The organism is Providencia sp. PROV208 (assembly GCF_028479465.1).
Classification (GTDB): Bacteria; Pseudomonadota; Gammaproteobacteria; order Enterobacterales; family Enterobacteriaceae; genus Providencia; species Providencia alcalifaciens.
This window is the reverse complement of record NZ_JAMPNS010000017.1, coordinates 115344-173014: the sequence shown is the minus strand read 5'-3', so window position 1 is coordinate 173014 and position 57671 is coordinate 115344. Positions and strand designations below refer to the sequence as shown.

Annotated in this window: 46 protein-coding genes (3 of these 46 running past the window's edge); 16 read left to right on the top strand and 30 right to left on the bottom strand. The window is 43.0% G+C overall.

The genetic code is table 11. From position 1 onward, the window contains the following. On the bottom strand, window positions 1–100 hold the start of the coding sequence (otnK, locus tag PR766_RS14385) for a 3-oxo-tetronate kinase (RefSeq protein ID WP_006663289.1). 1178 nt of this gene lie to the left of the window's left edge; only the first 100 of its 1278 coding nucleotides appear in the window; the start codon lies at window positions 98–100; the stop codon falls past the left edge of the window. After that, window positions 97–1005 carry an L-threonate dehydrogenase gene (gene ltnD / locus PR766_RS14380; RefSeq protein WP_006663290.1) on the bottom strand — a complete coding sequence of 303 codons (909 nt, stop codon included), beginning with the start codon at window positions 1003–1005 and terminating at the stop codon, window positions 97–99. The genes otnK and ltnD overlap by 4 nt, the downstream gene beginning before the upstream one ends. 386 nt (window positions 1006–1391) lie before the next feature. Between ltnD and PR766_RS14375 the strand changes: the two genes are divergently transcribed. Continuing rightward, window positions 1392–1781: a YidB family protein gene (locus PR766_RS14375; protein ID WP_006663291.1), complete on the top strand. Its 390-nt coding sequence runs from the start codon at window positions 1392–1394 to the stop codon at window positions 1779–1781. A 62-nt stretch (window positions 1782–1843) separates the two neighbouring features. Here PR766_RS14375 and metE read toward each other — a convergent pair whose 3' ends face one another. Next, entirely contained in the window at window positions 1844–4123 is a 2280-nt protein-coding gene (gene metE / locus PR766_RS14370) for a 5-methyltetrahydropteroyltriglutamate--homocysteine S-methyltransferase (RefSeq protein WP_006663292.1), read from the bottom strand. A gap of 108 nt (window positions 4124–4231) precedes the next feature. Here metE and metR point away from each other — a divergent pair, with 108 nt between their 5' ends. Continuing rightward, window positions 4232–5188 (top strand): HTH-type transcriptional regulator MetR, encoded by a 957-nt coding sequence (gene metR / locus PR766_RS14365; protein WP_006658323.1) that lies wholly within the window; start codon window positions 4232–4234, stop codon window positions 5186–5188. Here metR and PR766_RS14360 read toward each other — a convergent pair. The 3 genes from PR766_RS14360 to PR766_RS14350 form a co-directional block, all read right to left on the bottom strand. Then, window positions 5085–5972 (bottom strand): carboxylate/amino acid/amine transporter, encoded by an 888-nt coding sequence (locus tag PR766_RS14360; RefSeq protein WP_006663293.1) that lies wholly within the window; start codon window positions 5970–5972, stop codon window positions 5085–5087. The genes metR and PR766_RS14360 overlap by 104 nt on opposite strands. 67 nt (window positions 5973–6039) lie before the next feature. Continuing rightward, window positions 6040–7689 carry a Na+/H+ antiporter gene (locus tag PR766_RS14355; RefSeq protein WP_006658322.1) on the bottom strand — a complete coding sequence of 550 codons (1650 nt, stop codon included), beginning with the start codon at window positions 7687–7689 and terminating at the stop codon, window positions 6040–6042. Window positions 7690–7981: 292 nt separating this feature from the next. After that, window positions 7982–9328 (bottom strand): NCS2 family permease, encoded by a 1347-nt coding sequence (locus PR766_RS14350; RefSeq protein ID WP_006658320.1) that lies wholly within the window; start codon window positions 9326–9328, stop codon window positions 7982–7984. A gap of 563 nt (window positions 9329–9891) precedes the next feature. Between PR766_RS14350 and PR766_RS14345 the strand changes: the two genes are divergently transcribed. Further along, the gene (locus PR766_RS14345; protein ID WP_080626402.1) at window positions 9892–11571 is read left to right on the top strand and encodes an ArnT family glycosyltransferase; all 1680 of its coding nucleotides are present in this window, start codon (window positions 9892–9894) and stop codon (window positions 11569–11571) included. 57 nt (window positions 11572–11628) lie between these two features. Here PR766_RS14345 and PR766_RS14340 read toward each other — a convergent pair whose 3' ends face one another. Then, window positions 11629–12825: an MFS transporter gene (locus PR766_RS14340; RefSeq protein ID WP_154635939.1), complete on the bottom strand. Its 1197-nt coding sequence runs from the start codon at window positions 12823–12825 to the stop codon at window positions 11629–11631. Between the two features lie 326 nt (window positions 12826–13151). Here PR766_RS14340 and PR766_RS14335 point away from each other — a divergent pair, with 326 nt between their 5' ends. After that, the gene (locus PR766_RS14335; RefSeq protein WP_006658315.1) at window positions 13152–13709 is read left to right on the top strand and encodes a helix-turn-helix domain-containing protein; all 558 of its coding nucleotides are present in this window, start codon (window positions 13152–13154) and stop codon (window positions 13707–13709) included. A gap of 45 nt (window positions 13710–13754) precedes the next feature. On the opposite strand, the gene ilvN is transcribed toward PR766_RS14335, so the two are convergent. The 4 genes from ilvN to PR766_RS14315 all read right to left on the bottom strand — a co-directional run bounded on the left by ilvN (window position 13755) and on the right by PR766_RS14315 (window position 16715). Then, window positions 13755–14039 carry an acetolactate synthase small subunit gene (ilvN, locus tag PR766_RS14330; RefSeq protein ID WP_006658314.1) on the bottom strand — a complete coding sequence of 95 codons (285 nt, stop codon included), beginning with the start codon at window positions 14037–14039 and terminating at the stop codon, window positions 13755–13757. Between the two features lie 2 nt (window positions 14040–14041). Next, window positions 14042–15739: an acetolactate synthase large subunit gene (gene ilvB, locus PR766_RS14325; protein ID WP_036974022.1), complete on the bottom strand. Its 1698-nt coding sequence runs from the start codon at window positions 15737–15739 to the stop codon at window positions 14042–14044. 104 nt (window positions 15740–15843) lie between these two features. Beyond that, entirely contained in the window at window positions 15844–15933 is a 90-nt protein-coding gene (ivbL, locus tag PR766_RS14320) for an ilvB operon leader peptide IvbL (RefSeq protein WP_108479355.1), read from the bottom strand. 263 nt (window positions 15934–16196) lie between these two features. After that, window positions 16197–16715: a single-stranded DNA-binding protein gene (locus PR766_RS14315; RefSeq protein ID WP_006658311.1), complete on the bottom strand. Its 519-nt coding sequence runs from the start codon at window positions 16713–16715 to the stop codon at window positions 16197–16199. Window positions 16716–17063: 348 nt separating this feature from the next. On the opposite strand from PR766_RS14315, the gene uvrA reads away from it, so the two are divergent. Continuing rightward, window positions 17064–19898 carry an excinuclease ABC subunit UvrA gene (uvrA, locus tag PR766_RS14310; RefSeq protein ID WP_006658310.1) on the top strand — a complete coding sequence of 945 codons (2835 nt, stop codon included), beginning with the start codon at window positions 17064–17066 and terminating at the stop codon, window positions 19896–19898. Window positions 19899–19964: 66 nt separating this feature from the next. Here the strand turns inward: uvrA and PR766_RS14305 are convergent, their stop codons facing one another. From PR766_RS14305 to dnaB, 3 genes are all read right to left on the bottom strand, one after another. Then, window positions 19965–21158, bottom strand: coding sequence for an amino acid aminotransferase (locus PR766_RS14305; RefSeq protein WP_006663296.1), 1194 nt, complete (start codon window positions 21156–21158; stop codon window positions 19965–19967). Window positions 21159–21222: 64 nt separating this feature from the next. Then, entirely contained in the window at window positions 21223–22305 is a 1083-nt protein-coding gene (gene alr, locus PR766_RS14300) for an alanine racemase (protein ID WP_036959786.1), read from the bottom strand. Between the two features lie 320 nt (window positions 22306–22625). Continuing rightward, a complete protein-coding gene (gene dnaB / locus PR766_RS14295; RefSeq protein ID WP_006658307.1) occupies window positions 22626–24035 on the bottom strand; it encodes a replicative DNA helicase in 1410 nt (469 codons plus the stop codon). A 212-nt stretch (window positions 24036–24247) separates the two neighbouring features. Between dnaB and PR766_RS14290 the strand changes: the two genes are divergently transcribed. Beyond that, complete coding sequence (locus tag PR766_RS14290; RefSeq protein WP_006663298.1) at window positions 24248–25231, top strand: quinone oxidoreductase; 984 nt, start codon at window positions 24248–24250, stop codon at window positions 25229–25231. Window positions 25232–25295: 64 nt separating this feature from the next. On the opposite strand, the gene PR766_RS14285 is transcribed toward PR766_RS14290, so the two are convergent. The 7 genes from PR766_RS14285 to PR766_RS14255 all read right to left on the bottom strand — a co-directional run bounded on the left by PR766_RS14285 (window position 25296) and on the right by PR766_RS14255 (window position 32582). Beyond that, window positions 25296–25469 carry a hypothetical protein gene (locus PR766_RS14285; protein ID WP_006663299.1) on the bottom strand — a complete coding sequence of 58 codons (174 nt, stop codon included), beginning with the start codon at window positions 25467–25469 and terminating at the stop codon, window positions 25296–25298. A 97-nt stretch (window positions 25470–25566) separates the two neighbouring features. Then, window positions 25567–26592, bottom strand: coding sequence for a tRNA dihydrouridine(20/20a) synthase DusA (gene dusA / locus PR766_RS14280; RefSeq protein WP_154635938.1), 1026 nt, complete (start codon window positions 26590–26592; stop codon window positions 25567–25569). A gap of 214 nt (window positions 26593–26806) precedes the next feature. Then, the gene (locus tag PR766_RS14275; RefSeq protein WP_036959789.1) at window positions 26807–27418 is read right to left on the bottom strand and encodes a hypothetical protein; all 612 of its coding nucleotides are present in this window, start codon (window positions 27416–27418) and stop codon (window positions 26807–26809) included. Between the two features lie 194 nt (window positions 27419–27612). Continuing rightward, window positions 27613–28086, bottom strand: a complete 474-nt coding sequence (locus PR766_RS14270; protein WP_036968553.1) for a DUF6882 domain-containing protein — start codon at window positions 28084–28086, stop codon at window positions 27613–27615. A gap of 16 nt (window positions 28087–28102) precedes the next feature. Next, complete coding sequence (gene uriH / locus PR766_RS14265) at window positions 28103–29038, bottom strand: uridine-preferring nucleoside hydrolase UriH (RefSeq protein WP_006663302.1); 936 nt, start codon at window positions 29036–29038, stop codon at window positions 28103–28105. A 98-nt stretch (window positions 29039–29136) separates the two neighbouring features. Next, window positions 29137–31296, bottom strand: coding sequence for an ornithine decarboxylase (locus tag PR766_RS14260; protein ID WP_154635937.1), 2160 nt, complete (start codon window positions 31294–31296; stop codon window positions 29137–29139). Between the two features lie 272 nt (window positions 31297–31568). Beyond that, on the bottom strand, window positions 31569–32582 hold the full coding sequence (locus PR766_RS14255) for a mechanosensitive ion channel family protein (RefSeq protein ID WP_006658299.1): 1014 nt from the start codon (window positions 32580–32582) through the stop codon (window positions 31569–31571). A 143-nt stretch (window positions 32583–32725) separates the two neighbouring features. On the opposite strand from PR766_RS14255, the gene PR766_RS14250 reads away from it, so the two are divergent. Next, complete coding sequence (locus tag PR766_RS14250) at window positions 32726–33133, top strand: DUF2750 domain-containing protein (RefSeq protein WP_036974031.1); 408 nt, start codon at window positions 32726–32728, stop codon at window positions 33131–33133. Between the two features lie 32 nt (window positions 33134–33165). Here the strand turns inward: PR766_RS14250 and PR766_RS14245 are convergent, their stop codons facing one another. The 3 genes from PR766_RS14245 to rbsK all read right to left on the bottom strand — a co-directional run bounded on the left by PR766_RS14245 (window position 33166) and on the right by rbsK (window position 36634). Further along, window positions 33166–34182 carry an aldose 1-epimerase family protein gene (locus tag PR766_RS14245; protein WP_036979057.1) on the bottom strand — a complete coding sequence of 339 codons (1017 nt, stop codon included), beginning with the start codon at window positions 34180–34182 and terminating at the stop codon, window positions 33166–33168. 63 nt (window positions 34183–34245) lie between these two features. After that, window positions 34246–35553 carry an L-fucose:H+ symporter permease gene (gene fucP, locus PR766_RS14240; protein WP_006658295.1) on the bottom strand — a complete coding sequence of 436 codons (1308 nt, stop codon included), beginning with the start codon at window positions 35551–35553 and terminating at the stop codon, window positions 34246–34248. 160 nt (window positions 35554–35713) lie between these two features. Then, complete coding sequence (gene rbsK, locus PR766_RS14235) at window positions 35714–36634, bottom strand: ribokinase (RefSeq protein WP_006663306.1); 921 nt, start codon at window positions 36632–36634, stop codon at window positions 35714–35716. A 182-nt stretch (window positions 36635–36816) separates the two neighbouring features. On the opposite strand from rbsK, the gene deoC reads away from it, so the two are divergent. Both deoC and PR766_RS14225 read left to right on the top strand, forming a co-directional pair. Then, on the top strand, window positions 36817–37485 hold the full coding sequence (gene deoC, locus PR766_RS14230) for a deoxyribose-phosphate aldolase (RefSeq protein WP_006658293.1): 669 nt from the start codon (window positions 36817–36819) through the stop codon (window positions 37483–37485). Between the two features lie 46 nt (window positions 37486–37531). Beyond that, window positions 37532–38311 carry a DeoR family transcriptional regulator gene (locus PR766_RS14225; protein WP_006663307.1) on the top strand — a complete coding sequence of 260 codons (780 nt, stop codon included), beginning with the start codon at window positions 37532–37534 and terminating at the stop codon, window positions 38309–38311. A 58-nt stretch (window positions 38312–38369) separates the two neighbouring features. On the opposite strand, the gene rnz is transcribed toward PR766_RS14225, so the two are convergent. Further along, a complete protein-coding gene (gene rnz, locus PR766_RS14220) occupies window positions 38370–39287 on the bottom strand; it encodes a ribonuclease Z (RefSeq protein WP_154635936.1) in 918 nt (305 codons plus the stop codon). 257 nt (window positions 39288–39544) lie between these two features. Here rnz and PR766_RS14215 point away from each other — a divergent pair, with 257 nt between their 5' ends. Further along, window positions 39545–47749, top strand: a complete 8205-nt coding sequence (locus tag PR766_RS14215) for an invasin domain 3-containing protein (RefSeq protein ID WP_272518481.1) — start codon at window positions 39545–39547, stop codon at window positions 47747–47749. Between the two features lie 94 nt (window positions 47750–47843). Here PR766_RS14215 and PR766_RS14210 read toward each other — a convergent pair whose 3' ends face one another. Continuing rightward, window positions 47844–48266 (bottom strand): DoxX family protein, encoded by a 423-nt coding sequence (locus tag PR766_RS14210; protein ID WP_036968544.1) that lies wholly within the window; start codon window positions 48264–48266, stop codon window positions 47844–47846. 648 nt (window positions 48267–48914) lie between these two features. Here PR766_RS14210 and PR766_RS14205 point away from each other — a divergent pair. The 6 genes from PR766_RS14205 (at window position 48915) to PR766_RS14180 (ending at window position 55534) form a co-directional block, all read left to right on the top strand. Next, on the top strand, window positions 48915–49508 hold the full coding sequence (locus PR766_RS14205; protein WP_006663314.1) for a fimbrial protein: 594 nt from the start codon (window positions 48915–48917) through the stop codon (window positions 49506–49508). A 52-nt stretch (window positions 49509–49560) separates the two neighbouring features. Beyond that, window positions 49561–50253, top strand: a complete 693-nt coding sequence (locus tag PR766_RS14200; RefSeq protein ID WP_006663315.1) for a fimbrial biogenesis chaperone — start codon at window positions 49561–49563, stop codon at window positions 50251–50253. Window positions 50254–50267: 14 nt separating this feature from the next. Next, window positions 50268–52775 carry a fimbria/pilus outer membrane usher protein gene (locus tag PR766_RS14195; protein ID WP_036974037.1) on the top strand — a complete coding sequence of 836 codons (2508 nt, stop codon included), beginning with the start codon at window positions 50268–50270 and terminating at the stop codon, window positions 52773–52775. An 11-nt stretch (window positions 52776–52786) separates the two neighbouring features. Beyond that, window positions 52787–53863 (top strand): fimbrial protein, encoded by a 1077-nt coding sequence (locus PR766_RS14190; protein ID WP_036968536.1) that lies wholly within the window; start codon window positions 52787–52789, stop codon window positions 53861–53863. A 12-nt stretch (window positions 53864–53875) separates the two neighbouring features. Then, window positions 53876–54577, top strand: a complete 702-nt coding sequence (locus tag PR766_RS14185; protein ID WP_006663318.1) for a fimbrial biogenesis chaperone — start codon at window positions 53876–53878, stop codon at window positions 54575–54577. A gap of 183 nt (window positions 54578–54760) precedes the next feature. Then, on the top strand, window positions 54761–55534 hold the full coding sequence (locus PR766_RS14180) for an AraC family transcriptional regulator (RefSeq protein WP_154635933.1): 774 nt from the start codon (window positions 54761–54763) through the stop codon (window positions 55532–55534). Between the two features lie 2 nt (window positions 55535–55536). Here the strand turns inward: PR766_RS14180 and PR766_RS14175 are convergent, their stop codons facing one another. Next, on the bottom strand, window positions 55537–56601 hold the full coding sequence (locus tag PR766_RS14175; RefSeq protein WP_006658279.1) for a hypothetical protein: 1065 nt from the start codon (window positions 56599–56601) through the stop codon (window positions 55537–55539). 13 nt (window positions 56602–56614) lie between these two features. Further along, window positions 56615–57148 carry a fimbrial protein gene (locus PR766_RS14170; protein ID WP_006658278.1) on the bottom strand — a complete coding sequence of 178 codons (534 nt, stop codon included), beginning with the start codon at window positions 57146–57148 and terminating at the stop codon, window positions 56615–56617. Beyond that, on the bottom strand, window positions 57148–57671 hold the 3' portion of the coding sequence (locus PR766_RS14165; RefSeq protein ID WP_006663321.1) for a fimbrial protein. It continues 7 nt past the right edge of the window; 524 of the gene's 531 nt are visible here — the last part of the coding sequence; the start codon falls outside the window, past its right edge; its stop codon occupies window positions 57148–57150. The genes PR766_RS14170 and PR766_RS14165 overlap by 1 nt, the downstream gene beginning before the upstream one ends. Continuing rightward, window position 57671: a 1-nt sliver of a hypothetical protein gene (locus PR766_RS14160; protein WP_006658276.1), read on the bottom strand. It continues 392 nt past the right edge of the window; just 1 of its 393 coding nucleotides falls inside the window; its start codon lies off the right edge, out of view — the gene reads right to left on this strand; only part of the stop codon is in view: it crosses the right edge, with 1 base visible at window position 57671. The genes PR766_RS14165 and PR766_RS14160 overlap by 8 nt, the downstream gene beginning before the upstream one ends.

The window sequence follows — 57671 nt, the reverse complement described above, 5'->3', positions numbered from 1 at the left end:
TCAGTAATTGCACCACTTTCCAGCCGTTTTGTACCATAAAGCCTGCGATATCCGTCGCGCCGGTAAAATCATCAGCAATCACGCCTAATTTCACTGTCATACCTTTTTCTCCGGTAAGGTAATTCCTTTGAAGGTTTTAATCACCGCGCTATCATCCTGAGAGCCAAAACCTTCGTTGCTGGCTGAAATAAACATTTGGTGAGCGGTTGCGGCGAGTGGTAGTGGGAAATTCAGCGCTTTTCCGGTTTGCATCACCAAACCAAGATCTTTCACAAAAATATCCACTGACGATTTTGGTGTGTAGTCCCCATCAAGAACATGCTGCATACGATTTTCAAACATCCATGAATTTCCTGCGGCATGAGTCACAATGTCATACATCACATCCAAGTTGATTCCCGCTTTTGCCGCCAACGCCATACTTTCAGCAGCAACCGCGATATGAACACCCGCCAACAGCTGATGGATAGTTTTCACGGTAGACCCTAGTCCAACCTCATCTCCCACTCGATATAAGCGTTCAGAAATTGCGTCAAATACAGGAGCAAGTTGAGTAAATAGTTCAGAAGAACCCGATGCCATTACCGTTAGCTTGCCTTCCGCTGCTTTAATCGCACCGCCAGAAATCGGTGCATCCACCAATGGAAGTTGATACTCGACAAGACGCTTTTCAATCTGCTTCGTTTGCTCTGCCGCCAATGTGCTGTGTAACACAATGATGGTATTTGGGCGAAGCTGCTCTACCAGTGGTTTTTCGCCACCAAACAAAATCCCTTCAACTTGCATTCCATTGACGACGACCATCAACACTGCATCCAACTCGTGGGCGTACTGCGCTGCATTTTTCCCTGTTGCTTGCGCGCCATATTTAAGTAGCGCGTCACACGCTTGAGGATTTAAATCAAATCCATAGGTTGGGATATTTTTTCTTATTAGTGATTGCGCGATCCCCATTCCCATCGAACCCAGACCAATAACGCCAACATGGTTAACGATATTTTTCATCTAGCCCCCTGATGTTGTCAGTTCTAACAATATTGTGAATTCTGGTGAATATTGTGAATTTTCACACAATCAAATTCACAAACACATGACTACCATCACACTAAAGAGAATATAAAATTTAACCAAATTTCATTTATTATACTGAAATTTAACAAGATAATAATTTCACACCGCCTTCTACTCCTTCACAAGAAAGTGTGATAAAAATTGTGAGCATTCTGATGCATTTCTAGTCAGTGTATTTTGGTGAGTATTTAATTCCCACTATTCCTTCTAATTTTGATTGACCTGTTGAGTAAATTCCCCAAAATAGCCGCCTATTATTTTTTGTAAAATGTTCCATACTTGGTATTGAACACATTAATTACGTTATCGAGGAGTCAAAAATGGGTCTGTTTGATCAAATGTTAAGCATGGTTGCTGGTGATAAACTGCAACAGTTTCAATCCGTTATTGATTGGGTTGAAAAGCAAGGCGGGCTCGCTGGTGTCGTCGATAAATTTAACACTGAAGGCTTAGGCGGGATTGTTTCATCTTGGATTTCAGAAGGTGAAAATTTGCCAGTAGATGCTAGCCAGTTAATGCAAGTCTTTGGTGACTCAGGGATCCAAGAACTCGCTCAACGTGTCGGCTTAGATCCACAACAAGCAACAGATATGGTTGCCAAGTACCTACCCACTTTAGTTGATAGTGCGACTCCGAACGGTGAATTACCTGAAAATATTGATTTAGCGTCAATTGGTATGAATTTACTGAAACAAAAACTGTTTGGCTAAGTTCCGCTTGTGACAAGAAAGACTAATGAAAAAGCCCACTCATTCGTGGGCTTTTTACTCAGTTAGCGTTGATACTCATTACGCAGTTTTTTCGCGGCTTCCACCATATTAGCTAATGCTTGGCGAGTCTCCTCCCAACCTCGGGTTTTTAAACCACAATCTGGATTGACCCATAAACGCTCGGCAGGCACCCGCTGCGCAGCCTTGCGCAGCAACGCCACAATCCATTCAACATTCGGCACGTTCGGTGAGTGAATATCATAAACACCTGGACCAATCTCATTAGGGTAATCAAAATCTTCAAACGCATCGAGTAAATCCATATCTGAGCGCGATGTTTCAATAGTGATCACATCTGCATCCAATGCGGCAATAGAATCCATGATATCGTTAAACTCGCAATAACACATATGGGTGTGGATCTGAGTCTCATCTTCCGCGATAGCAGCACTCAGTTTAAAGGCATCCACCGCCCACGTGAGATATGCTTTCCATTCATTACGGCGTAGCGGTAAGCCTTCACGCAATGCTGGCTCATCGATTTGAATGATGCCAATGCCCGCCTTTTGTAAGTCATCCACTTCATCACGCAGCGCTAACGCAATCTGCTTCGCGATAGTTTCACGGCTCACATCTTCACGCGGGAATGACCAACATAGTATTGTCACCGGACCTGTCAGCATTCCTTTCACCGGTTTATCCGTCAACGACTGTGCATACTTCGCCCACTCCACGGTAATAGCTTCTGGGCGGCTAATATCACCAATGATCACAGGTGGCTTCACGCAGCGAGAACCGTAACTCTGTACCCAACCATTTTGCGTAAAGATATAGCCATCAAAGTGTTCACCGAAGTATTCCACCATGTCATTTCGCTCAGCTTCACCATGCACGAGGACGTCAATATCCAGTAGCTCCTGCTCCTTGATAGCTTGTTTGATGTGCTCACTGATACTGGTACGGTAATTCAGTTGATCCACATTGCCTTTTTTGAAATCAAGACGCAAAGAACGAATTTCACTGGTTTGCGGGAAAGAGCCAATTGTCGTAGTTGGCCACAACGGTAGATTAAAACGTTGGCGCTGAAGTTCAGCACGCTCTACATAAGGACGAGTACGCTCGGTATCTTTCGCGTTAATTGCCGCTAAGCGCTGAGCGACCTGCGTATTATTGACTCGAGAAGAGGTGCGACGAGCACGAATAGGCGAACTATAGGTTTCTAGCGCTGCGATGTTTTCTGCCGTTGGTTGATTGAGTGTTTTCGTCAATAACGCCAGTTCTTCACATTTTTGCAGTGCAAACGCAAACCAGCTTTTCACTTCGGCATCCAAACGCGTTTCATCATTTAAATCAATTGGGCTATGCAGTAACGAGCAAGATGAACCGACCCAAAGAGTACGCTCCCCTAGCAGCGGTTTCACCCGTTGGAATTTCTCGCCTAAATCCCCTTTCCATACGTTACGCCCATTAATTAACCCTAACGAAAGCACCCAGTCCTTAGGAAGTGCTTGATGCAGTGCCGCGATATCATCCTTGCCCGCAACCAAATCCACATGTAGTCCTTGCACTGGCAGTTGTTTAATCACATCCAAGTGATGGCTAATACCGTCAAAATAGGTGGTTAATAGTAAATTCGTTTTCCCTGTGAGGGCTTGATAAGCCTCTTGGTAGGCTTGCTGCCATTTGATAGGTAAGTCTAATACCAGTGCAGGTTCATCAATTTGCACCCATTCCACACCTTTTTCAGCGAGTCGAGAAAGTATCTCTTGGTATGCGGGGAGTAAATCCTTCAGTAAAGATAATCGGTCGAATGTCGGTCCTTTCACTTTCCCTAGCCATAGGTAGGTAATCGGTCCAATCACCACTGGCTTCACTTTATGCCCAAGCTTCAACGCTTCATCCACTTCATCAAACAGCTGATTCCACGACAATTTGAACTGTTGCCCTTGCTGGAATTCCGGCACGATATAGTGATAGTTAGTATTAAACCATTTTGTCATTTCCCCTGCTGCAGCAGGCTTGCCCGTAGGGGCACGACCGCGAGCCACACGAAATAAAGTATCTAAATCAACAGTGCCATCTTCATTTTGATGACGCGGAGGAACGTTACCGAGTAATAAACTGGTCGTTAATACTTGGTCATACCATGCGAAGTCGCCGACTGGCAGCAGGTCTATCCCTGCATTTTTTTGTTGTTCCCAATGGCGAACACGCAGTTGGTAGCCCGTCTCAAGAAGTGCAGTTTGGTCAATCTTGCCTGCCCAATAATCTTCTTGTGCACGTTTTAGTTCTCTTTTCAGACCGACACGCGGAAACCCAAGTGTATGATTTATAACAGACATATTGACCCCTTAAAATATTTAGCCGTCTAGATGTTTACACATCTATAATCAACAGGTACTGTATAAAGCACAAGCGCAAATTATTCATCGTCAACTTGAAGGTTTCTCATGATCGAATTAAAACACTTAAAAACGTTGCAGGCGCTCAGCCAATACGGATCATTAGCTGCCACTGCGACGCACCTGCATCAGACTCAGTCTGCGCTATCTCACCAATTCAGTGATTTAGAGCATCGCTTAGGCTACAAACTGTTTGTACGTAAAACCCAACCTGTGCATTTTACGCCTCAGGGCGAAGTGTTGCTTCAACTCGCACAACGCATTTTACCGATGGTCAAAGATGCGATTCGCGTCTGTAATGAGCCAACCGTAAGCACTTTGCGTATTGCTATTGAATGCCACAGCTGTATCCAGTGGCTAACGCCGGCTTTACAACAGTTCAGACAGACATGGCCGCAAGTGACTGTTGATTTTAAATCTGGCGTGACGTTTGATCCGCAACCTGAATTGCTCTCACGAGAACTAGATATCGTCATGACTTCGGATATTCTTGCGGAGCAAAACTTACATTACACCCCTATGTTTGATTATGAGGTGAAGCTGGTGGTGGCAAATGACCATCCGTTAGCACAAAAGCCGTTGATTGAACCCCATGATCTCGCCAAAGAGACGCTGCTGATTTACCCAGTCCAACGCCAACGCTTTGATATCTGGCGTCATTTCTTGCAGCCTGCGGGAGTTTCACCCAACATTAAAACCGTCGACAATACATTAATTTTAATTCAGATGGTGGCGGCCAAAATGGGTATTGCGGCATTGCCTCACTGGGCAGTCGATTCCTTTGAAAAACAAGGTTTGATTAAGACAAAAACATTAGGGAATGGGCTATGGAGCCGACTGTACGCTGCATGTCGTGAAGGAGAACAGCGTCAGCCAGCCATTGAAACATTTACCAATACAGCTACTGATCACGCGGTAGAGAATTTGTCTTATGTGAAGCCGGTTCAAGGATCCAGCGCTTATGCACCCACAGAGAAGCAATTATCAGACTCGATCCCATGGTAAAGCTGATCCAATTAGGGTGTTGCTGCCAAATTGCAAAGTTAACCAACAACCCTGCTGGAACCATCATGTTATTCATAATAGCAAGGGTTCCGGCATCCACCTTCGTTGCCCCATAGTTCCACATAAAGTAACCAATACCCGACGCAACCATGCCTAACCACAATAAAACAATCCATTGGGCTTGGCTTGTCGGCACCATCGCCTTATTACCAAACAGCAGCCATCCCACCAACGAAATCAGGGTCGCTCCAATATAAAACCACGAAAAAGCTTGGTGTTGAGGAATAGGATGCACTTCCATTAAACGCTTATAACCAACTTGCCCAAGGGCAAAGAAGATGTTGGCAAGCTGAACAAACATCAATCCAACCCAGAATGACTCACTTAAATGATCATAACGAATAATGGCAGCGCCAATCACAGCGAGAATAGAGCTAAATAAGTAGCCTATACGTAGACGCTGGCGCTCTAAAAAGTCGTAAATCAGTGTGACGTAGAGAGGAGTTAATACCGTAAATAGCAAAAACTCAGCCACGCTCAGGTATTTATAGGCTTGGAAAACAAAGTAATACATGATCCCCAGCTGGCAAGCACCCACCAGCATGTACAACAAGATCACTTTGGCGCTGAAATTACGCCAGCGAAGGAAAGGAAGGAATACCAAGGCGGCCAAACTCACACGAATCAGAACAGATAACCAGCTATCCACCTGCCCTGCAAGGTATTCCCCCATTAAACTAAAAGACGCTGCCCACAGCAGCGTCGTAATCACGAGTAACCACATTGCTATCCACTCTTAAGCACGATTGTCTATCAAACAAGAATGCCCGTAGAATACTCGGTTTTTCGTTTTAATGCTCTTTTTCGATCAGCACGGCTTCCAATAAATCCAGATCCACCAGCAAGCTCTGCAAGGTTTCATTGCTAATTTTACGTGTAGCACGTAAATGATATAGCTCACCACGCTCTGCACGTAGTGCTGTCAACCGGAAACGTCGCTCGAGATTTTCAATCTGCAAGTTATGCTCCATTTCGTCTTGATCCGCCGTCCGGCGACGTAAATGACCAATGACCCTTGTCGCAACTTCATTGATATCTTCGGAATCTAATTGCTCCTCAACATCTGCAGACAAACGCTCCTGCATTTTATTCAAGCTAACAATTGCCACTTCAGCCATGGCCGCTTTCGCCATGCGAATCTCGTTAATATCCGCCTCTTTATCCCCGACTTGGAAATTACGCAGTAGAAGCGGTAGAGCCACCACCCCTGCAAAAATAGAGAATAAAATGACCCCTGCGGCAATAAAGACAAGCTGATACCTTGCTGGGAATGGCGAACCATCCGTTAAAAAGAGCGGCACAGAGAGCACACCAGCTAAAGTAATAGCTCCGCGAACCCCCGCGAAAGAAGCTAGCCACAGCTCACGCACAGTATAATTTGCAAATTGAAGCGGACGCTTTTTCAGGAAGAGGCGGCTAAATCTTTTCATCAGCCACAACCAACAGAAACGTAAAATCAGTAAGGCGAAATAGATGATAACGACTGCGGTAAATAGCATCCACGTTTCAACGCTTGGATCGAGTTCCGCTTGAACGACCGACGTTTCCCAGATGCCCGGTAGTTGCAGACCCAGCATAATGAACACTAAACCGTTAAAGACGAACTCTAACATCGACCAGACGCTGTCCGCACGCAGGCGCATTGCTAAAGGTGCATTGCGAATAACACCGGATTTAGTGATAGTCATACCCGCCGCCACCGCGGCTAAAATACCGGAGAAACCGATATGTTCTGCAATCATGTATGATGCAAATGGCAGCAACAACATAAATACGATCTGTGTTGCAGGATCATCACCACTCCAACGGCTCATCAAACGTAGAGATTTACTGTATAGCCAAGTGACGGCAACACCGGCTAACAAGCCGCCCACTGCCACTTTAATAAATTCAATGGTAACCTCAGAGACACTGAAGACCATGGTTCCCATCGCAATGGCGACGGCAAATTTTAACGCGACCAGACCTGAAGCATCATTCATCAATGCTTCACCCTCTAGAACGCTCATCATACGCTTAGGAATGCGCCCTTTACCCACAATAGAGGACAACGCCACCGCATCCGTTGGGGATAATACCGCCGCCAGAGCAAAGGCCGCAATAAGTGGAATACCGGGCATTAGCCAGTAAATCAGATACCCAATCCCGACGACTGTCACCAAGACGAGCACCAACACCAGAATAAAAATTTCTCTTCCATTCTGGAAAAATTCACGGGTTGGCGTTTTCCAGCCATCGACGAATAACAGAGGGGGGATCAACAGAACCATAAATAGTTCAGGATCAAAAGAGACATGCAATCCAAATTGAGGCCACGCCAACAATGCACCGATAGCTATCTGAATAAGAGGAAGGGGAATACGGATGGGGATGACTTTCGTCACCACTCCAGAAACTGAAACAGCCAAAATCAAAATAAGAATAGTAAAGAAAATTTCCATGTTGCCCTTACTTATTGACTAATGCATACCCTAAATATCGCAGCTTAAAGTATAACGGGATAACCCAAAATTTGCCTGCCGCCGCATAGTAAGAGATAGCACCGTCCAGACCATGAGATTTTCAGTCAAGGCAGTCACTCATTGAAAATAGGCATTTTCACTTCATTTTCCGCCTTACCACTATTCTATCCTTAACAGGCTATCTGACGGGAAAATAATTTTAACTTTAGAATTAATCGCAACAATCCGTTAAAGGGCGACAATGGATGCCGCCCTATCATGAGAATTACCTTTAGATAGCTAGGTCGGCAGCATAAAACGCTACCAGTAGAACCGCGATAACGACGCTACCTAGGTTTAGCTTACGCCACTCACCCGCACAGATACGCCCAATAACCAGTGATGCAAAACCTAACATAATACCGGTAACGATATTACAGGTTAATACGATGAACACCGCACACAGTAGACCTGACATCGAATCCACAAAATCATCGAAATCCAATTTCGAGACATTGCTCAGCATCAACAGACCCACATACATTAGCGCTGGCGCTGTTGCATACGCAGGAACCAGATAAGATAACGGTGATAAGAACAAGATAAATAAGAATAAAATACCGACAACCACCGCGGTTAAGCCTGTACGACCACCCGCAGCAGTTCCTGCTGCTGATTCAATATACACGGCAGCTGGGGATGCACCGATTGCCCCTGCAAAAATACTGCTCACTGAGTCAGCGGTTAATGCCTTTCCACCATCGATAATTTGGCCGTCTTTATCCAGCAAGTTAGCTTGTCCTGCCACAGCACGAATCGTACCTGTCGCATCGAAAACCGCTGTCATGACTAACGCCAGAACACTTGGTAGAACCGCAGCTTGCAGAGCCCCCATGATGTCCATGTTAAACATTAGAGCCAAACCATCTTCCCCCAATGAAGGCAGCTTAAAGAAACCTTGATACTTCACCGCAGGATCGAAAATTAACCCAATAATTGAGATAGCGATAATCACCAGTAATACCCCACCCGGCACACGGCGTTTTTCTAACCCAAAAATTACCGCTAATCCAATCAGGGACATTAAAACTGGGAATGACGTAAATTCACCCAATGCCACAGGTAAGCCAGCATTTGGGTTTTTCACTACTAAGCCAACACCGGTAGCGGCAATAAGTAATAAAAATAGACCAATACCAATACCGGTCCCGTGCGCCACACCCATTGGCATATTACGTAAAATCCAACTGCGGATCCCAGTGATCGAGATAATGGTGAATAAACACCCCATTAGGAACACGGCCCCGAGTGCAACTGGGATACTGATATGTTGCCCTAATACTAAGCTAAATGCCGTAAATGCGGTGAGTGAGATGGCGCAGCCAATTGCCATCGGTAGATTCGCCCACAGCCCCATTAATAATGAACCGAAGCCAGCCACTAAACAGGTTGCAATAAACACAGCAGTAGGAGGAAACCCCGCCTGCCCTAGCATACCTGGCACCACGATGACAGAATAAACCATCGCTAAGAATGTGGTTAATCCCGCAATGATTTCGCGGCGTACTGATGAGCCACGCGCTGTGATCTTAAAATATGAATCCAATTTGCAATTGGATGAAGCCTGTTGGCCTGCCATGGTATACCTCTGCTATTAATTTTAGAAAATTCTATGTCACTATTTTTACTAAGCAATTTTTTAATTTTGCCCAAATGCTTAGCGAACATTGTCTCAGCTTTAAATCCACGTAAACGATTACTTTTTTGAAAACACTCACTGAACCGAGATATCTATCAAGGCAAAATTATTCTCTAGGAACAGTACGCAATCGTTTGGCTTTTAGAGCAAAGTGAGGCAAATTGTGAAGAGCGTAATTATCGTTCGAAAGGGGGGAATTGATCAAGTGTTTTATGCCTGCCTATTTTTCAACCTGACAAATGCAAAAAATATCAAAAATGAGCTGTATCTTTGCGATTATCCAGAATAGTTAAGTTTATTCACCTTTATATACCTTTCGTTTAAAGACAAATTTAAAAGTATTGATAAACTATTTAATAATAATTTTTTATTATTTATAAAAATCATCTTTTTATAAAAGCATTTATTTCCAACACTGATTAAATAATTAATTTACTCAGTGATTGTTTTTATAAAAATATTTTCAATATAACATTTAAATATTCTCTATAAATACCATGTCAATGACTGCACCATCCATTACAACACCAAAGAAAAGCGCCTTAATGCTTTTTTTTCTGTTTTTACTTATTTATCTTCTTCCTGGAATTTATGGCCATAGCCCATGGAAACAGGACGAAAACTACAGTTTTGGTATCATCCAAACCATGTATGAAACCGGAAATTGGCTTGTTCCGACCAATGCTGGTGAACCATTCATGGAAAAACCACCATTATATTATTGGACCGCTACCGTTTTTTCTCATCTGCTTTCAGGTGTTATGCCACTGTATGATGCAGCACGCAGTGCCAGCCTATTTTTTTCTATTATTAACTTTTCCTTTTTTGTTTTATTAGCACGTCGTTTTTTTAAATCTGAACATTTTGCAGATGCCCGTATTTGGACAGCATTTGCATTGTATGTTTGTGCTCCGGGGGTATTACGTCATACCCATGAAATGTTTACTGATGTTTCGTTAATGACGGGAGCGACAATTGGTTTATATGGCTTATTAGGGCTGATTCAACAGCAAAAAATTACCGCATCTGCCTGCTGGCTTGCCCTTGGGACAATCATCACTACGCTTTCTAAAGGGATATTTATTCCTGGCGTTTTATGGATCAGCCTATTACTCGCGCCTGTATTTATCACACAATGCCGTATTAAACTATTTTGGCTACCTACTCTATTGGCGGGGGTTGTTGCTCTCATCGCAATTTTACCTTGGCCAATCATGCTGTATGTACAGCATCCAGAACTGTTTGTTACTTGGTTTTGGGAAAATAATATTGGTCGTTTCCTTGGATTCTCCGTTGAAAAACTCGGCGCAAAAGCGAACTTTACGCGAATTCCTTCTGCCATTGTGTTCTTTGCCCTACCCGCGGGACTACTTGCAACCGCCTATTTCCTACGCCACCCACTGAAACGCCTTCGCGATCGTAATGAATATTTACTCGTCATTTTCCCTGTATTGGGTGTGACGTTCTTGCAAATGTCTGCCAGTGGTCGCGCACTCTATTTACTGCCTTTCATTGCTCCGATGGCGATTTTAGCAGTACATACTTTGGGCTGGTTTTCCGATAAAGCCTTAAACGTATTTGCACGTTTCTCGGCACTATTTTGGTCGGGACTCATTCTCTTTTTGTGGATCTGTTACGTGATTGTGCTTATGGGGCACCAAGCACAATGGTTACCTGTATTTGGGCGCTGGCTTCCTCTTGATTATCATCTGGAATTTTCAATTTTTTCATTGATTTCGGGTATGTTTATTACCTGTTTTTGGTTCTTTCGTCATCGCTTAATCTCTTCTTCCAATACAGCGTTCCTCGCCATGAGAAATTGGTCACTCGGTATGGTGAGTGTCTGGAGCATTATCCTGACGCTGTTTGTTGGTTGGATTGATTACTCGAAAGGCTACGAAGGTGTATTCGTGGATCTTCGTCACCACTTGGAAGGACAATTCGCCCCCAATGACTGTATGGCATCTCAAGGTCTTGGGGAGTCGGAAACACCTATGCTCTATTATTACACGGGTATTTTGCACCAAAGGCAGATGCACTTTGAAAAACCGCAACACTGCCGCTGGCTTATTGTCTATTCCAAAGAAGTAAACCCTGCACCTGAAGGCATGGAATTCTTTTGGTCGAATCACCGCCCTGATGAATTCCACGAAAATTTAGTGGTTTACCGCGCGACCGAATAAAAAAATCCCCGAGCTAAAAACTCGGGGATTTTTTTCATCTGTTGAAATGAGTAGATTCTATTGCGCTTGCTGCTGAATTGCCTGTGCACCGTATTTTTCACGGGTAAACCATAAAAATAATCCGGCAATCCCAATCAGCAAAATAGGTAAACCAGAAGGTGAAATCGCAGTTGCAGCCCCCGCTAATAACGGACCTGAAAGATTACCAATTCCCCATAACATAGCTGCTGCGGCATTCGCAATAATGAGCTCATTACCCCTGAAATATTGCTCTATTTGCACCAATGCAATGGTATAAATTGCTCCCGCCGTTGCGCCTAGCACAAACAGTAGTACCCAAATAAAGTAAGTATGCGTAATCCAGAAGGGCAACAATATGCTCGCCCCTAGCGTGACAACACCACAAATGCGATACAATTTTTCGCGATTCATATGGTCAGCAAGCCAGCCAAAAGGCAATTGCATGATGGCATCCCCTGCCAGAATCGCACTGATCATCATCGCAGCAACTGCTTCTGTATGCCCCATTCCCATGCCATAAATTGGGAACATAGATAGAATCGTGCCATCAAAAAAAGCAAAAAATAAAATGCCAGCGCAGATTCCGGGGGCGACTTTCACAAACTGCGTGATCGAAAAATGAGATTCAGAGGCTGTTTCGGTTAGCTTATCCCCGATTTTCTGATCCATCACTAGGAATAAAGCAACTGAAATTAAGTGAATTAGCGTACAAATGAATAGTGGCGATTTATCTTCCACGCCATAGTAAGCAATAAAAGAGGGACCTAATAGCTGGCTGACAGTAAACACGGTCGTGTAAATCGCTAATATACGCCCACGTTTGTTTTCCGGAGATAGCTCATTGATCCATGTCTCTCCTAAGCAAATCATCACTCCGCTGGCTAACCCCGTAATCAACCGTAGCGGAAACAGTAACCATAACGGTAGTGAACTCAATAAAGGTAATAAACTGATAGCGGAAATAATCGTAGCGATAAGCATCGCTTTGCGCTTACCACTCCACCGCACAATACGCTGTACCACTGGCGCGATTAAAAACATTCCCAACGCGGGCGCGGCAGAAATAATGCCAATATACAATTCCCCGACACCAAAATTATTCAGTCTCAGCGCCACCATAGGGATACTGAGACCAATCACAATACCGATAACAGCAATGCTGGTTGTAATCGTAAAAATAGCAAAAGAGGCAGAACGTCGAAAATGTTGGAAACGCTGATTGTCAGGGCTCATTTTTGTATTAATCCGCTAAATTAGAATCATCCAGCGGATATAAACTCCAAAATATTATTATTTAATTGAAATAAAAAGCTGTTGTATGTTTATCTATCAGAATAATGCAAATAAATTATACCACGAATTTAATCAACAAAATAAGACACTCAAAAATAAGAAATATTATATTTACAACAATGCATTAAAAATTTATCTTTCCATTTATCATCTACCAGCAAAATATTATTTTCATAATATCGAATTTCTGACATTTCATATTTAAGATGTTAGAATTGGCAGCAGAAATTAGAGTTCATGGAAGCTAGATGTAGGAAAGTAATATCATGGAAAATAAAATAAATATAAAAATTGGTCAGAAAGTTCGTTTATTGCGCCAAGCGAGAAATTTGTCTCTCAGTGAGCTATCGCACTTATCGGGCATTTCTAAAGCCGCCCTCTCTAAGCTTGAATCGGGAGATTCGAACCCGCGTATCGACACTTTAGAATCCATAGCTGCCGCACTGCGTTTTCCTCTCAGTGATTTATTTACACGCCAAAATGAATCCTATCCCTATTTAGTAAAATCGACACCACTCGAAGGCGACTATTTAGAACAATTTAAATTCCGCATTAGCATGGGAAATGTGTCTGAGATCTGGCAGCTAAGTATGAAGAGAGGCGCGATTATTAACAGTCCCGCCCACATGGTGGGTACCCATGAGCATATTATGGTGCACTCAGGTTCCTTAATGCTGCGATTGGACGATGAACATAGTGTGGTACTTGACGCTGGGGATTTTTATGCCTTCAGCGGAGATTTCCCTCACGCTTATTTATGTATTGAAGGGGATGTCCATGCCACTGTCGTGATGACCTATGCTCATTTAAGTGATGGCGTTTAATTTATCAGCCTACCATCCCTGTAGGCCAATCATGCTCATTAAGAATTACTGCACATAATCCTGCATAATTTCAAATACGCGAAGGTCATCGCTAAAACGCACTTCACGGACATCTTCTAGCTTTTCAACTTGGTTAACCATTTGAGATAAGCGTTCATCTTTCTGAACTAATAACCAGATTCTACTTTCGTCCTTATCTTTAATTGGCATACACAAAATGCCATCCACGTTAAATGCTCGACGAGCAAACAACCCACAAATATGTGACATGACGCCCGGATGGTTGCGAACAATTAATTCTAAGGCGATTGGATGATGTTCAAATACCATAATTACGCTCCGATCATATCAATATTAGCGGCACCAGGAGGAACCATTGGATATACCTTCTGATTCACATCAATCAAGGCATGAATTAAGCACGGTCCTTTAGTGTTCATAATCGCTTCCAGCGCCATTTCAGGATCGGCCTCATTATTCAAATCACACGTTTGGAAACCAAACCCAGAAGCAATCTTAATAAAATCCGTCTGATAAGGATAAGCTGCAGCAAATATCCGATTTTCAAAAAACAGATCTTGCTGCTGATACACCATTCCCAATGCTTGGTTATTCATTAAAATAATTTTAATGTTTAACTGATGCTCGGCAGCAGTGGCTAATTCCTGAATATTCATCATCAAGCTACCATCGCCAGAAAAACACACGATAGTTTTATCTGGGTGAGCTAAGGCAGCACCAATGGCGGCTGGTAATCCAAAGCCCATCGTACCCAAACCACCTGACGTCAACCATTGGCGAGGGCGCGATAATGGGTAAACTTGTGCAGCCCACATCTGATGCTGCCCCACATCTGTTGTTACAATCGCCTCTTCACCCGCAGCTCTTGCCGTCGCTAAGACTAAACCATAGTGATCTAACGGATCATCCGCATTCGCTAAATTCAGCGGATAATGAGTTTTCAGATCATTAACTTGCTGCACCCATTCTTGGCGATCATTACGCTCAACTAATGGCAGCAGTAATTCTAAGATTTGCCCTGCATCCGCATGAATCGCAATATCAGGACGCTTAATTTTACTGATTTCAGCTTTATCGATATCCACATGAATAATTTTGGCATTTGGACAAAACTTTTCTGCTTTACCAATAGCACGATCGTCAAAACGTGCACCAATAACAATCAGCAAATCAGACTCTTCCATTACCATATTAGTACTACGCGCCGCATGCATACCCAACATACCCAAATACAGCGGATGGCGCATTGGAATGGTTCCTAATGCCATCAACGTCATCGTGGTTGGTAACGAGGCTTTTTCTGCAAATGCGATAGCCGTCGCAGTCGAGTCTGAGCTAATCACCCCACCACCAAAATAAAGCACTGGTCGCTTAGCTCGGTTGATCATCTCCGCCGCTTGGATCACTTTCTCCATATCGAAGCTTGGTGTTTTATCCTTCGGTAAAACCTCTGGCAAGGTCTCTAATTCAATGGTTGCTGTTTGAACATCTTTCGGAATATCAATCCAAACAGGTCCCGGACGCCCTGATTCAGCGATGCGAAAGGCTTCACAGATAACCCGAGGCAACTCTTCGATACTCCGCACCAAATAATTATGCTTAGTAATCGGAATTGAAATACCGTAAGTGTCCACTTCCTGAAATGCATCAGTACCAATCATAGAGGAAGGCACCTGCGCAGTGATGCAAACCAATGGAATAGAGTCCAGTTTGGCATCCGCAATGGCAGTGACTAAGTTCGTAGCACCGGGACCACTTGAAGAAATACAGACCGCGGCTTTACCTGTGCTACGTGCGATTCCTTGCGCAATGAAGCCAGCGCCTTGCTCATGGCGCGCCAGTATGTGACGAATTTTTTTGCTCTGTCCCAGTGCATCGTAGAATGGCAATGCCGCCCCGCCCGGAATTCCAGAAACAAGAGTAATTCCATGTTCTTCCAACAAATGGACGATTAATTCTGCGCCTGTAAAACAGGTTTTTTGTGGTGATGTTGTGCCCGACTCGCTCATAATTTTTTATTCCTTCACTAGCCTGCGGATCCGAGTTTTAGGTCATAAAAAAACCCCGCTCGGTTTGCGCCGGCGGGGTTTCTAAATCGCGTGATTTGTTCCCGTTACGGCGCTAAGCCCACGACCACCACCACACGCACGACTACCGCGGCTAGTGGCGCGGTAAGTAGTAGGTTTGAACGGTTAGCAGTCATTTTCACGGGGTTTTCCTGTAATTTAATTCTGTCTAGTTAAAGTCTGTCTGATTTTTCGTTATTGTGTTTGCTGCATTTAAGAAACCATAAAATCCTAACCTTCACAACCCTTTTTTTCGTTTTTCTTGGTTGCGGATTTCAAATGAGAGACGCATCACAAAATATTGTTGTGTTGTAATAACTTGAATTAAGTTTTCCATAAAAAAATAAAGCCCTTAAATTTAAGGGCTTTATTTAATGACTTGAATTTTCTAATAGAAAAATTAGAACGGGATATCGTCATCAAAATCCATTGGTGGTTCATTCGATTGTGGTGCTGGTGAACGCGCTGGTGCTGCGCCGCCGCCACTGAACTGTTGCGCTGCTTGTGGCTGTTGTGGTTGACCCCAACTGCCTTGTCCGCCGCTTTGACCTTGTGATGGTGCATCACCACCGCGACCACCCAACATTTGCATTGAACCGCCGATATTCACCACAACTTCGGTGCTGTAACGATCTTGACCACTTTGGTCTTGCCATTTACGCGTTTGCAGTGAACCTTCAATATAAACTTGTGAACCTTTTTTCAGATATTCGCCGGCAACTTCCGCTAATTTGCCGAAAATAACAACACGGTGCCATTCTGTTTTTTCACGCATTTCACCGGTTTGCTTGTCACGCCAACTTTCAGAAGTTGCCAGAGTCAGGTTAGCGACAGCTCCGCCGTTAGGCATATAACGGATTTCTGGATCTTGTCCTAAGTTACCGATAAGAATTACTTTATTTACGCCTCTGCTGGCCATTTGTTACTCCTGATGCATTGAATTTTTAATCTCTGGACTGACCGTGAAGTTTAACACGACCTATCTGTATTGCACCATAAATTGAGATTGCTTGATGAGAAGTTGCGAAGCACTTTCCAAATTTAAGTGAAATCTGCATTACTGGTTTTTAGTATAGACGCTAATTATTCACACTACAGATAAGTTGTCATCTTCACCCTCTGGAATGAAATATAAAGAGCACATATACTGTATATCCATTCAGCAAATTTTGTGCAATACTAACTTGTTCGTTAATACTTGCTCTTTCGTTTATTCGTACTGCCAAGTTTATTTTTGTTCACTATCAATTCATTCGGGAAGTGGTAAATGGAGAATATCGAAGTCCGCGGCGCTCGCACGCATAACCTAAAAAACATCAATCTCATCATCCCCCGAGACAAGCTGATAGTTATTACGGGGCTATCTGGCTCAGGGAAGTCATCCCTTGCCTTTGATACCCTCTATGCCGAAGGTCAGCGTCGTTATGTTGAGTCTCTATCCGCTTATGCTCGTCAGTTCTTATCCTTAATGGAAAAGCCAGATGTCGACCATATTGAAGGGCTATCCCCCGCTATCTCCATTGAACAAAAATCGACTTCTCATAACCCGCGTTCAACTGTCGGGACAATTACTGAAATTCATGATTATCTGCGTTTACTGTTTGCCCGCGTTGGTGAACCTCGCTGCCCTGATCATAATATTCCGCTAGCCGCGCAAACTGTCAGCCAAATGGTGGATAACGTTCTCGCACAACCCACTGACAGTAGAATGATGCTGCTTGCCCCTGTGGTAAAAGAGCGTAAAGGTGAGCATGTTAAGTTACTCGATAACTTGGCGAGTCAAGGCTATATCCGCGCCCGTATTGATGGTGAAGTTTGTGACTTATCCGATCCACCAAAGCTTGAATTACAGAAAAAACATACCATTGAAGTAGTCGTTGACCGCTTCAAAGTGCGTGAGGATATTGCTCAGCGACTTGCTGAATCCTTTGAAACTGCACTAGAACTTTCGGGTGGTACTGCAGTTGTCGCCGATATGGACGACCCGAAAGCCGAAGAACTCGTGTTCTCCGCCAATTTTGCATGCTCGGTGTGTGGCTATAGCATGATGGAGTTAGAGCCACGCCTGTTCTCTTTCAATAATCCAGCCGGGGCTTGCCCAAGTTGTGACGGTTTAGGGGTTCAGCAGTTCTTTGACCCTGAGCGTGTGCTTCAAAATACAGAAATCTCTCTCGCGGGCGGTGCAATTCGCGGTTGGGATCGTCGTAATTTCTATTATTTTCAAATGCTCATGTCATTAGGTGAGCACTACAAATTTGATGTTGAAGCGCCTTATGAGTCACTCAGTCCAGCCATTCAAAAAGTGATTTTATATGGCTCAGGCAAAGAGAGCATTGAGTTTAAATACCGTAACGATCGTGGCGATATCACTGTACGTCACCATCCATTCGAAGGCGTTCTTAACAATATGGAGCGCCGCTATAAAGAAACAGAATCTACTGCGGTGCGCGAGGAATTGGCTAAATACATTAGCAATCGCCCTTGTGTAACTTGTGGCGGAACCCGCCTACGTAAAGAAGCCCGTTTTGTGTTTGTAGAAAATACAACACTGCCAGAAATTGCTGACTACAGCATTGGTCATGCGATGGAATTTTTCCAAAACTTAAAACTCAGCGGGCAGCGAGCTCAAATCGCTGAAAAAGTACTGAAAGAAATCAGCGATCGTCTAAGGTTCTTAGTTAACGTGGGTCTGAATTATTTAACGCTTTCCCGTTCCGCAGAGACGTTATCCGGTGGCGAAGCTCAGCGTATTCGTTTGGCTAGCCAAATTGGTGCGGGTCTGGTTGGTGTCATGTATGTGTTAGATGAACCGTCAATCGGATTACATCAACGGGATAATGACCGCTTACTCGAAACGCTGGTTCACCTGCGTAATCTCGGCAATACCGTGATTGTAGTTGAGCATGACGAAGATGCGATTCGTGCCGCTGACCATGTGATTGATATTGGACCCGGTGCGGGGGTTCATGGTGGGCAAATCGTAGCACAAGGTACACTGGACGATATTGTTTCTAATCCAGAATCTCTAACAGGTAAATTCTTGAGTGGAGAACGCCGAATTGAGATCCCACAAGCTCGCGTTCCTTTTAATAAAGATAAAGTGCTCACCGTCGTTGGCGCAACGGGTAACAACCTGAAGAATGTCACCTTAACGATTCCCGTTGGCTTATTTACGTGTATTACAGGGGTTTCAGGCTCAGGAAAGTCAACGCTGATTAATGATACGTTATTTCCAATTGCGCAGCGCCAATTGAATGGTGCAACGGTGATTAACCCTGCACCTTATGCTCATGTCGAAGGTTTAGAGCATTTCGATAAAGTTATCGACATCGACCAGAGCCCTATTGGACGAACGCCTCGTTCAAACCCTGCAACTTACACAGGGATATTTACGCCGATCCGCGAGCTATTCGCTGGCGTACCAGAATCACGTACTCGTGGCTATAACCCAGGGCGTTTTAGCTTTAACGTGAAAGGTGGGCGCTGTGAGGCTTGCCAAGGCGATGGCGTGATTAAAGTTGAAATGCATTTCTTGCCGGATGTGTATGTGCCGTGTGACCAATGTAAAGGCAAACGCTATAACCGCGAAACCTTAGAAATTAAATATAAAGGTAAAAGTATCCATGAAGTGCTGGATATGACCATCGAAGAGTCTCGTGAGTTCTTTGATGCTGTTCCTGCTCTGGCTCGTAAGCTACAAACACTGATGGATGTTGGCTTGTCATATATTCGTTTAGGTCAATCCGCCACCACATTATCAGGCGGTGAAGCTCAACGCGTGAAATTAGCTCGCGAGTTATCTAAACGAGGAACAGGGCAAACCATCTATATCTTGGATGAACCAACCACAGGACTGCATTTTGCCGATATTCAACAGCTGTTAGTCGTCCTGCATCAGTTACGAGACCAAGGTAATACCATCGTGGTTATCGAGCATAACTTAGATGTCATCAAAACGGCAGACTGGATTGTTGATTTAGGACCGGAAGGTGGTAGTGGAGGCGGTGAGATTTTAATTTCTGGAACCCCAGAGGAAGTTGCTGAATGTGAAAAATCCCATACAGCACGCTTTTTAAAACCTATCCTAGCTCGTGGATACTAAATAAGTCTGAATACAAAAAGGGGAACACACTGTTCCCCTTTTTAATGCTTAAATAACAATTTGTTATTAGCTCACAGCCGCAAATGCTTCCACAATGCGTTTCACATTATGGCGATTCACACCAGCCATACACACACGACCAGTTCCAACCAAGTAAACCGCAAATTCGTCTTTCAAGCGATCAACTTGCTGTTGAGAGAACCCCGTGTAACTAAACATACCGCGCTGTTTTAATAAATGGTCGAAGTTTTTGTTTGGCAGAGCTTTTTTCAGCTCATCCACGAGTACAGTTCGCATCTCAAGAATACGCAGACGCATCTCTTCGACTTCTTCCAACCATTTCGCTTTTTGCTGGCTATCAGTGAGTACCGCAGCCACAATCTTTGCACCATTAGACGGTGGGCTTGAATACAGGCGACGAACACCCGCTTTCAGCTGACCTAACACACGGTCACGCTCATCTTTATCCTTACAGATAACGGATAAACCGCCCGCACGTTCTCCATAGATACCAAAGATTTTGGAGAATGAGTTGCTTACAAAGACAGGTAAGCCCGCTTTAACCATTGCGCGAATGGCGTAAGCATCTTCATTGATCCCTTCAGCAAAACCTTGATACGCGATGTCTAAGAATGGAATCAATTTGTGTTCAAGTGCCACTTTTGTCACTTCATCCCATTGAGCTGGTGTTAAATCGGAGCCCGTTGGGTTATGGCAGCATGGGTGCATTAAGATAATGCTGTTTTCTGGTAACTTTTTGAAAGTTTCCAGCATTTCATCAAACTTAACCCCTTTGGTCTTTTCATCAAAGTAAGGGTAGTAATGAACTTTTGTACCTGCACCAGAAAAAATAGAAGCGTGGTTTTCCCATGTCGGGTTACTGCACCAAACTTCAGAATTTGGGAAATAATGGTGTAAAAAATCTGCGCCAATTTTCAGGGCACCGGAGCCACCGATGGTTTGTACGGTTGCAATACGCTCTTGTGCAATCAGTGGGCAATCTGCACCAAATACCAATTTTTGTAATTCAGTACGGTAATCTTTCAAACCTTCCATTGGCAGATATAACGATGCACTTGCTGGAAGTTTGCTCAGAGCAGCTTTCGCTGTGCCGACGGTTTCCAGCTCAGGGGTTTTCCCTTCTGCATCATAATAAAGACCAATACTCAGGTTAATTTTGCCTTCACGAGTATCTTTATTAAATTCATCCATCAGCGATAAGATTGGATCGCCCGGATAAGCATCAACATGTTGGTACACAGGATATCTCCCACTTGTAGGTTTTCTTTATTGCTTTTGTCTAGTGAAAATAACCCTTTAAAACCTATTCGTCTACATATTCCATTGCGACTCTAGAGGTTAATTTCGTTAGAAGTTCATAGTTAATAATGCCTGTTTGTGTGGCAATTTCTTCTACTGGCAGAGCATTTCCCCAGAGAATGACATCATCCCCCACTTTATCGGTGGCATCTGGACCTAAATCCACGACGGTCATGTCCATGGAAATTCGCCCAATAATTGGCACTTTTCGTCCATTTACAAGCACTGGTGTCCCCGATGGTACGTTACGTGGATAACCATCTCCGTAGCCAATTGCGACCACGCCAAGGCGGGTATTACGTTCACTGCACCATGTTTCACCATAACCAACACACTGCCCTGCCGAGTGTTCTCTGACTGCAATCAAAGTGGACTTTAGCGTCATCACTGGCAATAAACCGAAGCTAGCTGCACTTTTGCCTTCTTGCGGGGAGGCGCCATACATCATGATACCCGGACGAACCCAGTCATAATGAGCCTCAGGCCATAACAGAATCCCTGCGGAAGCAGCGATAGATTTCTCACCGGGCTTGTCAGAAACAAACTGTTGGAAACATTCGATTTGTTTCTGAGTTGTGGGAAGCTCAGGCGCATCAGCCTGACAGAAATGACTAACAATATTGATAGGTAAGTCAACGTTGCTACAGCTTTGTAGACGCTGGTAAAAACTCTCTGCATGTTGAGGAAGAATACCAAGGCGGTGCATACCAGTATCGAGTTTCATCCAGACTTTAATTTTTTTAGCGAGCTGTGCACTTTCCAGCATTTCCAGTTGTTCAACGCAGTGGATCACCGTATCGATGTTATATTCCACCATCAACTGCAAATCAGATTGCTCAAAGAAACCCTCTAATAAAACAATCGGTTTTGTCACGCCTTGATGTCTAAGAAGCAAAGCTTCATTTAAACGTGCAACACCAAATCCGTCGACGCTCCCTTGAATTTCTGTGCCAACCCCAATTAATCCATGACCATAAGCGTTTGCTTTAACAACTGCAATCAGACGGCTATTCGGCGCCAATTCTCTAACCCGTTGCAAGTTGTGTCGCAGAGCGCGGCGGTTTATTAATGCTGTTGCCGCTTTCATTTCTTCCTCTTAATTATTCATTTTAAAATTTAACTTATTTAATCTTTAATCTTCTATACGTATAAGCTCTAAATAGTTTGAACTGTAGCAAGGCGGTAAACGAACCTATCCCTAGGAGCATACACAAGTATGTGACTAGGGTTGCTGAGAGCAACCAACACAGCTACAGCTCAAAATATGACGAGCTTACCAACCTCTAAATAATTCGCACTGTGGCTAGGCGGCAAGACAAGCTAAGCCTGGGGAACATACATAAGTATGTGACTCAGGTTAGCGAACGCAACCAACAACGCCACAGAGTGAAGTATGACGAGGTTAGGTTATTCGTCGTCGTAGGCCGGTCCCGCATAATTATCAAACCGCGACCACTGCCCATTAAACGTCAATCTTACCGTCCCGATAGGACCATTACGCTGTTTACCTAAAATAATTTCAGCAACCCCTTTGAGGTCGCTGTTGTCATGATAGACCTCGTCACGATAGATAAACATAATTAAGTCAGCATCTTGCTCGATGGAGCCGGATTCACGTAAGTCGGAGTTCACTGGGCGTTTATCCGCACGTTGCTCCAAACTACGGTTTAGCTGAGAAAGCGCGACAACAGGTACATTCAATTCTTTAGCTAATGCTTTGAGAGAGCGAGAAATTTCTGCAATTTCTAACGTTCGGTTATCCGACAAAGCAGGCACACGCATTAACTGTAGGTAATCGATCATGATCAGACTTAATCCACCATGTTCACGGTAGATTCGCCGTGCGCGAGAACGTACTTCCGTTGGTGTGAGTCCCGAAGAGTCATCGATATACATATTACGTTTTTCCATCAATATGCCCATGGTGCTCGAGATGCGTGCCCAATCTTCATCATCAAGCTGCCCTGTACGAATACGAGTTTGGTCGACACGGGAAAGTGACGCTAACATACGCATCATGATCTGGTTACCTGGCATCTCTAAGCTGAAGATAAGAACTGGCTTTTCTTCGGTCATTGCCGCATTTTCACACAAGTTCATCGCAAATGTGGTTTTACCCATTGATGGACGTGCAGCAACAATAATTAAGTCAGAACCTTGTAACCCCGCGGTTTTCTTGTCTAAATCTTGGTAACCAGTAGAAACCCCGGTCACCCCGTCGTGAGGTTGCTGATAGAGCTGTTCGATTTTTTCAACCGTTTCCGACAAGATTGCTTCAATCCCTTTTGGACCTTCATCTTTATTCGCTCGCGATTCCGCAATTTGGAAAACTTTGGACTCTGCGAAATCTAATAAATCTTCACTACTACGCCCTTGAGGATCATACCCCGCGTCCGCGATGTCATTAGCGACAGAAATCATATCGCGTACAATTGCACGTTCACGGACGATATCCGCATAAGCATTGATGTTCGCCGCACTTGGGGTGTTTTTTGATAATTCGGCTAAGTATGCAAAGCCCCCCACACTGTCCAATTCACCCTGTTGCTCAAGGGATTCTGACAATGTGATCAAGTCAATCGGCTTGCCCTGCTCCAGCAGGATTTGCATTTGCCCGAAGATAGTACGGTGAGGGCGGCTAAAAAAATCGGCTGAAGTGACACGCTCTGATACGGTGTCCCAACGTTCGTTGTCCAACATCAGTCCCCCCAATACAGACTGTTCCGCTTCGATAGAGTGCGGTGGAAGTTTTAATCCTTCCATTTGCTGATCGCGCGGTGGGTTTGTCTTGTAATCTGAGGAGGGTTTTTTAGCCATACTTGAAATATCCACGTCTATAATTAACCAACAGTTAGTATACGCCAATCTGAGGTGTCATGTGGCGTCTTTCTTGTTATCTATACAAGATATTATTACAGCCGCTATCTTAACGCAGCGCACAAACCGATAATTCTTCTTATTAAAGCATCGCGTTATGATGGCGCTATTGATACTGTTAATAAAAACAAACTCACCTATTGGAGATGATCATGGCAAAACGTATTGAATTTTCGCAACATGGTGGTCCTGAAGTTCTCAATTTTGTTGACTATTCCCCGAACGCTCCTGCGGAAAATGAAATTCAAATTGAAAACCGCGCAATTGGCATCAACTTTATTGATACTTACGTTCGTAGTGGGCTATACCCAGTTGCAAGCTTGCCATGTGGGCTTGGCACTGAAGCTGCTGGCATCGTCGTTAAAACTGGCTCTCAAGTAACCGGTTTCAAACCGGGTGACCGCGTCGTTTATGCTCAAGGTCCATTAGGCGCTTATAGCGAAGTGCATAATGTTCCCGAAAGTGCGGTTGCACATCTCCCAGATGGCATCACGTTTGAGCAAGCCGCGGCCTGCTCATTGAAAGGAATGACTGTTTATTACCTGCTAAACCAAACCTACCAAATTCAAAAAGATGAAATTTTCTTATTCCATGCTGCCGCTGGCGGCGTGGGCTTAATCGCCTGCCAATGGGCAAAAGCGTTAGGCGCAAAAATGATTGGTACCGTTGGCTCAGACGAGAAAGCGCAGCGTGCGAAAGCTGCAGGCGCATGGGAGGTGATCAACTACCAAACCGAAAATATTGCTGAGCGTGTGAAAGAAATTACACAGGGTGAAAAAGTCAATGTAGTGTATGACTCCGTAGGTCAGGCAACTTGGCTAGCCTCTTTAGACTCACTGAAACGTCGGGGCTTAATGGTAAGCTTTGGTAATGCCTCAGGTGCCGTGACGGGTGTTAATTTAGGGATCTTAAATCAAAAAGGTTCCCTGTATGTAACCCGCCCATCACTTGGCGGTTATGTCACTAACAGAGAAGAGTTAAACCAAGCAAGTAAAGCTCTGTTTGATATGATTTTAAGTGGCAAACTCAATGTGGATGTTCCTTCATCACAAATTTTTGCGCTGAAAGATGTGCAAAAAGCACACCAAACACTGGAACAACGCAAAACCCAAGGCTCTAGTCTGCTAATTCCTTAATCAATAAAAAAGCGCCAGTCTGCAATAACTGGCGCTTTTAAATGCCTGATAATTTCAATTTTAACTAATAGTGTCCTTTATGAGCCTGCTGATCTTTATAGATTTGCTGGTTCTCTTTAATGGTGTTGTACACTGTTCCCTCATAAGGATCCTGCTTTGGTGGTTCCCGCATTTGTCCACCTGAACTTGAGCACCCAGCAACCAGCAGTAGCAACGAAGCTGTCATTAATCTTTTCATCCGCATCTTCCTATTGATTAAATGAATTTAATCATAACATGCAGATAATATTATTCGGTCAGCATCAATAAAAATCAAAATTCCATTTAAGTAATATTTACTCGCCACGCGTCACAAATGCGAGGGCTTGTTCAACCACAGAGAGATCTGCGCCTTGTTTATGAGCATTTTCACTTAAATGACGACGCCACTGGCGAGCCCCTGGAATACCTTGGAAAATCCCTAACATATGGCGAGTCATGTGCCCTAAATAAGCGCCTTTAGAGAGCTCATTTTCGATATACGGATACATACTGCGCACCGCCGCAACGCTATCAACAATAAGCATATTTTCATCAAACAATTGATTATCTACTGCGGTTAAAATAGACGGATTTTGATACGCTTCGCGCCCAACCATTACACCATCCAAATATTTTAAATGCTCTTTAGCTTCTTCAAGGGTCTTAATTCCGCCATTTATCGCCATCGTTAAATGAGGAAAATCACGCTTTAATTGATATACCCGCGGGTAATCTAATGGTGGAATTTCACGGTTTTCTTTCGGGCTTAAACCTGATAACCACGCTTTACGTGCATGGATAATAAACATCTCACAGTCACCTTTTGTAGAGACTGTATCGATAAATTCACATAAGAATTCGTAACTATCTTGCTCATCAATCCCAATACGCGTTTTCACCGTAACAGGGATAGAAACCACATCACGCATCGCTTTTACACAGTCTGCCACCAGCTGAGCATCCGCCATCAAGCACGCGCCAAAACGACCATTCTGTACGCGATCTGATGGGCAACCGACGTTTAGGTTAATTTCATCGTAACCGCGTTCTTCGGCAAGTTTGGCACATTGAGCGAGTGCGAGGGGGTCACTGCCCCCCAATTGTAAAGAGACAGGATGCTCTTCTTCACTGTAAGCTAGGTAATCACCTTTGCCATAAATAATCGCACCTGTTGTCACCATTTCCGTATACAACAACGTATTTTTCGTTAATAAGCGATGGAAGTAACGGCAATGACGGTCGGTCCAATCGAGCATTGGCGCAACCGAAAAACGGTTAAGGTTTTTGTAACCACCAATTGTTGATGGTGTATTTTGTTCTATCGTTTGATTTTGTTGCATGTTGGTCTTTTGGCATTGATATCGAATTTAAGGCTTATGCTGTTGTGAAATAGCAAAAGAAAGCCGCATTTTAACAGCTGGCTTTCTTTTGTCATAATAAACTGTGCGGATCATTTTCGAGGAATTAAGCAACTTTCTGGGATTTTTGTTTTAATAATGATCTATCGATATTCAACTCATTAAAAAGCAAGAAGAAGTTGGCTGGATTTCAACCTCATGGGCTCATGGTAAATACTTTATAAAATGCAATGCCTGTGCCAACAATAATCCCAATAAACCATTTTAAATTAGCGGATTGCATATCCTTAATCTGGTTAAGAACTGATTGTTCTGATCTCAAAATAGACTGAACTAATATATTATATTTATCATCTATCTTTTCTTGCAAAGCATCGCATCGAATATCCATTCTTGCTTGCAAAGCACTACACCGTTCATCCATTTTTTCTTGCAAAGCACTACATCTCTCATCCATCCTTGTTTGCAAAGCATCACATCGCTCATCCATTTTTGTTTGTAAGGCATTACACCGTTCATCCATCTTCTCTTGCAAAGAGTTGCATCGCTCATCCATTTTTATTTGTAAAGCATCTATTTTTTCTTGCAACACACCACACCTATCATCCATTCTTGCCAAAGCAGAATCATGCTTATCATCCAGTTTTTCCTTCAGAATTTCATGATTGCTATCTACTTTGTTCGTGATATTCGTTATGTGATTTTCTAGTGTGACTTTGAGGGTATTGTAAGCCCCCATCCCTTGGATAACCCATTGCAGTTGTGCGCTCTCAGGTAATGCCTTTTCCGGTTGTTGACCTTCGTACATGTAAGGTTCCTTATGCGTTTCATGAAAAAATAGAAAATATGTACGTTCCAATACTTTCTTATTTTCTGAATATAACGCATATAGAAAAACACTTTTTCTGAATAAAAATTAGCAAGCTAATCATTTAGCTAACAAGAATAAACAGACTGGAACCTGACGCCCTTTTTATCAACAATAAAAAAGGCGCTTCTGGTTTATATTTTTTGGAGGGAAACTTGACCGAAAGTCATAAAAATCAGTGTGCTGCCTGCAACGCCGCGATAAACACCTTGCTGCTCATTCAACTCACATGCCAGTGCCGCCAACTGCCATGCATCATACTCTTCGATATCGCTCACACGGGAAGTCAGCAAGCTATTATCTTGCCGTTCACCGTAAGCTTTAACCACAATTGCATCTCGCATTAATGACTCTTCAATGGAGCTATTAGCCCAGCCCCACATCCAACTACCCACATTTTGGTCATATGTCCCGATAATTTGCACTGGTGCAGTGGCCATCACATTATCTGGCGCATGAAAAATAATGGTGCCTTCATCTTGATCCACCGACCAACTGGCTTCGTCCAGTTTCCAATTATCACAATGGAACTGGTTTTTCAGTTGCAGGGAATTCATGCTGCGTTCGATTAATGACTCGTAAGGCATCTGTTCTAATTCACTATTCATGTTAAATACAATCCCATTAACCAATATTTTTCAGTGCGTCGATGACCATTTGCCAAAACTTGTCGCGGTCTAATTTTACCGCTACCTGCGTGTGGCAATCCGCTGGGGCTGGATGGCGAAAATCTGCCACAGTCATTCCAAGCGTGAGTGTTCCCGTCAATTCAATATCCACAGGGACTTTCTGCGTGGTCATGACGGAAGGGTCAATAACATAGGCAACCGCGCAAGGATCATGCACTGGCGGCGCATCAAAACCTTGTGCCTGTTTGTACATTTTCCCAAAGAAATCCAATAATTCGACAACAAACTGCGAACATTGCGTATCAATTTGAGCGATTTTTGCGACCACATCTTCAGTTGCCAATGCTTGATGAGTTAAATCTAATCCAACCATCGTCAGAGGCCATTTCTCATTGAAAACAATGTGTGCTGCCTCAGGGTCAATCTTGATATTAAACTCAGCTACTGGGCTCCAGTTTCCTACATGGTAACCGCCTCCCATCAGCACGACCTCTTTCACTCGTTCAACTATCCGTGGCTCCAATCTTGCTGCTAAAGCGATATTGGTTAACGCACCGGTGGGAACCAGCGTAATGGTTTTTGGCGGGTGGGACATAATGGTATCAATGATCAGATTCACTCCGTGACGCCCATCTAATGACAGCGTTGGCGTCGGTAACTCTGGGCCATCTAATCCAGAGTCTCCGTGAATATCCGGTGCAACTTCCACTTCTCGCACTAAGGGACGTGCGGAGCCTGCCGCAAAAGGAATGCCGCGAATATTCGCCATTTCAGCGATTGCGAGTGCGTTTCGGGTGACTTTTTCAAGGGTTTGGTTGCCTGCAACCGTGGTGACGGCGAGTAAATCGATGTCTGGATTACCGTAAGCCAGTAGCATAGCGATAGCATCGTCATGCCCAGGGTCACAGTCGAGAATAATCTTTTTCGTCATAGGGTTGCCTTATCGTCAATCGGGATCCACATTTGCGGATCCCAATTTAACTATCTCATTCGGCAAAATCTATGCGTGATGTCTGAATACGAATAAATTTATTTCAAAACATGTGCATACACGCGTTTTGGTCCATCTTCATTTTTCGAGATATAGACACCTTGTAACTCTGGCGCAAAACCGGGTAACGCATTAATTCCGGCCTCTAACGCCTTAAAGTATTGCAAGACTGGACCTGCCCACACTTCCCCCGGCACAACACACAGTACTCCTGGTGGATAAGGTAATGCCCCTTCTACGGCAATACGCCCTTCTAACTCATCCAGCGGCAATAGTTCCACATTGCCACGAATAAACTCAACATGAGCCTGTTGTGGGTTCATTTTGACTTGTGGAAAATGCGCCTTACGGAACATCTCTTTTTGTAGCTGCTTAATATTGAAATCTACGCTCAATTGATGCATTTCTTGGCATAATCGACGTAAAGTGTAACCTTGATACTGATCTTGATAACGCTGATACACTGAAGGTAAAACGTCTTCCAATAACGCATCTTCATCCAAAAGTTGTTCAAATCGTACTAGGTGGGACACCAACAACTCGAGCTTTTCACGAGATTCAGCAGGTGTTAGCAGGAATAGAATCGAGTTTAAATCACATTTTTCAGGGATCACACCATGTTCACGCAGAAAATGCGCCAAAATCGTGGCAGGCACCCCGAAAGATTCATACTCCCCACTTTCGACATCAATCCCCGGTGTCGTCAGCATCAGCTTGCAAGGATCAACGAAATATTGATCTTGCGCGTAGCCATCAAAGGCATGCCAACGCTCTTTAGGGATAAAATTAAAAAAGCGCTGCTCCGACGCAATTTGTTCGGTTGGATATTCATGCCACGGCTTGCCATCCACGAGCTCAGGCACAAACGGCCTAAAGTGACGGCAGTGTTGAATAATGGATTTGCGTACCTCAATTCCTTGCCTCACACACTCCATCCACATCATTTCTCCCGCCGCACCTTGGTGCATACGTGCGTTCACATCGAGTGAGGCAAATAGCGGATAAAACGGGCTAGTAGAGGCATGCATCATAAATGCGTTATTCAGCTTTTTATGGGAGACAAAGCGATCCTGTCCTTTGATATGATTATCTTTTTTATGGATCTGTGAAGCTTGCGAAAAACCAGCTAACTGCTTGTGAACAGATTGCGTCACCATGATGCCGGGATCATTTTCATTCAATTCCAGCAATAAAGGCGAACATTGGCGCATCATCGGAATAAACTGTTCATAACCCACCCATGCAGAGTCAAATAGAATGTATTCGCAAAGGTGCCCAATTTTATCCACCACTTGCCTTGCGTTGTACACCGTGCCGTCATAGGTGCCAAGCTGGATCACGGCAAGGCGAAACGGTTTTTCAAGCTGCGCTTTTTCTGGCATCACGTCGTTTACCGCATTACGCAGATAGCTTTCGGTAAAACAATGAGCATCAATCCCGCCAATAAAACCAAATGGGTTACGTGCCGTTTCTAGGTAAACGGGTGTTGCCCCCGCTTGGATCAGGGCGCCATGATGGTTAGATTTATGGTTATTGCGGTCAAACAGCACTAAATCACCTGGTGTTAATAAGGCATTCAGCACCACTTTATTGGATGATGAAGTGCCATTCAGTACAAAGTACGTTTTATCCGCATTAAAGACTTTCGCGGCAAATTTCTGGGCTTCTTTTGCAGCACCTTCGTGGATCAGCAAATCCCCCATCGCCACATCGGCGTTACACAAATCAGTACGAAAGAGGTTTTCACCGTAGAATTGATAAAACTGCTCGCCAGTTGGGTGGCGACGGAAAAATTGTCCGCCTTGGTGCCCTGGGCATGCAAATGTCACATTATGACCCGCGGCGTAGTCCATCATGCGTGCAAAAAATGGCGGTAATAACTGCTCAAGATATTGGTTTGCAGCATCACGTAACTGGCGGCTATTTTCTTCACGCGCAGCAGGTGCTGGCGGTAAGAGCGCGGTTAAATAATCAGGTATTGAGGCATTGTCCGGTAGCTGTTTATCACTAATGACAAACAGCGGAATACTGAGTTTACTGTCAGCAACTCTCTTCCACAGTCCTTGGTTGGCATCTTGTTCAGAAAGCACAACCGCAGCAATATTATTTAACTGTGCATCGCGAATATCTACCCACTGGAAATGACCGGTAAAATAGATAGCGACCCCCTGGCTACATGCCACATTGATTTTCTTCATAGCAGTCTGGCTCTTGGTTAGCTGAGGTAAAGAGGGGCTCAATATACTTGATAGATACTGAGATTGAAATAGTCAGAATTAATGCAAAATTATTCAGTTTTGCCTAGGTTAAATATTTTTTATAACTCACTGGTTAATCGCATAAAAATTTAAGCGCAGACAGGCTGGCTTTTTAAGCATAAACCATAAAAAATAAATTATTTGCAGATTAACCGACCGAAACAAACACTCTCAGTAGTGAATCAGTCGGTTAACTGTCGAGGATAACGAGGTTACTTGTTTCTTTCCACATACAGCGTTTGAGATGGATACGCAAAGTCCGCATTGTGGCTTTTTACTATCTCAATAATTTTCAAGTAAACCGCTTGCTGAGCATCTAACCATTCCGCCCAAACCGTCGTTTTGGTGAAACAATACACCATAATATTCAGGGAAGAATCGGCAAACGCATCGAAATAAACCAATATTGTTTGCCCAGTATCGATGTTCTCATCTTGCTTCAGCATTGTACGGATATCGTCCACAATCGCACTGATCTTGTCGGCATCCTCATAACGTAAACCGATTTCCGTTTTTATTCGTCGATTGGTCATTCGTCCTGGGTTTTCAACACTAATAGAGGAAAACAGTGAGTTGGGAATATACAGCGGGCGATGGTCAAAAGTGACAATCTTAGTGATGCGCCAGCCAATCTCCACCACCGTACCTTCGATATTTCTATCCGGTGAACTGACCCAATCTCCTATATTGAACGGACGATCAAAGTACAGCATGATCCCAGAGAAAAAGTTACTCAGGATATCTTTACCCGCCATACCGATAGCGATACCGCCAATGCCGCCAAATGCCATTAATCCTGATAGGCTCATGCCAAAATGTTCGCCAAATAACAGTATAATAATGACAATGACGGCGGTCTTAAACACTCGAGCAATGATACGTGCGGAGGTAGGGTCACTCCCTTTTTTAATCTGTTTCTTTTCAAGGCGGTTAACCAACTGAAAGAATTTTCGCGTGATAATTAATGCAATCACCGATATGGCAATTAAGTTAATTAGTGATGTCGAGATAAAGGTTAAATCAAAATCACTGGTTGCCATATCGATAGATTGTGCTGCCACTAGCACCATTACACATAGAACCATGGTCTGAATGCCATGCACCAAAATGCTTTTTCGCTTATGTTTATGTCGCTTATGTAAAACCTCGAAAAACAAATACAAGGCTAAACAAACGGCAATGATGGTCATGCCAATGGCATATTTTTCGAGTAGTGCTTCTATCATGTCTTATTGCCCTAAACTGACATTGAAAACTAATTTGCTGTGTAAAATATAACACTCTAAATAGTGAGTGAATAACTGCTAAGATAACAATTATTCACCTAGTTATCTCAATAATTATCAATTACTTTTTAGGTAATCCAATAATGAATAGCGCCTATTTTTCGCCTAAAGAGCAAGAGATCAACAATGTTCTATTGCTCTCCCCTCATCGCCGATATCTCTATTTTGTTGGCAAAGTTGCTGATTGGGAACAGGTTTGGACATTAGCTAACCATGATGGATTAGTGACCGCGCAGAATGATGACCACCGCTTATTTTTACCGCTATGGGCTGCGAAAGAGTACGTAGAACTGTGTTTGACGGATGAATGGGCAGAATGTTATCCGCTACCGATGACACTAGAACATTTGATGACAGAAATCTTACCGGATATGGCAAGTGCCAATATTCAAACGGCAATCATGATGTTACCGAATGGGAAAAGCACTCCTATATTTGATGCGCAAAGCTTACTTGATGACTTACAAGAAGAGTGTCAACAATATGAATAAAAGGCTGCTCAACGGCAGCCTTAGTAAAAAAGTTACTGCTCTACACCCGTTGTCACCGTAAATTGACGGTTTTCTCCGGCTTCTAGCCAAATCAGCGTCTGGTTATTTTTAGCGGCAATAAACCCTTCAGGGCGGCAGGTTGCAGGTAACACAAAGGCCCCTACTTTTTGATCACCATTATATAAAATCCAGCGTGTCGCATAATTTAGCTCATTCGATTTAAAACGAGTTACAAAGGTATTGCCTGCTGGTGACCGCATTTTAAATTCAGGACTGGCAGTGTATTGGCTCAAATTATCCATAAAGAAGACAATCTCAGGGTCACACATCTGCGGCTGATTTAATTGATTTAGCGTCACCTCTCCAGACTTGAGCGCTTGATTAAAATCGAGCCATTTTTGAGTTGGGTGTACATGCCCCGGAATAGACTCCCGCAACTTAATTGCCTGCTCAGGAATATTTTGCGTCAAGGTGGCATCATCCACATAGGCGTAGTTCATATGGCACATATATTGAAGCGGCATTGGTACAGACGCTAAGTTAGTCACTGACATGTGGATATCAAACAGTGCACTATCCGCATTTAATTGTACGGATGGCGCGGCACGATAATGGTGACCAAAGCCCATCACATACTCATATTCACCGCACACTTTAAGGCTGGTTTCAGTCAATTCAAGCCATGCGCTATCCATTGGTGCACAGGGCATTTCCCCGTGTAATGGGTGATTATCTTCTGGCGATGGGCAACCATTGCTGATTAATCCAGAATGGAAAGCGAAGCAGCCATAGGTTTCAATTACGGTTGGAACAAGCTTGGGTTCTGAAAACATATTTTCCATTTTCAGATTTTGCCCGCAAAATTCAGCATCCCAAATCATCTGCCCTAAAAATGGCAAAATGGTTAAGTGCCCCTGCGAGTTTTCAACCCGCAGCCCTTGCACGCCAGATTGGTAAACAAAGGCGGAAACGGAAAACTGGCTATTTTTCAAAACTAAGGTCGGTTTTTCCGTAAATAAGCGTTTATGTAACGGGATAATTGTGTTCATTGTCATACTCACGGTTTGAAGTAAAGATGGGTAGGCACAACGCCTACCCTGAGCAATAGCGAATTATTTGGCTTGTTGTTTAGCTTTAAAGCGACGTTCGCCGACGAAATAGATGCCCACGTAGACGAAGCACAGCATTGAGACTAAGAAAGAGAGTTGCAGAGAGTGAGTGATATCCGCGACATAGCCTTGGATTGCAGGTACAACTGCCGCGCCGACAATCGCCATCACAATCACTGCACCCGCCATTTCGGTATGTTCATTATCGACCGTTTCCAGCGTACCAGCATAGATAGTTGCCCAGCATGGTCCAAACAGAATGCTCACTAATACCGCCGCATACACAGCAGTGAAGCTCGGCATAAAGGCCACATACACCAGGAACAGCACACCAATAATCGAATAAATAATCAGTACTTTATCAGCGTTAAAGCGAGTCATTAAGATGTTGGCAATAAATTTACCAATAAAGAAACAGGCGAAGCTGTACACCATAAAGTTAGAGGCATCACGCTCGTTGATATCCCCCATTTCCAGCGCTAAACGGATGGTGAACGACCAAACAGCAACTTGCATTCCCACATATAGGAACTGGGCGATGATCCCTTTTCTAAAGCGACTGTTTTTAGCTAAATATTTTAAGGTATCCAGTGCAGAAGGACGTTTATGTTCCGCAGTTTCTGCCACTTTACATTTCGGGAATTTCGTCAGTAAAAACAGGATCATCACCACAACCAATACCATGATCATATAACGGTATGGTTCAAGGGTGTTTTCCAGCATGGCTAAACGGAATTCATGGATTTGAGTCGCATCCATTCCTGCCATTTGGCTTTGTAGGCTTTCCCCTTCTGAGAAAACTAAATATTTGCCCAGTAAAATCCCACCTGCGGCACCAATTGGGTAGAAGGTTTGGCTGATATTCAGACGCAGTGTCGCGTACTGTTTTGGACCGATCATGGAACTGTAAGTATTGGCTGCGGTTTCAAGGAAGCTTAAACCAATCGCGATCGCAAAAATCGCCGCTAAGAACATGGTATAAGTTGCCATGTGCGATGCTGGGAAAAACATGGAACAACCCGCAATATACAAGATCAATCCGATCATAATCGCGTATTTATAACTGGTTTTTTTGATCACTAATGACGCAGGGATCGCAATCAAAAAGTAACCACCATAGAACGCGCTTTGCACTAATGCAGAAGCAAAGTTACTGAGTTCAAAGACGCTTTTAAACTGTGTGATTAAAATATCGTTCAATGCTGCTGCGCATCCCCAAAGCGGAAATAAGCAGGAAAGCAGGATAAATTGGAATATAGGTGTCTTATTCAGGTACCCATCAGGTAACTGAGTGATGTTCTTGATGTTCATAGTAACCCTTAATCGTTTTTATAATATTTTTAACCGGTTAAACGGGCTTTTTGCTCTAATGGCAACCTTCATTTCAACCGGTCATGCTCAACATCATTCAAATTCAGAGCAAATATTGTGGGTACAGGTAATGCTTCTGGCGCTTGAAAGATGGTTAGAACTAATTATTCAACTGCACAAACTCACTGAACTGCTCGATACTTGGATAAGAAGATTGCGTGCCTTTTCCTGTTACGCTGAAGGCTGAAAATAGAACCGCTTTTTTCATCGCTTCTTCGATGTTTCCGGTGTGAACATAGTAATGAGAGAAACAACCGATAAACGCATCGCCAGCACCACTAGTGTCAATTGCATTGACTTTGATAGCCGGAATAAATAACTCACTGTCGCGAGTCATCCATAGCGCACCTTTGTCGCCTAAAGTGACAATCAGGTTTTTCAGACCTTTGTCTAACAGGGATTGTGCGGCACGACGCACGTTATCCATGGTATCCACAGGCATGTTGGTCAGAATTTCTAACTCGGTTTCATTCGGTACAAAGAAATCACAACGACATGCGTAATCTAAATCCAGTGCGCGTTGTGCTGGTGCTGGGTTAAGTAACACAGGAATGTTGTGCTTATTACCGAAGGCAATCGCGTGGTAAACCGTTTCCAGCTGCACTTCCAGCTGCAATACGATCAGTTTGCACTTTTTCAGATCTTCCGCGGCGCGGTCGATATCTTCTGGGGATAAAAACTTATTCGCCCCTTTAACAATCAAAATACTGTTAGACGAATTTTGGTTAACAAAAATCGGTGCGACACCGCTTGAGGTGCATGGTACTTTTTCTACATAGCGAGTATTGATGCCATAAGACTCAAGATTACGGATGGTGTTATCCGCAAAAATATCGTCTCCAACTTTAGTTAGCATAATCACTTTAGAGTTTAACTTTGCTGCGGCAACAGCTTGGTTTGCCCCTTTACCGCCACAACCGATTTTGAAGGCTGGGGCTTCGAGGGTTTCCCCTTCTTTTGGCATTTGATCAATGTAGGTGATCAAATCGACCATGTTTGAACCGATAACTGCTATATCCATGATGTCCCTCGTGTTAAATAAATCACATAATGATATAATCCTAACATTATCATGTTGCAAAAATATCATTTGTGATTAGGATCTCGAATAACGAATGATCAAGTGTTATATCTGCCACATTTCCTCATTCTTTGTTACCTATTCCACATCTATTCTGAAAACGTCATATAGGAAGGTTTAAAATGCAAGATTTAGCGAAATATATCGATCATACTTTATTGGCTGCTAACGCAACGGTTAATGATATCAAAACGTTATGTGCAGAAGCCGCACAATATCATTTTGCCTCTGTGTGTGTTAACACCGGCTATGTACCTTTAGCAAGTGAATGTTTAAAAGATAGCGATGTGATGGTGTGCTGTGTCGTAGGCTTCCCATTAGGTGCATGTTTAACAGAAGCTAAAGCATTTGAAGCCGCTGAAGCTGTTCGCCGTGGTGCCGATGAAGTGGATATGGTCATCAACGTTGGTATGCTAAAAAGTGGTGATTTAGACTTTGTTCGTCAAGATATTGAAGCCGTTTTTGCGGCTTGTGGTAAGGCAACACTGAAAGTGATCCTCGAAACTTGCCTGTTAACTGATGAAGAAATCACACAGGTTTGTGAAATTTGCCGCACAATTAACGTTGGATTTGTGAAAACTTCAACAGGATTCAGTACAATGGGTGCCACTGAGCATCACGTCGCTTTAATGCGTAAAGTGGTTGGCAATGAAATTGGCGTCAAAGCATCCGGTGGTGTACGTACGCGTGAAACCGCAATTAAGATGATTGAAGCTGGTGCTAACCGCGTTGGTGCAAGCGCGAGTGTCGCTATTGTGACTGGAGAAAATACCACTCCAAGTGACTACTAAACAACGGGGCGCGGTTCGTCCGCGCCATCATAAAAAGGATTGCAGGGTGATAGAAACTAAACAAAAAGAACGCCTTCGCCGATTAAGTGAATGTATTAAACGTTCAGGACGCATTCACCTTAAAGAGGCAGCGAGAATACTCGAAGTTTCTGAAATGACTATTCGTCGAGATCTCAATGCCGATACTGAAGGTCCCATTCCAATGTCACTGCTTGGTGGCTATATTGTTTCTGTCACTCAACCTGCCGCTTTAACTCCTCATGAGCCTCATGCCGATATTTTCACACCAGACCAAACTGAAGATCTGTATATTCCAAATCTAGCCGCCAGTATGGTCAGCGAAGACGATGTGATCTTTTTCGATAATGGCATTGAAATGGCCACCTTGATCGCCTTGATCCCTGAAGAGATAAGCTTTACTGGAATTTGTTACTCCCATAACGTTTTCCTTGCTTTAAGCCAGAAAAAGAATGCTACCGCTCTGCTCTGTGGTGGGGAATATCGCCCCAAAAGTGACTCTTTTTACAGCCCAACATTGCCTTCTTTATTGGATTCCATCAACCCCAAAAAAGCGTTTATGTCCGCAACTGGCGTTCACAGTGCCTATGGGGTGACTTGCTATAATCTCGATGATTTACCGATGAAAAAGAAAGGCATGGAAAAATCTATTCGTAAGATTTTATTAGCGCCTTACAATCTGTTTGATGAAGTGGCGACGGCGAATATGGGAGAGTTATCTCAATTTGATGTGATTGTCACGAACCGGCAACTCAGTGATGAATACGAAACATACTGCCGTAATGGGTTTGTTAAAGTTATTTATTAGGCTGAGGTATTTCATCAAAACAAAATCGACACGTTTGAACCCGTGTCGATTTGTTTTCTCACTCAATTTTCACCGTCAAGTAATCTTCAGCTATCTGAGTTTCTGGAAATTCTGCTTGGCATTCCGCCAGTAAGCGAGGAAGATCAGCGGGTCCATAACGTCCGCTTAAGTGTGTGGCGATAAACCGTTTCACATTTGCTTGCTTAGCCAATTGCGCGGCTTGGCGAGTTGAAGAGTGCCCATGCTCATTGGCTTTCACCTCCAGCGCCACTTCTAGCGTGGTTTCATGCACCATCACATTAGCATTTTTAGCCAATAGCAACGCTTCTGGTGTTGGGGTGGTATCCCCAAAAATCGCGACCACCTTCCCTGCAACCGGCTCACCAAGGTAGTCAGCCCCATTCACGCTGCGGCCATCTTCTAGCTCAATAACTTCGCCCTTCTTCAGCGCCTGCATCCAAGGTCCGCGAGGGATCCCATCTTGCTCCAGTTTTTGCACATTTAGCGTCCCCGGTTTTGGATGTTCTTCAATACGATAGCCATAACATTCTACGCGGTGATCCAACCGATACGCTGTGACAACTAGCTCCCCATCATCAAATAACTCACCTGCTTCAATTTCTACAATTTCAAGAGGATAAGTCATGAAGGAGTCGCTCACTGATAAAACGATTTCCACATACTGCTTCAGGCCTTTTGGTCCATATAGCGTTAATGGGTCTGTGGCTCCTCCCATCGACCGGCTACAGAGTAATCCAGGTAAGCCAAAAATATGATCGCCGTGTAAATGTGTAATAAAAATCTTCTCGATTTTTGGGGTTTTAAAGGGGCTATTTAAGATTCGATGTTGTGTTCCTTCGCCACAGTCAAACAGCCAGTAACCTTTACGAATACCGACTAAATTTAATATTATGCTGGTGACATTGCGCTCTTTTGTTGGCACACCTGCGCTAGTACCCAAGAAAGTCAGTTCCATCGTTCCTCTATCTATCTCTTTGTTTTTGTTTTATTAAAATACAATTCCAAACTTTTCCAAAGTGGCTAGAGCTGTCTTTCTCAGCATCTTTTTACTGTTATCATTTTCGTCGTGACCACGTTTAGAAAATTTATGGAATTCATTGTTTTTCCACCGAACAAATTCAATTTCTTTTTAAGTCAAATCAATTCACAAGCCTATATCGAATACCCACCTCAGAATAGCCGCGTAAATTTTCGCCACTAGGAATAAATTGAATGAGCTCCTCTGTTTCGACCGTTAAGCAAAAATTGGCTAACGGTTTTGTTATATTTACGGCTATTTGGTCATCTGCCATTATGCCTGTTATCCCAGCTTATGCAAAAATGTTGGATAACAAAGAGTTACCATCATTAGGTAGCGACCAAATCATCGATGAAAATAATACCGAACACTTAGCCGCTGAATACACTAAAACAGTTGGAACCTTCCTTTCACAAAAGAAAACGATGAAGGATCTGTCTCAGATAGCGCAAGACTACGCACGAAATAAAGTTTCCAGTGAAGCGACAAAAGAGATTGAACATTGGTTATCCAAAGCAGGCAATGTCAAACTCAATATCGATTTTGATAAAAAATTCTCCATCAAAAATTCACAGTTTGACTGGTTGATCCCTTGGTATGACCAAGAAGATATCCTGCTATTCACCCAGCACACTCTTCATCGCTATGATGAGCGTTTTCATACCAATAATGGAATTGGCTTACGTTATTTTCATGAAAAAAGCACTATCGGTATGAACGCGTTTATCGATCACGATTTGTCTCACGCCCATACTCGCGTAGGATTAGGAGTGGAATACTGGCAAGACTATTTAAAATTAAATGCCAATAGTTATTTCGGTTTAACATCATGGAAAAGTGCCTCAGAATTAAATCACGATTTTAATGCTAAACCCGCTCATGGCTGGGATATACAAGTAGAAGGTTGGCTGCCAAATTACCCACACCTAGGTGGAAACCTAAGATATGAGCAATATTATGGCGATAGCGTTGCATTATTCGGAAAAACAAAACGTCAAAAAAACCCAAATGCCGCAACCATCGGTGCTAACTGGACGCCATTCCCATTATTCACATTAAATGCCAGTCATAAGCTTGGTAGTGAAAAACAAGTAGAGACCCAAGCCAAACTTCAATTTACGTGGACCTTTGGTAAAAACTTAGCTCACCATTTAGATCCAACCAAAGTTGCCGAGACCCGTCGTCTTTCCGGCAATCGTTATGATTTTGTAGAGCGCAATAATAATATTATTCTCAACTACCAAAAGAAAACCGTACTACACCTGTCATTACCGAGTAAAATTCAAGGGATAACAGGGCAGTCCGTGCCGCTAGTCAAATCTTTCACAAGTAAATACCCCCTCAAACATATTGAGTGGCAAGCACCTGAATTTTTGGCTGTAGGCGGTTCTATTAGTTCGGATGATCAAACGGCAACCTTAACTTTGCCATCTTATCAAACATCCAATGCAGCAAAAGATGTACAAAGGATAAATCGCTACCGTTTACGTGCAATTGCCTATGATATTAAAGGTAATGCCTCGCCTGTCGCTGAAACATTAATTGAAATTACCCACTCTGGCTCAATCAGTATCAGTCCTCGTGATATGAAATTTCATGGGAAAGGCTTAGCGAATGGAAATGATATTAATGGTCTTACTGCTATTGCCAGAGACTCTCTTGGTCATGCAATCCCTAACACAAAAGTGGTCTTTGTTTTACCAAATGCGCTCACACTCGCCTCCCAGAAAACAAAAACGACCACTAGCTCCAGCGTTCAAAATAGCCTACGTAAAAAAATGCAAACAATGAAAGTCGCTAAACCCTGGGAGTACATAACAACAACCAATGATAAAGGCGAAGCACTGGTACAATTTACCTCAGAAATTGCAGGGTCATACGAAATTAGCGCTTACACAGGTAATCATCAACCGGCGAAAGCCCAAGTCGTTTTCAAACCAGATTCGGCTCAAGCCAGTATCCACAGCTTTACAATCACCCGATCCGGTGTTCTTGCCGATGGTATTTCAACAAATTCAGTAAAAGCTCACATTACTGATAAAAATAAAAATCTGCTCGCCAATCAGGAAGTCACTTTTTCGGCAACGCATGCAAAGATCGTCGATAAAGCAACAACCAATGAAAATGGCATTGTTGAAGTTACACTCACTAGTTTAAAAGCGGGTTCAAGCGAAGTGACCATCTCCATCAATGGCCAGAGTGAAACCAAATCTGTTCAATTCCTTAGCGGTAAATTACATCAAGTGACTATCCTAGATGTCCCTGAAGTGTATGCAGGCAGAGAAAGCCAAGTATCATTTCAATTACTGGATAGTCACGGCAACCCAATTATTGATGCCCAAAATGACATTACAACCATCATTGACAAGAAAACGGAGTCAACAGCAATTTGGGATACTGATATCGACAAAGGCATCTATGCCGCTAAAATTTCCGGGCAACAATCTGGTACGCATACCATCCAAGTTGTTATGGGCAAAACAGTTTCACAAGAACAAAAGTTTAATACGCGTGGAACAAATGCCGTCGCATCTGTCGCCGCTGACGGCAGCGGTCCACTAGGAACATTAGGCGTCATCGCTGATATTGAAATCGATATCAATCCTAACCGTACAGATTTTAAATCTGGTGACAATCCACTTGTGATGGTCACGCTGAAAGATAGTTTTGGTAATGAGATTGAAAATATCGACCCTAGTAATATTCATCTTGGTGATTTAAAAGGAAACGATATTGCTTGGCGCCAAGATGGAAAATATGACTATATTGTCAATTTACCATTAACCAAAACTGGGGATATTGATATCACAGCCCATGTGAATGGTATATTCAGCCCCAAAACTGTTTTGACGGTCAGCCATAATGTTGATATTTCAAAAATTCAAGATGTGGTGCTCCCCCCGATCAACAACACCCCGCAAGCCGGTGAGACACCGTCGATCAGCGTGGTATTAACTGATAGCCACGGCAACCCAGTCAACGACGTGAAGCAACTTGAAGTGATCATTGCAGGAACACCGCATACGCTTCCAGCAACTCAGAATCCGGATGGCAGCTACACAATCACCCTGCCGGCGCAGCACAGCGGTAAACAAGACATTCAGGTGACCGTCAACGGTAAGGATTCCAACAAAGAGACTTTAACTGTACAAGCCCCAACACCAATCCCCTCCAAGGTACAGGGGAACAGGGGTGAGCAAGGTGTCCTAGAGACCGTTACCTTAAGCAGCGCCGCCCTCACGGGACTACAATCCGGTGATGCCTTTGATTTAACCGTGACGGCGAAAGATGCTTTTAAAAATCCGTTAACGGGTCTCGCTTCGGCAATCGCGTTAACCCATGGTCAAACTGGCTCCGTCACTTGGACAGATAACCAAGATGGTACCTATACGGCTTCACTGACCTTAAGCAAGCTGGGCAAAGATAGCCTGACGGCGACCGCCAATAAGGTGGACAGTAATACCCTCAAGGTCAACGTCACTAACCGCACCGGTCACACCGGTGTGCAAAATGTGGTGATCACCCCGACCAATAAAGCCCCACAAGCTGGTGAGACACCAACGCTGACCGTGACCTTAACCGATAGTAACGGCAACCCGGTCAACGACATTCAGCAACTAGAGGTGACCATTGCTGGCACCACCCACACGCTCTCAGCGACGCAAAATCCAGATGGTAGCTACACCGTGACCCTACCGGCACAACACAGTGGTGATAAAAATATTCAGGTCACCGTCAACGGCAAGGACTCCAACAAAGAGATCTTAGCGGTACAAGCACCAACACCAATAGCCACCGATACGCAAGGGCAAAAAGGCGCTCAAGGGGTAGTTGCAACGATTGCCTTAAGCAGCAGCCCCCTCACCAACCTGAAATCTGGTGATACCCTTGATTTAACCGTGACGGCGAAAGATGCCTTTAAAAATCCGTTAACGGGTCTCGCTTCGGCAATCGCGTTAACCCATGGTCAAACTGGCTCCTTCGCCTGGAAAGATCATCACGATGGTACTTATACAACTTCACTCCCCTTGACTAAGCTGGGCAGTGATAGCTTGACTGCGACCATAAACACTATCGCTAGCCAACCTATTTCGATTACGGTTGAAACTCAACAAACTAAAACATCAGTGAACGCCGTTGAGTTACACGCCCAGCACCTACAGATTTCTGCGGGGCAGAGCACAACACTCACTCTCACTTTGCGTGATAAACACAATAATAATGTTGAGAAAATTCCTTCTAGTGACATCAAATTAGAAGATAACAAACTGACGCTATCCAATATTCAATGGAAAGAGCAAGGTAATGGCGTATACACCACCGAAATCTCATTCAAACAATTAGGAAATCATAAGCTTGTTAGTACAGTCGGTTTCACCAATAGCCCCTCTATTGATATCGATGTTATCGCGTTAAAAGGAGCTATTCACGTTCATCACGTTAACCTTGATGCTACACCGAAACAATTTGTCGTTGGTGAAAAAATTCAACTCAAACTCACGCTGCTTGATCAGTTTAATAATGGCGTAACCGATGTACTGGATAATAGTATAAATATCAATGATGATAATACGCGCAGTGCGCTAAAAGGGTTGCAATGGCACCATCAGCAAAAAGGTGTCTATACAGCGGAAACAACTGTGACTAAAGGTGGCATTCATTCATTGAAAGCCACTGTTAATAGCAAGCAAGATAATGTGCTAATTCATGCCATTTCTTCCGTTGGTCAGAAGCAAGTCAGTGATGTTCAGCTATCAACTAGCACCGCAAATATCGTTGCAGGTACTCCCGCTACGCTGATATTGAAACTCAACGACCAACACAGCAATCCAGTTTCTCAAGTCAACAGTGCTGATATTTCCTTAGAAAATAGCGCTGGCACCCCCCTTCCAACGACTTGGCTTGAGATGAACAACTTAGGAATTTATACCGCACAGATCTCATTAAATAGCGTTGGAAAGCAAACTGTCACAGTGAAAGTCAATAATATCTCACACAATGCCACTCTTCAGGTCACACCTCCTCAAGGTGCATCTTCAGTTGCGACATTGGAGATATCCCCAATAACCACCGTTGATGCCGGTCATACCTCCTCCATTACCTTGATAATGAAAGATAAATATGGAAACCCTGTTAACAACGTTCTCAACCGTGATATGACCCTTGAAATTGATGGCGTTATTCAGTCGATTCAACTGACTGAATTAGGCGATACAGGTCAATACTCTGGAGAACTTCCTGCACAGCAAAAAGGTCAACATGCCGTTAAAGTGACCGTTAATGGTCAGCTAGCAAGCGTAAATTGGACTATCAATAACCCAATGCCAATCCCATTAAGCACCGTTGATAGGACGGGGCAACGTGGTGCACTTGATACAGTAATGCTTAGCAGCAGTAAAAAAACGGTTGGTTCTGGCGATAAAATCACCGTTACACTTAATTTAATGGATAAATTTAATAATCCTTTAACCGGAGCGAATTCTCATTTAAAGCTATTAACAAATTTAAGTGAGATATCTCAATGGCAGGATCACAGCGATGGCAGCTATTCGATTGACTTACTGATGAATAGATTAGGCTCGCAAGATGTGCAGGCGATCGTCAAAAATATTCTCAGTAATAAAGTAACGCTTGAAATTAAGGCTCTAAGTGGTGCTAGCAATGTCAATACAACGGCGCTGACGATTAAAGATGCGGCAATAGAAGCCGGAGATACCACTGAATTAACCTTACGACTTAAAGATTCGGTAGACAATGGTGTCACCAATATTCAAAACCGAGATATTCACCTTACACAGAACAACGCCAAAATTGATAAGAAATGGTTATCTGCCATGGATGGTATTTACACTACCCAAGTACAAATCAAGCAGGTCGGTGTTTACCCACTTCGAGCAACGGTTAATCAGCAAAATAGCCGAATTGAAACTATTGAAGTCACTGCACCTGTTGGAAGTACTAAAGTGGCAAAAGCCAAGTTAGCATCCAGTATTGTAAATTTGGATGCAGGTAACAATGTGGAGTTAACGCTAGAGCTGAAAGACCAATACGATAATCTCATTATTGGTGTCAATGGTTCGGATATTATGCTGGAAAATAGCTATACAGCTGAAACTATCGATAACAGTCGATTAGCTTGGCGTATGGATTCCGCAGGTATTTATAAAGCATCACTTCCGTTAACGCTCGTTGGAAAACATAAGTTAAGCGCAGTGATTAATAAACAACGCACTTCAACCGCAGATATTACTGTCAATGCACTCAAAGGCGCGACCAATGTCAGCCAAGTTATAATAACAACTGGAAAAAATACAATTTCCGTTGGCGAGAAAACAGAGCTTACATTAAACGTTCAGGATCGCTTTGGTAACGAAGTCAATGATGTTTTAGCTTCAGATATTGACTTAACCAATACCGACTCACAAATCAAAACCTCAGTAAAATGGGTAAAATCACCTTTAACATTAGGCACGTACATCACAGATGTGCAGTTTGATAAAGTGAAGTCACACACTTTGATTGCCAGCGTCAATGGGCAAACAAAAATGCTTCAAATCCATGTACAACCACTGAAAGGGTATAGCAACGTTGCAGCCATTGCCCTACAAGCCCCAGCAAAAATTGAGGTAGCAGAAAAAACCAAACTCACACTAACCTTAATGGATAAGTTCAATAATGGTGTGGTTGGCGTTGAAGCTCAGCATATTGAACTCCTTATTGGGTCAACCCTTCAGACCACAAACTGGGTAGACAACCAAGATGGGTCTTATCATACAGAGTTTGCTTTAAACCAAGCCGGTGATACCCCACTGATGGTAACAGTGAATAAATTCACGGAGACGAACTCTATTCACGTTAATTCACCAAGTGGTAAAGATAAAGTAGCTTCAATACAACTTGCCGCAACCGTTACTCAGGTCTTACCAAATACATCAACGGTGCTCACTTTAACGTTGAAAGATCAATATGGAAACGGAGTGAATAACGTACTGAGTAAAGATATTTTATTATCGAATAGCTATACACCTGAAAACTTAACATCACCGAATTGGGCTGAAGATGGCAAGCAATCGGGTATATATACGGCTTCTGTAAACTTGCAGAAAGTCGCAGAGCACACGTTAACGGCTAAGGTGAATAATCTCGATAACATCCTAAAAATTACCGTTCAACCCTTTACGGAAATACAACATGTCAATAGCCTTGAGTTAGCCATAGATAACAACAACATTACGCTTGGTGAAAATGTCATGTTCACATTAAGCACGAAAGATATCTATGGAAACAACGTCATGATAAAACCGGCTGATATCCATTTAAACAATGCAAATGGAACCGTAAACCAGCCAACATGGAAAGAGCAAAATGGTGAATATAAAGGAGAAATGATCCTCTCTATTAGTGGAAATTATGTCATTACTGCAAATGTGGGTACCCAAATCAGTGCCCCAATTAACCTAACAGTACAAGCGGGCACACCTGTATTTGCCACTGGTAAGAGTCAATTATCTGTAAATAGAGATGACCTTGATGAAAACAGTAGTACCAATGCCATCGTGACATTAGAGTTAAAAGATGCAAATGGCGTTGCAATTAAAGGGAAAAAACCCCATATACAAGCTACTGCTGGAAAGATTGATCGTATCATGATTGAAACCACTGATGGCGTATATACCGCTAACTTTAATAATCCTGTGGTGGGTGAATCGACAATTTATCTTGATAACGCTTCCATTGATTACTCAGGGTCAACACCGGAGATCATCGTGGTGACCTACGGTAAATTAAAAATTAAAGCGCTTGGAAGGGAACATATCTTCTCTGAGAATGATGAATTCCCTCACACTGGATTTGCTGGGGCTCAATTTCAAATTATTGCTCCGATTGGTAAACAAACTGATTATAACTGGAGTGTTGACATTGATTGGTTATCTATTGATAAAGAAGGGATTGTCACCCTATTACGCAAACCAACGCCTATAAAGGGTATAAATGCAATGATCCCTATCTTTACAGGGAAGCCTAAAGCACACACCAATTATACACGCCCTGTAGAGTACCGTTTTACGTTGAAAAAATGGTATGTTCATAAGGGGAAATTTTCGGCGCGAGAAGCAGTAAATACTTGCCAAACCCCTAGCCGTCTAGTTAGGTACGATGATCTTTTATTAAACGGAACACCATATGTAATGCCACGTAATGCCGGGGAGAAAATTTTCCATGAATGGCACAACCAGCATTCGCTACAGAAACTTAACCTTAGCCCAAACCCGATGATCTTGCTTGCTGATATGCAAACCGCAACACAGATAACTCATATACTAAATCCACATAGCTATGGAATTATGAACTCAAGTCCTGATGGAGAAGTCATTTGTGTTGACGACCTTCAACCTTAAATAAATCTTAGAGCCCCTTATGGAGACTAGATTTTAGTTAATTAAAAACAAAAGGGCATCGAATATCGATGCCCTTTTCACTATTCAACACTATTTATCGCCAATTTTCGCTCTTCACCACGGAATACTTACCCGCACCCAGAAAAGCAATCGCCAGCGCACTCACAAAGAAATAAACGATACTCTCAATCGCCCATGCCCCTGTTTTATCCAATAAAAAGGTTTTGTCTAGCCCTACCATTAACCACGCGACAACCATGGTAAAAGCAACTAAAAGCGCTGAAGGGCGAGTCAAAATACCCAACACAATGAAGATAGGAGCAACCACTTCCCCTAAAATCGTGCCATAGGCAATGAATTCAGGTAAGCCATAAGACGCCAGCAATCCTTTGATGCCACTCGCACCTGTTAGCAACTTGCTCATTCCATGAAATAGCATTAATCCACCCACCGCTAAGCGCAACAGCAATTTTCCTGCGTCTTCATGTGACAAACAACGATTGAAAAGTCCGACCATTTTGCACCCCATCTCTCTACGTTATGTTACTTATCATTATGGTTCAAAAATCAGAAATGAGAATTGTTTTAATTTTCATTTTATTCATCTATATCAAGGTAATTCTAGTTATTTTTAATCCACTATTTCTTATTCAAAAATAGCGTTTATGCTCTCTTTTTTTGAACTAATTTTTTGAACCCAACGATTCAATGTGCAGTTCAATTGAAAAATATCCCATCAACAAATTAACCACATAAATAGCAAGATTAATCACTCAATAAATTTTTAATTAATTAAACAAAAATATTAAAAAAGCATAATACTCTTTTTACTTGTTTAAATATTAAAGATAAATAAAAACAAAAAATGCCAGAATAAAAATAAAATAAAAAAAACCAAGAAATAAAATCTTCCTTATATTATCTATACTTAACTAAGCAACATCACTCATCATAAGCAAAAAAACAGTATATAAGATAATTAAAAATAAAAAATTCAGTTTTTTAATCTGAAAATTTAAAATCATTGGTTTTATAAACCCAAGAATTCCACTTTACATATCTTGAAGATCTTTAAACCTTGTCTAAGCTTAAAAAGCCAGTCAATTCTGACTCGCGAAAAAAAATCACTTATTTTAATTAATCGAGAACCTCGATGGGGTTAATTATGCCTAGACATATACTTTCTCTATCAATACTGTCCTTATCCGTGTTATCTGGCTCAGTAATTGCTGCCACAAATAGCCCTGGAGGTATTATTTCTTTCTCCGGTGCAATTAGTGATACTACCTGTACGATTAATGGTAATAACAGCGCTGATATGTCGATTGCTTTAGATCCGATTATATCTTCTGATGCAGGAACAACGGCAAGTACAGTTATTACAAAAAACCAAAAAGCCTTTGGGCTTACCTTTTCAAACTGTGCAATTGTTGGTGGAGGTACGCCAGCAGGGACATTAAAACTTCACTTCTCTTCAAGTAATATTTCGCCTTCAGGCCTGTATTTAATGAATACAACAGTGAACGAAAATGATCCGGCCGTTGCTCGTAACGTGGGCTTTAGCTTGTCACAGACTGGATCACCAACCGTTGCTATTCCATTAAATACGACCTTTGATACTCAGTTAACCGCAGCCAATACCACTTCAGCTGCGGGTGCAACATTGAACTTAATTGCTAGCTACTACAAAACAAATGCGACTGCCGCATCTGTCGGTGCGCTGCAATCAAACGTTGTTTATACCGTTTCATATCTATAACAATAAACTCAAGCTAGGTTCCTCTGAACCTAGCTTTTAGTGAGAATTTATTATGAAAATAAAATTATTATTCTTACTTCTTTTATTATTTTCTAAAGAAACATTTTCAAACGTTATTATTACAGGAACAAGAATTATATATCCTGAAGATGCACAAAGCATGTCCGTGCAATTGACTAATAACAGTAAAACACCGTCATTAGTTCAATCTTGGATTGATGATGGCAATATAAACTCAACACCTGAAAATTCAGATGCACCGTTTTATCTTTATCCTCCTATTATCAAAATAGAGGGTTTGCAAGGTCAACAATTAAAAATTAAAAAAACAGATAGAAAACTTCCAGATAATGTTGAAAGTATTTTTTATTTAAATGTCCTAGATATTCCTAAAGCGCCAGATTCAATGAAAGGGAAAAATGTCATTCAATTAGCGGCGCGTTCAAGAATAAAATTATTTTATCGACCTAAGGGATTAACTGAATCACCTGAAAATATCACGGACAATATTAATTACCAGCTAAATAATAACGGTATTGTCGTGAATAATAATTCCCAATACCACTTTACAATTGCTGCTATTACAACGCCTGAAGATAAAAAAACAACGCTTGTTGATTCAGAGATGGTTCCACCCCACACATCCAAAACACTGCCGTTAAAAAAGCAGTTAAAAGGTAACAATCTTATTCTGACTTATGTTGATGACTATGGTGTTTTCAAATCTAAAAACCTTCAGCTTTAACAGAAGAAACCATCATGAAAAAAGAAAATTATCTCTACATCCTTATTTTAATAGGGCTACAGACTTATCTAAAAAATGCATTTGCAGATGAATTCGATACCTCCCTTTTGGTGGGTGAATCTGCAAAAGGAGATATTTCTCGTTTCTATTCGGATGGACAAATTCCAGCGGGCAAACAACTTGCGGACATCTATGTTAATCAGGTTTGGAAAGGACAGTTTGACATCAATGTTGAAGATAATGGTAAGCAAATCAGCATTGCGCAAAGTGATGTCCCTAAGCTCGGTTTAAAAACCACACCTAACCAAACAGATCAGACTGAAGATAACGCATATGTTCAACTCAGCTCACTGGCACCCAATTTACATTACCAATTTAAAATCAGCGAATTACGACTAAACATTACAGTTCCACAAGTGTCGATTAAACAATCTGAATCTGGTTATGTCGATCCCAGCTTGTGGCAACATGGCGTGCCAGCCATTATTTTTGCTTATAATACAAACTATTACACTTATAAAGAGAAGAAACACGAAAAGAGAAATAATGAGAATTTCTATGCCACCCTCAACTCGGGTGTCAATTTAGGTGCATGGCAATTTCGTGATGAATCCAGTTATCGCTATTCATCCCATGGCTCGCAAAAATGGCGCAATAACACCCGCTATGTATACCGCCCAATCAGCCAGATTAACTCAGGGCTGAAGGCTGGCGATTTTTATACACCAACGGCGCTATTTAATAGCATCCGTATGCGAGGAATAATGCTCGCAACGGAAGTGGGTATGTTGCCAAACTCAAGCCAAAACTTTGTGCCGATTATTCGGGGCGTCGCACAAACCAACGCCTTAGTCAGCGTTTATCAAAATGGGTATTTGGTCTATCAAGAAAACGTGCCGCCAGGTGAATTCGCATTTAACGATATTCAGCCTAGCGCGGGAAGCGGTGATTTATTGGTGGTAATACAAGAAGCGGATGGTCGAAAAGAATCATTCTCTGTTCCCTACTCCGCCGTACCCGACATGCTTAAAGAGGGTGTTTCCAACTATAACATTCTTGCTGGGCAAGCAAAAATCGACAATACCTCATACCAACCTAAATTTATTCAAGGTGAATATCATTACGGCTTGAATAACTTAGTGACGCTCTATTCCGGCGCTCTACTCAGTGAGAAATATTATTCCGCCGTCATTGGAAGTGGTTGGAACTTTCGCTTTGGTGCTATCTCCGCAGACGTCACTCATGCCAAAACTAAATTGGATAGTGGAGATAAGAGTGGTCAAAGCTATCGTTTAACCTACAGTAAATTTATTGATGCCACTTCGACCAGTTTAACGCTCGCCACATACCGCTATTCCACTAGCGGCTACTATAGCTTTGTCGATTCAATTTATTCTCATGATAACTATAAAGCCTGGCAGCGATATCAAGACGAAAATGCCAACCAAATTGGCAATAATAATAACAATTCCGATCTCTCGCTAAGTAACTTCGATGCCTTACGAGGCTCACGGGCGAAAAATACCTTCACCGTTAACTTGAATCAGCAACTTGGCGACAATTATGGCTCTGTTTTTGTTTCTGGAACCCATCGTGATTACTGGAATACTCACGGCAGTAGCCGAGAATATCAAGTTGGTTATGCCAACAACTACAACGACATTTCCTACAACGTATCTGTATCACGGGTGCGTAATTATGATAATAAAGAAGAAACCCGCGTTTATATGAATATCAGCGTTCCCATTAGCCTATTCGAAAAACGCGCTAACGTGAGCTTAGGCAGCTATTTTACTGATTCTCACTATGAACAAACTGCCATGAGTGTCAGTGGCATCGCGGGGAAAGATAACCAAATTAATTACACCGTGACAGGCACGAATCAGTCTGGGGGTAACAATGTCCTCGGTGGAAATATTACCTATAAACACCCTTACACCACATTATCCGGTTCTTACACCGAAGCGAATGATTATCGTCAGGCAGGGTTAGGTGCCCGAGGTACCTTGGTTGCTATCCCTAACCATATCGCCTTATCGGGTGATACCGGGGATACCTATACCATCATTGATGCCCCAATGGCCGATAATATGATGGTTAATGACAATAAAACCACGCTAACCAATCAGCGCGGTGTGGTGCTCGTGACCAACAGCACCCCTTATCGCGCTAACTCATATACCCTTTCTGATACCGAAAACACGGCTGGCGCTGAAGTGCTCGGAAATATGGCGAACATCAGCCCGTATCAAGGCGCAGTGAACTATATCAAGTTAGAAACAGACACTCGACAAACCTTTATTTTACGTGGTGAAAAAACGGATGGTCATAGCCTGCCATTCGGTACAGAAGTTGTGGATCCACAACAGCAAAGTATTGGATATGTAGGGCAATCTGGCGTGTTGTACCTCAAGAGTGATCAACTACCTTCAGCCTTACACGTCAAGCTGAAAGGGGAAAAAGAGTGCGTCATTCATCAACCAATTAACACGATGGATAAAGGTAAAAACCGCTGTCAATAAAGGAACATCCAATGAAAAAAACCACATTGGCATTATTATTTTCCAGTTTACTTGCCGTCAGCCAGTATGCCTCTGCGAACTGTCGACAAGCGACAACAGTCACGGCGTCCCCGATTACGTTTGATATATCAAACGATTTAAGCAACTCATCGACTGTCGTGGCCAAAGACTCTCGAACCATATTTTCCGGGACATTTACTTGTACCAATAATGGACTACTCCCTAATGTCGTTGGTATTGCCTCACCATTTCAAGGTCGCAAAGCAACGGTGGGATTTAATGGAGGTAAACAATTAGTAGAAGTGACCGTCACCAAATTAGAAAAAAACAATGTGTCAAACCTATCTGCCGGTTCTCACAATGCCAATGAACTCAATGTAAATTTCACCATACAATTTACCCTTGTGACCGTCAAACCGAGCTCAAATTATGTTGAAATTGCAGGAAGCAGTATAACCATTAACCCCGTTGTTTTTGCTTCGGATGCATCCACTTTAGGTCTTGTACAATGGCTTATTGATGTGGTGACCAGACTCCTCGCGTTTTTGCTTGGACTCAATTGGACCACTCAACCTGATGATATTTACTTACAACCCGTTCAAGTCACCTATAACCCAATCACCACCACGTGTAACTTTGCTAACCAAGGGTTAGTGGTGACTCTGCCCCCCGTCAGTATCAGTACCGTCAAATCAGCAACACGCGCAGGTTATACGCCCTTTAATCTCAATTTTACCTGTCAAGATTTTCTGGCAGGAGGTAATGCATCAAGGGATATCAATATTTTCTTATCCAGCAGCAGCTTACTTACCACAGATAAAACCACCATGAATAACACCGCCAGCCAAGGTGCTGCCGGTGTAGGTTTTCGGTTAGTGACCGCAAGCAATCCCACCACGCCTATCACTCTTTCAGATAGTGTGGCAGCACAAAATACCGCAACCTCTATTTTCAGTGTCGCAAAAGGGAGTCCGATTTCCCCATCATTTACCCTCAATATGGGGGCTTATTATTACCCTTATACCCCAGCCATCGTGACGCAAGGTCCTGTATCCAGCACCGCAACGGTGGTCATGTCTTATAATTAGAAGGATGAAAAAATGCGGCATATTCAAGGGATTATTTACAGTTTAATGTTGCTCCTTCTCAGCTCACAGACGCACGCGAGCTTAATACTCAAAAAAACGCGTTTGATTTACTTAAGCGACCAAAAATCAGCCAATATTCAAACCATTAATGACAGTGAACAAGCAAGCTTAGTACAGAGTTGGGTTGATGAGGGCAATATCCATTCCACCCCTGAAACAACAGAGGCGCCGTTTATTGTGACGCCGCCTGTGACCAAAATCGCCGCTCATGATGGCGCGCAATTACGGATTCGATTTATTGGTGAGGATTTACCGCAAGATAGAGAATCTGTTTTTTACCTGAATGTACTTGATATCTCGCCAAAACCTCAAAACAAAGAAGGCATGAATATTATTCAGTTAGCGCTACAAATTCGTATCAAAGTTTTTTATCGACCCGCAGCGCTTGCCAGTGGCGTAGAGTCATTTATAAATAACGTGAGTGCCTCACATTCCGAGAATCAGCTTTCAATTAAAAATCCTACCCCTTATTTTTTGAATATTTCACAGCTCTATTATGAAAATAGCCAAAATACCCCCATCGCGAAAAGCGTTATGATCCCACCGTATTCAACCGAAAAGCTAGAAGGGAGTCATCGGCAAAATGGTAAACTTATTGCGGTGTATATCAATGATCAAGGTAGCCTCGTAAACCATACAATGAGCATCAATTAGGTACCGAGCCGAGTTAGGGTAAACATTTCCTACTGAGCCAACTTTTGAAAAGCCGCCAAAGGCATTGGAATTTCAGCCAACCACGTAAAACATGTGGTCATGTCAATAAAAATTGCCTATATTCGAAAAATAATGATGAATATTTGAATTTCAGCCATCACGATTTCGACAAGAACACAACTAATGAGAAATATTCCACTTAATACTATTGATCACGTTGCGCGCGATATTTTAGCACTCGGTACCGACTACCTACCCAATGTGCTATTGGATTCCCACAAGCATCGACGCGCACAGTTTCTATATGGTGCCACTGGGTTAATTGAGGTGAGCACTGAAGATGGTGAATGGGTGATCCCTCCCGATAGCGGCGTGTGGATCCCTCAAAATACCGCTCATGAAACGCGTATGCTAAATGTCAGCACCCGCAGTTTATATATCGAGCCTGCTGCCGCACCCCGTAACAGTAATAAGTGTGAAGTCCTACGCGTTACGCCGCTATTGCGTCAATTGCTCCTTGAAGCGGTTGATGTTCCGCTGGAATATGATCTCACTGGGCGCGATGGCGTGCTGATGCAGTTGATTCTCCATGAAGTGGCTCAGGCGGAACCCTTACCATTTTTCGCACCAATTCCTCGTGATGAAAGCCTCGCGACCTTATGCAAAGCGTTTTTAAAATCACCGCAAATAACCTCACTACCCCAAGATTGGGCAGCAAAATTACATAAAAGTGAGCGCTCGTTTAGCCGATTTTTTGGGGCGCAAACAGGCTTGTCGTTCTCTGACTGGCGACAACAAGCCTGTTTACTCAATGCAATTAGCCGGATCTCAGCGGGTAAGTCGATCACGGAAGTGGCATTCGATCTGGGCTATAGCAATGTAGGATCCTTCTCGACTATGTTCAAAAAATGGTTAGGACAATCTCCCTCAAGCTTTATTCAACGTATTGAGCAATAGCGCTAATCCAGTGTGGCGATTAGCCACGCGGATCCTTGATAATCACCAGCTTGCGCATTTTCTCCCTGCAGGTGACTACTAATTTCAAACTCTTTCATACTGTGAATTTCGGCTTTGATTTCTTTACCAGATTGCCCTGTTTCAAGATCGGTGATCACCAATTCGCTGTAGATCGTATCGTTATCCCCATTCGTCATAGGTAAACGCTTTTGTGGATCGTCATCTTGTGTGTAATCCAAACGTAAACGCACTTTTGTGGAGGATTGAAAGAGACAATGATAAGTGACTTGACCGCTAGCACGGTTGTCATATTGCAGGCTGTTTAATTGCCCATGGCGTAAATTCAATACACTTTTTTCTCCACTGCTGGTACTGGTAGAACACTTTGCACCAATATTAATTTGTGATGCAGCTAGTCGTAGGGGAACTGAGGATTCATTGAGTGACCAACTATCATAAGGCGGTGCCACTTTTGGATTCGTAAATGCCCGTACATAGCCTGCTAAGGGCATTTCACTAATCACTAGCTGCCCATCAATAATCTGCTCTTTAATATAAAACGTCATCGTGATAGGAAAATGGTTATCAAACCTTGGAACATCAAATACAGTCTCCTCACTCGCCATTGAACAAACTCCAGAGCTGCGGTTGGTCCATTCCATCATGTCAGCTTCTACTGTCATGACTAAGTTGGCATTTAGCCGATAAGCTTTGAGTCCTCCGAGAGAAAACCCCGTTTCAGGCACATACATAAATAGCCGATGAAAAGCATTTGAAGGCAAAATTTGTGTACTGGTACTTCCCCAACGTCGCCCAATACACTTAACCAAACCTTTAGGTTCAGCACGGTTGCTATCGATGACAAAGGGTTCACCAACTTGGTAGTAGTTTTGACCATCAGAGCCGACGTCAGGGTGATCCGCCAGTGTACTGTTGTTATTCACCCGTATGGTATAACCGCCATTGGGATCAATGATTTGTGCGGCATAATCCGCTTTCGCCATCATTGACAATATAAGCCCACCAACCAAACAACATGCCCATGCTATGAGCCTAATCTTCAACATATTGGTTTTCCCACTAGTTATAAGTGACTGAAATCATCATTGCAGATGTGAATCTCCCTGCAGGGAGCTGGTTTAATGGTCGTGTATTCACCAACTGTGCTTGTAGGTCAATCCGGTGTTCGGTCGTACTTATGGGCTGAGGGGTGAGCGCCTGTAATTGATTTAATTCTAAAGGAATCGCTTGCCCATCAGTGACATCAAGAAAATGGATCCCCAGCCCTTTCGCACTGGTTGACAAAATATGTCTACCGAGATACTCCTCTGTTCCGTAGCCTTTCGGGTTGAGTAACACTGACAGCGTTTTTCTCCCTGAGCATCCACTGATATACACGGGAAAATCTTTGGTTAACGAAACCTCAGGAGCGCCATTGATTTCAACCACACCAAAATTAATTTGCAGCGGAGAGCTGCCATCTTCACTACGAACATGACAAGCCGGATCCACCATCGTCGCAGCGACATTCACTAAAACATCCCCATAAACTATTGGTGAAATGAGTAACAGCAAACCACACCAATAGTTTTTTACTTTATTGATTTGTTTCACTATTCATACTCCACGGAAAAAGTAACCCAACCAGAAAAATTCCCTGCATTGACGTAACCAAATGGGGGCTTACGCGCCACAACGCCAAATAATAGAGACTGCTCATCTTTCACCACTGATACATGCCCCACATCAATGGGTTCATCCCAAATAATCGGTTTACCTTCGCCGTCCACTAGACCGAGCACCACATCGCTATCACCTTGAGTAATAAGGTAACTATGCCCATCAATATCCACTAACTGCGTTCCATGCCACGTCATTTTGATTAACTTCCCCATGTCTGATTGCTGGCAATGGTCAATTTCAATGGAGAACGGTGTTATTTCGCTCACATCTCCTTGATTGAGAGACTGCATGCGTAACGCCTCAAGCTGAATCTCTTTTTTCACTGAACCCGCACTGACTTTGCAAGACAAATGAACCAATTCACCGCTAAACTCCACATCCAAAAACTGGGCATATCCTCGTCCAGAAAGGCTCCAAAAAAGCGGCGCAAGTAACCACCAAAATAGTGTTAGCT

Bases quoted from the DNA above. Each gene is read 5' to 3' on its own strand.
- ltnD (WP_006663290.1), bottom strand. From the start codon at position 1,005: ATGAAAAATATCGTTAACCATGTTGGCGTTATTGGTCTGGGTTCGATG.
- PR766_RS14375 (WP_006663291.1), top strand. From the start codon at position 1,392: ATGGGTCTGTTTGATCAAATGTTAAGCATGGTTGCTGGTGATAAACTG.
- metE (WP_006663292.1), bottom strand. From the start codon at position 4,123: ATGTCTGTTATAAATCATACACTTGGGTTTCCGCGTGTCGGTCTGAAA.
- metR (WP_006658323.1), top strand. From the start codon at position 4,232: ATGATCGAATTAAAACACTTAAAAACGTTGCAGGCGCTCAGCCAATAC.
- PR766_RS14360 (WP_006663293.1), bottom strand. From the start codon at position 5,972: ATGTGGTTACTCGTGATTACGACGCTGCTGTGGGCAGCGTCTTTTAGT.
- PR766_RS14355 (WP_006658322.1), bottom strand. From the start codon at position 7,689: ATGGAAATTTTCTTTACTATTCTTATTTTGATTTTGGCTGTTTCAGTT.
- PR766_RS14350 (WP_006658320.1), bottom strand. From the start codon at position 9,328: ATGGCAGGCCAACAGGCTTCATCCAATTGCAAATTGGATTCATATTTT.
- PR766_RS14345 (WP_080626402.1), top strand. From the start codon at position 9,892: ATGACTGCACCATCCATTACAACACCAAAGAAAAGCGCCTTAATGCTT.
- PR766_RS14340 (WP_154635939.1), bottom strand. From the start codon at position 12,825: ATGAGCCCTGACAATCAGCGTTTCCAACATTTTCGACGTTCTGCCTCT.
- PR766_RS14335 (WP_006658315.1), top strand. From the start codon at position 13,152: ATGGAAAATAAAATAAATATAAAAATTGGTCAGAAAGTTCGTTTATTG.
- ilvN (WP_006658314.1), bottom strand. From the start codon at position 14,039: ATGGTATTTGAACATCATCCAATCGCCTTAGAATTAATTGTTCGCAAC.
- ilvB (WP_036974022.1), bottom strand. From the start codon at position 15,739: ATGAGCGAGTCGGGCACAACATCACCACAAAAAACCTGTTTTACAGGC.
- ivbL (WP_108479355.1), bottom strand. From the start codon at position 15,933: ATGACTGCTAACCGTTCAAACCTACTACTTACCGCGCCACTAGCCGCG.
- PR766_RS14315 (WP_006658311.1), bottom strand. From the start codon at position 16,715: ATGGCCAGCAGAGGCGTAAATAAAGTAATTCTTATCGGTAACTTAGGA.
- uvrA (WP_006658310.1), top strand. From the start codon at position 17,064: ATGGAGAATATCGAAGTCCGCGGCGCTCGCACGCATAACCTAAAAAAC.
- alr (WP_036959786.1), bottom strand. From the start codon at position 22,305: ATGAAAGCGGCAACAGCATTAATAAACCGCCGCGCTCTGCGACACAAC.
- dnaB (WP_006658307.1), bottom strand. From the start codon at position 24,035: ATGGCTAAAAAACCCTCCTCAGATTACAAGACAAACCCACCGCGCGAT.
- PR766_RS14290 (WP_006663298.1), top strand. From the start codon at position 24,248: ATGGCAAAACGTATTGAATTTTCGCAACATGGTGGTCCTGAAGTTCTC.
- PR766_RS14285 (WP_006663299.1), bottom strand. From the start codon at position 25,469: ATGAAAAGATTAATGACAGCTTCGTTGCTACTGCTGGTTGCTGGGTGC.
- dusA (WP_154635938.1), bottom strand. From the start codon at position 26,592: ATGCAACAAAATCAAACGATAGAACAAAATACACCATCAACAATTGGT.
- PR766_RS14275 (WP_036959789.1), bottom strand. From the start codon at position 27,418: ATGTACGAAGGTCAACAACCGGAAAAGGCATTACCTGAGAGCGCACAA.
- PR766_RS14270 (WP_036968553.1), bottom strand. From the start codon at position 28,086: ATGAATAGTGAATTAGAACAGATGCCTTACGAGTCATTAATCGAACGC.
- uriH (WP_006663302.1), bottom strand. From the start codon at position 29,038: ATGACGAAAAAGATTATTCTCGACTGTGACCCTGGGCATGACGATGCT.
- PR766_RS14260 (WP_154635937.1), bottom strand. From the start codon at position 31,296: ATGAAGAAAATCAATGTGGCATGTAGCCAGGGGGTCGCTATCTATTTT.
- PR766_RS14255 (WP_006658299.1), bottom strand. From the start codon at position 32,582: ATGATAGAAGCACTACTCGAAAAATATGCCATTGGCATGACCATCATT.
- PR766_RS14250 (WP_036974031.1), top strand. From the start codon at position 32,726: ATGAATAGCGCCTATTTTTCGCCTAAAGAGCAAGAGATCAACAATGTT.
- PR766_RS14245 (WP_036979057.1), bottom strand. From the start codon at position 34,182: ATGAACACAATTATCCCGTTACATAAACGCTTATTTACGGAAAAACCG.
- fucP (WP_006658295.1), bottom strand. From the start codon at position 35,553: ATGAACATCAAGAACATCACTCAGTTACCTGATGGGTACCTGAATAAG.
- rbsK (WP_006663306.1), bottom strand. From the start codon at position 36,634: ATGGATATAGCAGTTATCGGTTCAAACATGGTCGATTTGATCACCTAC.
- deoC (WP_006658293.1), top strand. From the start codon at position 36,817: ATGCAAGATTTAGCGAAATATATCGATCATACTTTATTGGCTGCTAAC.
- rnz (WP_154635936.1), bottom strand. From the start codon at position 39,287: ATGGAACTGACTTTCTTGGGTACTAGCGCAGGTGTGCCAACAAAAGAG.
- PR766_RS14215 (WP_272518481.1), top strand. From the start codon at position 39,545: ATGAGCTCCTCTGTTTCGACCGTTAAGCAAAAATTGGCTAACGGTTTT.
- PR766_RS14210 (WP_036968544.1), bottom strand. From the start codon at position 48,266: ATGGTCGGACTTTTCAATCGTTGTTTGTCACATGAAGACGCAGGAAAA.
- PR766_RS14205 (WP_006663314.1), top strand. From the start codon at position 48,915: ATGCCTAGACATATACTTTCTCTATCAATACTGTCCTTATCCGTGTTA.
- PR766_RS14200 (WP_006663315.1), top strand. From the start codon at position 49,561: ATGAAAATAAAATTATTATTCTTACTTCTTTTATTATTTTCTAAAGAA.
- PR766_RS14195 (WP_036974037.1), top strand. From the start codon at position 50,268: ATGAAAAAAGAAAATTATCTCTACATCCTTATTTTAATAGGGCTACAG.
- PR766_RS14190 (WP_036968536.1), top strand. From the start codon at position 52,787: ATGAAAAAAACCACATTGGCATTATTATTTTCCAGTTTACTTGCCGTC.
- PR766_RS14185 (WP_006663318.1), top strand. From the start codon at position 53,876: ATGCGGCATATTCAAGGGATTATTTACAGTTTAATGTTGCTCCTTCTC.
- PR766_RS14180 (WP_154635933.1), top strand. From the start codon at position 54,761: ATGAGAAATATTCCACTTAATACTATTGATCACGTTGCGCGCGATATT.
- PR766_RS14175 (WP_006658279.1), bottom strand. From the start codon at position 56,601: ATGTTGAAGATTAGGCTCATAGCATGGGCATGTTGTTTGGTTGGTGGG.